The organism is Arthrobacter bussei (genome assembly GCF_009377195.2).
Lineage (GTDB): Bacteria > Actinomycetota > Actinomycetes > Actinomycetales > Micrococcaceae > Arthrobacter_D > Arthrobacter_D bussei.
In genome coordinates, this window is record NZ_VJXX01000006.1 from 55,699 (window position 1) to 112,633 (window position 56,935).

The 56,935-nt window shown below is 69.9% G+C and carries 49 protein-coding genes, 1 tRNA gene and 1 pseudogene (2 of these 51 running past the window's edge); 31 read left to right on the forward strand and 20 right to left on the reverse strand.

All coding sequences use genetic code 11. From position 1 onward, the window contains the following. Positions 1-391: the 5' portion of an amino acid ABC transporter permease gene (locus FNH21_RS14750; RefSeq protein ID WP_152816834.1), read on the reverse strand. Its footprint begins 269 nt before the window's first position; only the first 391 of its 660 coding nucleotides appear in the window; the start codon lies at positions 389-391; its stop codon lies off the left edge, out of view. A 55-nt stretch (positions 392-446) separates the two neighbouring features. Then, positions 447-1,268 (reverse strand): amino acid ABC transporter substrate-binding protein, encoded by an 822-nt coding sequence (locus tag FNH21_RS14755; protein WP_152816835.1) that lies wholly within the window; start codon positions 1,266-1,268, stop codon positions 447-449. Positions 1,269-1,486: 218 nt separating this feature from the next. Here FNH21_RS14755 and FNH21_RS14760 point away from each other — a divergent pair, with 218 nt between their 5' ends. Continuing rightward, positions 1,487-3,394 (forward strand): ABC transporter ATP-binding protein, encoded by a 1,908-nt coding sequence (locus FNH21_RS14760; RefSeq protein WP_152816836.1) that lies wholly within the window; start codon positions 1,487-1,489, stop codon positions 3,392-3,394. 3 nt (positions 3,395-3,397) lie between these two features. Here FNH21_RS14760 and FNH21_RS14765 read toward each other — a convergent pair whose 3' ends face one another. The 3 genes from FNH21_RS14765 to FNH21_RS14775 form a co-directional block, all read right to left on the reverse strand. Then, a complete protein-coding gene (locus FNH21_RS14765; protein WP_191932028.1) occupies positions 3,398-3,811 on the reverse strand; it encodes an NUDIX domain-containing protein in 414 nt (137 codons plus the stop codon). Positions 3,812-3,868: 57 nt separating this feature from the next. Then, a tRNA-Arg gene (locus FNH21_RS14770) sits at positions 3,869-3,945 on the reverse strand. Positions 3,946-3,981: 36 nt separating this feature from the next. Then, positions 3,982-4,605: a hypothetical protein gene (locus tag FNH21_RS14775; RefSeq protein ID WP_191932029.1), complete on the reverse strand. Its 624-nt coding sequence runs from the start codon at positions 4,603-4,605 to the stop codon at positions 3,982-3,984. A gap of 139 nt (positions 4,606-4,744) precedes the next feature. Between FNH21_RS14775 and FNH21_RS14780 the strand changes: the two genes are divergently transcribed. The 7 genes from FNH21_RS14780 (at position 4,745) to FNH21_RS14810 (ending at position 14,606) form a co-directional block, all read left to right on the forward strand. Next, positions 4,745-6,310 carry an alanine/glycine:cation symporter family protein gene (locus FNH21_RS14780; RefSeq protein WP_152816837.1) on the forward strand — a complete coding sequence of 522 codons (1,566 nt, stop codon included), beginning with the start codon at positions 4,745-4,747 and terminating at the stop codon, positions 6,308-6,310. 117 nt (positions 6,311-6,427) lie between these two features. Continuing rightward, positions 6,428-8,917, forward strand: a complete 2,490-nt coding sequence (pcrA, locus tag FNH21_RS14785; RefSeq protein WP_152816838.1) for a DNA helicase PcrA — start codon at positions 6,428-6,430, stop codon at positions 8,915-8,917. A 165-nt stretch (positions 8,918-9,082) separates the two neighbouring features. Then, positions 9,083-10,249: an ADP-forming succinate--CoA ligase subunit beta gene (sucC, locus tag FNH21_RS14790; protein ID WP_055769551.1), complete on the forward strand. Its 1,167-nt coding sequence runs from the start codon at positions 9,083-9,085 to the stop codon at positions 10,247-10,249. 10 nt (positions 10,250-10,259) lie between these two features. Then, positions 10,260-11,162: a succinate--CoA ligase subunit alpha gene (sucD, locus tag FNH21_RS14795; protein WP_191932030.1), complete on the forward strand. Its 903-nt coding sequence runs from the start codon at positions 10,260-10,262 to the stop codon at positions 11,160-11,162. Between the two features lie 300 nt (positions 11,163-11,462). Continuing rightward, a complete protein-coding gene (locus FNH21_RS14800) occupies positions 11,463-12,890 on the forward strand; it encodes a sugar porter family MFS transporter (RefSeq protein WP_152816839.1) in 1,428 nt (475 codons plus the stop codon). A gap of 75 nt (positions 12,891-12,965) precedes the next feature. Beyond that, entirely contained in the window at positions 12,966-14,021 is a 1,056-nt protein-coding gene (locus tag FNH21_RS14805; RefSeq protein ID WP_152816840.1) for a zinc-dependent alcohol dehydrogenase family protein, read from the forward strand. Between the two features lie 129 nt (positions 14,022-14,150). Then, positions 14,151-14,606: an SRPBCC family protein gene (locus FNH21_RS14810; RefSeq protein WP_152816841.1), complete on the forward strand. Its 456-nt coding sequence runs from the start codon at positions 14,151-14,153 to the stop codon at positions 14,604-14,606. Positions 14,607-14,657: 51 nt separating this feature from the next. On the opposite strand, the gene FNH21_RS14815 is transcribed toward FNH21_RS14810, so the two are convergent. Next, positions 14,658-15,755: a VIT1/CCC1 transporter family protein gene (locus FNH21_RS14815; protein ID WP_191932031.1), complete on the reverse strand. Its 1,098-nt coding sequence runs from the start codon at positions 15,753-15,755 to the stop codon at positions 14,658-14,660. Between the two features lie 451 nt (positions 15,756-16,206). Here FNH21_RS14815 and FNH21_RS14820 point away from each other — a divergent pair, with 451 nt between their 5' ends. Beyond that, positions 16,207-17,934: a long-chain-fatty-acid--CoA ligase gene (locus FNH21_RS14820; RefSeq protein ID WP_152816842.1), complete on the forward strand. Its 1,728-nt coding sequence runs from the start codon at positions 16,207-16,209 to the stop codon at positions 17,932-17,934. Next, a complete protein-coding gene (locus tag FNH21_RS14825) occupies positions 17,931-19,457 on the forward strand; it encodes an AI-2E family transporter (RefSeq protein WP_152816843.1) in 1,527 nt (508 codons plus the stop codon). Before FNH21_RS14820 ends, FNH21_RS14825 begins: the two co-directional genes overlap by 4 nt. 170 nt (positions 19,458-19,627) lie before the next feature. On the opposite strand, the gene FNH21_RS14830 is transcribed toward FNH21_RS14825, so the two are convergent. Further along, complete coding sequence (locus FNH21_RS14830; RefSeq protein ID WP_152816844.1) at positions 19,628-21,184, reverse strand: sodium:solute symporter family protein; 1,557 nt, start codon at positions 21,182-21,184, stop codon at positions 19,628-19,630. A 165-nt stretch (positions 21,185-21,349) separates the two neighbouring features. On the opposite strand from FNH21_RS14830, the gene FNH21_RS14835 reads away from it, so the two are divergent. Beyond that, positions 21,350-21,928 (forward strand): cupin domain-containing protein, encoded by a 579-nt coding sequence (locus FNH21_RS14835; protein WP_152816845.1) that lies wholly within the window; start codon positions 21,350-21,352, stop codon positions 21,926-21,928. Between the two features lie 5 nt (positions 21,929-21,933). Here FNH21_RS14835 and FNH21_RS14840 read toward each other — a convergent pair whose 3' ends face one another. Further along, positions 21,934-23,742 carry an APC family permease gene (locus tag FNH21_RS14840; RefSeq protein ID WP_152816972.1) on the reverse strand — a complete coding sequence of 603 codons (1,809 nt, stop codon included), beginning with the start codon at positions 23,740-23,742 and terminating at the stop codon, positions 21,934-21,936. A gap of 397 nt (positions 23,743-24,139) precedes the next feature. On the opposite strand from FNH21_RS14840, the gene FNH21_RS14845 reads away from it, so the two are divergent. From FNH21_RS14845 to FNH21_RS14860, 4 genes are all read left to right on the forward strand, one after another. Then, complete coding sequence (locus FNH21_RS14845) at positions 24,140-24,958, forward strand: hypothetical protein (protein ID WP_152816846.1); 819 nt, start codon at positions 24,140-24,142, stop codon at positions 24,956-24,958. 138 nt (positions 24,959-25,096) lie between these two features. Continuing rightward, positions 25,097-26,098 carry an agmatinase gene (gene speB, locus FNH21_RS14850; RefSeq protein WP_191932032.1) on the forward strand — a complete coding sequence of 334 codons (1,002 nt, stop codon included), beginning with the start codon at positions 25,097-25,099 and terminating at the stop codon, positions 26,096-26,098. After that, positions 26,098-27,789 carry a thiamine pyrophosphate-binding protein gene (locus FNH21_RS14855; RefSeq protein WP_241743291.1) on the forward strand — a complete coding sequence of 564 codons (1,692 nt, stop codon included), beginning with the start codon at positions 26,098-26,100 and terminating at the stop codon, positions 27,787-27,789. Before speB ends, FNH21_RS14855 begins: the two co-directional genes overlap by 1 nt. Before the next feature lie 72 nt (positions 27,790-27,861). Beyond that, positions 27,862-28,065 carry a hypervirulence associated TUDOR domain-containing protein gene (locus FNH21_RS14860; protein ID WP_055769574.1) on the forward strand — a complete coding sequence of 68 codons (204 nt, stop codon included), beginning with the start codon at positions 27,862-27,864 and terminating at the stop codon, positions 28,063-28,065. Between the two features lie 52 nt (positions 28,066-28,117). Here FNH21_RS14860 and FNH21_RS14865 read toward each other — a convergent pair whose 3' ends face one another. Beyond that, positions 28,118-28,462, reverse strand: a complete 345-nt coding sequence (locus tag FNH21_RS14865; RefSeq protein WP_152816849.1) for a DUF3140 domain-containing protein — start codon at positions 28,460-28,462, stop codon at positions 28,118-28,120. Between the two features lie 137 nt (positions 28,463-28,599). Between FNH21_RS14865 and FNH21_RS14870 the strand changes: the two genes are divergently transcribed. After that, complete coding sequence (locus FNH21_RS14870) at positions 28,600-29,139, forward strand: hypothetical protein (protein ID WP_152816850.1); 540 nt, start codon at positions 28,600-28,602, stop codon at positions 29,137-29,139. 112 nt (positions 29,140-29,251) lie between these two features. Here FNH21_RS14870 and FNH21_RS14875 read toward each other — a convergent pair whose 3' ends face one another. From FNH21_RS14875 to FNH21_RS14885, 3 genes are read right to left on the reverse strand one after another with little or no spacing between them, the layout of a single operon-like run. Continuing rightward, on the reverse strand, positions 29,252-30,388 hold the full coding sequence (locus FNH21_RS14875; protein ID WP_152816851.1) for an FAD-dependent oxidoreductase: 1,137 nt from the start codon (positions 30,386-30,388) through the stop codon (positions 29,252-29,254). Next, positions 30,381-31,112 carry a class I SAM-dependent methyltransferase gene (locus tag FNH21_RS14880; protein WP_152816852.1) on the reverse strand — a complete coding sequence of 244 codons (732 nt, stop codon included), beginning with the start codon at positions 31,110-31,112 and terminating at the stop codon, positions 30,381-30,383. Before FNH21_RS14880 ends, FNH21_RS14875 begins: the two co-directional genes overlap by 8 nt. After that, complete coding sequence (locus tag FNH21_RS14885) at positions 31,109-32,383, reverse strand: type III polyketide synthase (protein ID WP_277819764.1); 1,275 nt, start codon at positions 32,381-32,383, stop codon at positions 31,109-31,111. Before FNH21_RS14885 ends, FNH21_RS14880 begins: the two co-directional genes overlap by 4 nt. 5 nt (positions 32,384-32,388) lie before the next feature. On the opposite strand from FNH21_RS14885, the gene FNH21_RS14890 reads away from it, so the two are divergent. Beyond that, positions 32,389-33,336 (forward strand): SDR family oxidoreductase, encoded by a 948-nt coding sequence (locus tag FNH21_RS14890; RefSeq protein ID WP_241743292.1) that lies wholly within the window; start codon positions 32,389-32,391, stop codon positions 33,334-33,336. 120 nt (positions 33,337-33,456) lie between these two features. Continuing rightward, entirely contained in the window at positions 33,457-34,131 is a 675-nt protein-coding gene (locus tag FNH21_RS14895) for a hypothetical protein (protein ID WP_152816854.1), read from the forward strand. Positions 34,132-34,239: 108 nt separating this feature from the next. On the opposite strand, the gene FNH21_RS14900 is transcribed toward FNH21_RS14895, so the two are convergent. Beyond that, the gene (locus FNH21_RS14900; protein WP_152816855.1) at positions 34,240-34,941 is read right to left on the reverse strand and encodes a transglycosylase family protein; all 702 of its coding nucleotides are present in this window, start codon (positions 34,939-34,941) and stop codon (positions 34,240-34,242) included. 398 nt (positions 34,942-35,339) lie between these two features. Further along, positions 35,340-36,557: a formaldehyde dehydrogenase, glutathione-independent gene (gene fdhA, locus FNH21_RS14905; RefSeq protein WP_152816856.1), complete on the reverse strand. Its 1,218-nt coding sequence runs from the start codon at positions 36,555-36,557 to the stop codon at positions 35,340-35,342. A gap of 205 nt (positions 36,558-36,762) precedes the next feature. Here fdhA and FNH21_RS14910 point away from each other — a divergent pair, with 205 nt between their 5' ends. Beyond that, entirely contained in the window at positions 36,763-37,557 is a 795-nt protein-coding gene (locus tag FNH21_RS14910; protein ID WP_152816857.1) for an SDR family NAD(P)-dependent oxidoreductase, read from the forward strand. Positions 37,558-37,574: 17 nt separating this feature from the next. Here FNH21_RS14910 and FNH21_RS14915 read toward each other — a convergent pair whose 3' ends face one another. Beyond that, positions 37,575-38,045: a hypothetical protein gene (locus FNH21_RS14915; RefSeq protein ID WP_152816858.1), complete on the reverse strand. Its 471-nt coding sequence runs from the start codon at positions 38,043-38,045 to the stop codon at positions 37,575-37,577. Positions 38,046-38,270: 225 nt separating this feature from the next. Here FNH21_RS14915 and FNH21_RS14920 point away from each other — a divergent pair, with 225 nt between their 5' ends. From FNH21_RS14920 to FNH21_RS14955, 8 genes are all read left to right on the forward strand, one after another. Next, entirely contained in the window at positions 38,271-38,534 is a 264-nt protein-coding gene (locus tag FNH21_RS14920) for a YegP family protein (RefSeq protein ID WP_241743293.1), read from the forward strand. Positions 38,535-38,743: 209 nt separating this feature from the next. Further along, complete coding sequence (acnA, locus tag FNH21_RS14925; RefSeq protein WP_152816974.1) at positions 38,744-41,584, forward strand: aconitate hydratase; 2,841 nt, start codon at positions 38,744-38,746, stop codon at positions 41,582-41,584. 113 nt (positions 41,585-41,697) lie between these two features. Further along, positions 41,698-42,363, forward strand: a complete 666-nt coding sequence (locus FNH21_RS14930; protein ID WP_152816860.1) for a GntR family transcriptional regulator — start codon at positions 41,698-41,700, stop codon at positions 42,361-42,363. 2 nt (positions 42,364-42,365) lie between these two features. Further along, positions 42,366-43,409 carry a nucleoside hydrolase gene (locus FNH21_RS14935; RefSeq protein WP_191932033.1) on the forward strand — a complete coding sequence of 348 codons (1,044 nt, stop codon included), beginning with the start codon at positions 42,366-42,368 and terminating at the stop codon, positions 43,407-43,409. Positions 43,410-43,579: 170 nt separating this feature from the next. After that, on the forward strand, positions 43,580-44,419 hold the full coding sequence (locus FNH21_RS14940) for an ECF transporter S component (protein WP_338403303.1): 840 nt from the start codon (positions 43,580-43,582) through the stop codon (positions 44,417-44,419). A gap of 2 nt (positions 44,420-44,421) precedes the next feature. Beyond that, positions 44,422-45,177 carry an energy-coupling factor transporter transmembrane component T gene (locus FNH21_RS14945; protein WP_152816861.1) on the forward strand — a complete coding sequence of 252 codons (756 nt, stop codon included), beginning with the start codon at positions 44,422-44,424 and terminating at the stop codon, positions 45,175-45,177. Next, positions 45,174-46,724: an ATP-binding cassette domain-containing protein gene (locus FNH21_RS14950; protein WP_191932034.1), complete on the forward strand. Its 1,551-nt coding sequence runs from the start codon at positions 45,174-45,176 to the stop codon at positions 46,722-46,724. Before FNH21_RS14945 ends, FNH21_RS14950 begins: the two co-directional genes overlap by 4 nt. Before the next feature lie 52 nt (positions 46,725-46,776). Next, the gene (locus tag FNH21_RS14955; protein ID WP_152816863.1) at positions 46,777-47,640 is read left to right on the forward strand and encodes an alpha/beta fold hydrolase; all 864 of its coding nucleotides are present in this window, start codon (positions 46,777-46,779) and stop codon (positions 47,638-47,640) included. A gap of 18 nt (positions 47,641-47,658) precedes the next feature. Here the strand turns inward: FNH21_RS14955 and FNH21_RS14960 are convergent, their stop codons facing one another. Next, the gene (locus FNH21_RS14960) at positions 47,659-50,958 is read right to left on the reverse strand and encodes a DEAD/DEAH box helicase (protein WP_152816864.1); all 3,300 of its coding nucleotides are present in this window, start codon (positions 50,956-50,958) and stop codon (positions 47,659-47,661) included. 161 nt (positions 50,959-51,119) lie between these two features. Here FNH21_RS14960 and FNH21_RS14965 point away from each other — a divergent pair, with 161 nt between their 5' ends. After that, positions 51,120-52,421 (forward strand): cation:proton antiporter domain-containing protein, encoded by a 1,302-nt coding sequence (locus FNH21_RS14965; protein WP_191932035.1) that lies wholly within the window; start codon positions 51,120-51,122, stop codon positions 52,419-52,421. 1 nt (position 52,422) lies between these two features. Here FNH21_RS14965 and FNH21_RS14970 read toward each other — a convergent pair whose 3' ends face one another. After that, positions 52,423-53,613 (reverse strand): benzoate/H(+) symporter BenE family transporter, encoded by a 1,191-nt coding sequence (locus FNH21_RS14970; protein WP_338403305.1) that lies wholly within the window; start codon positions 53,611-53,613, stop codon positions 52,423-52,425. Positions 53,614-53,698: 85 nt separating this feature from the next. Between FNH21_RS14970 and FNH21_RS14975 the strand changes: the two genes are divergently transcribed. Then, positions 53,699-54,256 carry a helix-turn-helix domain-containing protein gene (locus tag FNH21_RS14975; protein WP_241743294.1) on the forward strand — a complete coding sequence of 186 codons (558 nt, stop codon included), beginning with the start codon at positions 53,699-53,701 and terminating at the stop codon, positions 54,254-54,256. Between the two features lie 103 nt (positions 54,257-54,359). Here FNH21_RS14975 and FNH21_RS14980 read toward each other — a convergent pair whose 3' ends face one another. Together FNH21_RS14980 and FNH21_RS14985 are read right to left on the reverse strand one after the other, a co-directional pair. Further along, positions 54,360-54,536, reverse strand: coding sequence for a hypothetical protein (locus tag FNH21_RS14980; protein ID WP_191932036.1), 177 nt, complete (start codon positions 54,534-54,536; stop codon positions 54,360-54,362). Positions 54,537-54,593: 57 nt separating this feature from the next. Then, positions 54,594-54,905: pseudogene (locus FNH21_RS14985) on the reverse strand (SDR family oxidoreductase); the annotation flags it as partial. Positions 54,906-55,166: 261 nt separating this feature from the next. Between FNH21_RS14985 and FNH21_RS14990 the strand changes: the two are divergent. Next, positions 55,167-56,156 (forward strand): LLM class flavin-dependent oxidoreductase, encoded by a 990-nt coding sequence (locus FNH21_RS14990; RefSeq protein WP_152816866.1) that lies wholly within the window; start codon positions 55,167-55,169, stop codon positions 56,154-56,156. A gap of 222 nt (positions 56,157-56,378) precedes the next feature. After that, the gene (locus FNH21_RS14995) at positions 56,379-56,582 is read left to right on the forward strand and encodes a cold-shock protein (RefSeq protein WP_026533290.1); all 204 of its coding nucleotides are present in this window, start codon (positions 56,379-56,381) and stop codon (positions 56,580-56,582) included. Between the two features lie 103 nt (positions 56,583-56,685). Here the strand turns inward: FNH21_RS14995 and FNH21_RS15000 are convergent, their stop codons facing one another. Next, positions 56,686-56,935 carry the 3' portion of a TM0106 family RecB-like putative nuclease gene (locus FNH21_RS15000; protein ID WP_152816867.1) on the reverse strand. It continues 3,392 nt past the right edge of the window, so only the last 250 of its 3,642 coding nucleotides appear in the window; its start codon lies beyond the right edge, outside the window — the gene reads right to left on this strand; it ends in the stop codon at positions 56,686-56,688.

The window sequence follows — 56,935 nt, forward strand, 5'->3', positions numbered from 1 at the left end:
TCAGGCTCCGGGACATCCCGATGGTGTGCCCGGCCTCCCACTGGCCCTTCGGCACCGAGAGGATCGCCGCGCGCACGATCTCCGCCGCGTAGCCTGCGACGTTCAGCGAGAAGGCGATGATGGCACTCGGCCAGGGGTTGATCGTCAGACCGATGGACGGCAGGCCGTAGAAGATCACGAACAGCTGCACCAGCAGCGGCGTGCCGCGGATGACCGAGACGTAGAAACGGGCGATCGCCGAGAGGACGGGTTGCCCGCTGATCCGCATGAGGGCGACGACGAGGGCCAGGGCCAGTCCGAGCACGAACGAGGCGAGAGACAGCGGGATGGTGCCCGTCAGTCCGCCGGAGAGCATGGGCCAGAAGGATGTGCGCAGCAGCTCCCAGTCCATCAGTCAGCCCCTCCGCGTCGCGCTGACGATCGCATCCATGGGCCGTGCGCCGGCATCACTCGCTGACGTCGGAGCCGAAGTACTTCTCCGAGATCTCGGCGAGCGTGCCGTCGGCACGCAGCTCCTCGAGGGCGGTGTTGATCGCGTCCACGAGCTCTGTGCTGCCCTTGCGGACGGCTACGGCGCTCTCCGAGGTCTCCTCCGTGGTGGCCGCGATCTTGATGTTCTCGTTGCTGTCGGTCTTCTGGTAGTCCAGGTAGGTCAGCTCGTCGTTGATGGTCGCATCCACGCGGCCCTGCTCGAGGAGCGTGATGGACTGCGCCCAGCCCTCGACGGGCTCCACGTTCGCGCCGCTCTCCTTCGCCAGGTCGTTCCAGTTGCTCGTCAGGGACTGCGCGGTGGTCTTCCCGGCGAGGTCGTCGAAGGAGGAGATGTCGCCGTTGTCCGCTGTCGTGACGATCACGCCGGAGCTCACCGTGTAGGGCTCGGAGAAGTCGTAGGTCTCCTTGCGCTCGTCCGTGATGGAGACCTGGTTGGCGATGACGTCGAAGCGCCCCGCCTCGAGGCCCGCGAAGATCGCGTCCCACTGGGTCTCCTGGAACTCGGCCTCCACGCCCATCTTCTCCGCGACGGCGGTGATGACCTCGACGTCGTACCCCGTGAGGTCGCCGCTGCCGCCCTCGTGGAAGCTGAAGGGCCTGTAGGTCCCCTCGGTCCCGACGGTGAGGACGCCGGAGTCCTGGATCTCCTGCAGCGAGGAGGGTGCAGCGGACTCGCTCGCCCCGCCGTCGGACGCAGGGGTCGACGACGAGCCGCATCCTGCGAGGGCGAGGGTGAGCGCTGCAGCGGCGCCGAGGACGGACAGGCGGTTCTTCATGGGATTCCTTCGGTCTGGTGAGGCGATCACGGCGGTAGGGAATGGTGGGGACCGACGAAGGCTTGAACCCTACGTACGTCCGCTCCACCCGGCCGGGACCGGAGTCGAACACTACTGGGGTCAACACCGGGGCACGCACTTATTGTTCCGAAGTATTGCGGCGGGGGTCCAGGAACCTTGGACCGGAGCCGGGACTGGCATCCTTGGAAGGAATGGCTATGAGCATGGAAGGCGCGGCCTGGAGCTCGCTCTACAAGATCTCCACGGCGAAGGACGGCCGGCACGGATTCTCGAAGGAGTCGGTCCGCCGCATCCTGACGTTCGCCGTACCCTACCGCTCGAAGCTGATCATCTTCATCGTCCTGTCGGTCGCCGGGGCGTTCCTCGCCGTCGCGACGCCGGTGCTCGCCGGGCAGGTGGTGGACGTCATCGTCGCGCAGGGTGAGGTCCGCACCGTGGTGTGGCTCGCCGTCGTCATCGCGATCGTCGCCGTGGCGGATGCCGCCGTCTCCCTCGTCACCCGCTGGTACTCGTCGCGGATCGGGGAGGGCGTCATCCTGGATCTCCGCACAGCCGTGTTCAATCATGTGCAGAAGATGCCGATCGCCTTCTTCACGCGCACCCGCACCGGTGCCCTCGTGAGCCGCCTGAACAACGACGTGATCGGCGCGCAGCAGGCGTTCAGCGGGACCCTGTCCGGTGTGGTGACGAACCTCGTGGCGCTGATCCTCACGCTCGCGGTGATGCTGAGCACGTCCTGGCTCGTCACGGTGCTCGCCGTCGTCATGCTGCCCATCTTTCTCGTCCCTGCCCGTCGCATGGGCAGCCGCCTCGCAGCCCTCCGGCGCGAGGCCGCGGACCACAACTCGGCCATGAGCACGCAGATGACGGAGCGCTTCTCCGCCCCCGGCGCCACGCTGGTGAAGCTGTTCGGCAGGCCGGACGAGGAGGCCGAGGAGTTCCGCGTCCGCGCGGCCCGCGTGCGGGACATCGGCGTGCGGACCGCGATGCTGCAGTTCGTGTTCTTCACGGCCCTCATGCTGGTGTCCGCCCTGGCGCTCGCGCTCGTCTACGGTCTGGGCGGCTTCCTGGCCCTCCAGGGGCAGCTCGACACCGGTGAGGTCGTCACGCTCGCGCTCCTGCTGACGCGCCTCTACGCGCCGCTCACCAGCCTGGCGAACGCCCGCGTGGAGATCATGAGCGCCATCGTCAGCTTCGAGCGCGTGTTCGAGGTCCTCGACCTCGAGCCGCTGATTCAGGAGAAGCCCGGCGCCGTCGGCGTGCCCGCCGGTCCGGTCGCCGTCGAGTTCGATGACGTCCGCTTCGCCTACCCGTCCGCGGACAAGGTGTCGCTGGCCTCGCTCGAGGAGGTCTCGACGCTCGACACCCGCGGCGGGGAGGAGGTGCTCCACGGAATCTCCTTCCGTATCGAGCCCGGCCAGACGGTCGCGCTCGTGGGCACCTCGGGAGCCGGGAAGTCGACCATCGCGCAGCTCCTGTCCCGCCTGTACGACGTCGACAGCGGTGCCGTGCGGCTCGGCGGCACGGACGTGCGGGACGTGACCTTCGCGTCCATGCGGCACACGCTCGGCATGGTGACGCAGGACGGGCACCTCTTCCACGAGACCATCCTGTCCAACCTCCGCCTGGCACGCCCCGAAGCCACGGAGGGCGAGGTGTGGGACGCCGTCCGCCGCGCCCGCCTCGAACCGCTCATCCGATCCCTGCCCGACCAGCTGGACACCATGGTGGGGGAGCGCGGCTACCGGCTGTCCGGCGGTGAGCGCCAGCGTATGACCATCGCCCGCCTGCTCCTCGCCCAACCGCGCGTCGTCATCCTCGACGAGGCGACGGCGGCTCTCGACTCGACGTCGGAGGCGGCAGTGCAGGCTGCCCTCAGCGAGGCCCTCGAGGGGCGCACCGCGATGGTGATCGCGCACCGGCTCTCGACGATCCGCAGTGCGGACCTGATCCTCGTGGTCGAGGACGGCACGATCGTGGAGCGGGGCTCGCACGACGAACTGCTGGCGCAGGGAGGCCGGTACGAGGAGCTGCACCGGACGCAGTTCGCCGTGCAGAAGAACGTGGCGGCGGAGGAGGAGCCCGAGGCTCTCACCGGCGTGTGACGGTCATCCCCGCAGTGCCAGCAGCGCGGGGACCACGTAGTCGGTGAGCAGCGGGGCGAGGTCGCCCCGGAGTCCCGCTGCATCGAGGTCGAGCCAGTCCAGCTCCTCGATCTCGGCCGCAGGCCGCGGCTCGCCTGCCAGGGGGCACAGGAAGACCGTGGCGACCAGGCGGGTGTCCGCCTCGTTGGCGGCGGGCCCCGACCAGGTCCCGAGCAGTGTCAGCTCCTCCGGGCGCACGGTCAGTCCCAGTTCCTCCTGCAGTTCACGGGAGCCCGTCCGGGTAGGCGTCTCGTCCGGCTCGGGCTTCCCGCCCGGCTGCATGAACACGGACGTCCCACGCTTGCGGACTAGCAGCAGGTGCCCGTGGGCATCCAGGAGGCAGAGCGCCGTGACCGTGATGACGGGCGTGACGCGCACCGCGGGTCCCTTCGACGCATAGCGAGGACGGGCAGGGAAGCCCGTCCTCGGTCGTGGTGGTGCCCCTGGCCGGAATCGAACCGACGACCTTCCCTTTAGGAGAGGGACGCTCTATCCTACTGAGCTACAGAGGCGCGGGATCGGTGGAGCACCGATCCGGCGGTCCCAGCTTACCCGGTCCGCGCGGTCGTGTCCGCGCCGGGGACACCCCGCAGCCGCCGCGGCAGGAACACCGCAGCCGCCCCCGCCATGAGGCTGAGGGCCAGCAGGATCCACCGGGACACCGTCAGCACCGAGGCCAGCGCGACGGCGCCGGGTTCGGGGACGGCCTGGGCCAGCACCGTGTCGATCGCGACGTTCTCCCAGAGGTCGGCCACGGTGAACAGGATCACGGGCGACCACAGCAGCCACCGGAGCCACCGCCGCCCGACATTGAGCTGGACGAGCAGGAGCCAGGCGAACGCGAAGATCAGGGGGAAGAGCGTGCCGGCCGTCCTGTGCAGGTAGCTCAGCTGGCCCCGGGCGTCGTCGTCCATCGCCCCGCGCAGGCGCTCCACGTAGCCCACGTCGTACCCACCCACGAGCATGTCCGGCATGGTGAGGCCGTCGGAGAGCTGCGTCATCTGGCCCAGCGTGAGCAGGTGGAGGTACCAGAAGAGGAACAGGGAGGCCCCGGCGGCTGCGACGAGGACGAGCGAGCCGTTGTTCTTCCGGCGGCCGTCGGTCGGGGGAGCCACCGGCACAGGAGTGCCGGTCGCGTGCTTGCGTGCTATCTGCGCCCTGGTCTTCGCCACCGTCCCAGTATGGGCGACGCCGGAGGACCACCACGCCGGGCTGTGAACACCATGTGAACTGCGTTGCGATCGGATGACGTTCCCCCGCCGGGAGCCCAGTGTGATTGCCTTCACACCGGAAAAGCGGTTCATTGGTGGGATGCATATTCACTCCGCACTCCCCATGGCGACGGTCACCGAGGACGTCGGATGGCTCGCCGCCATCGACGAGGCGATCAACAACGCCTTCGCGAGACCCACCGAGATCTTCTCCAGCATCGTGTTCTTCCCGATCACCATCGGCGACGTCAGCTTCCCCGCCGTCGTCGCCTGGCTCATCCTTGCCGGGATCATCTTCACGATCTACTTCGGGGTACCTCAGCTCCGCGGCCTCAAGGTCGGCTACGAAGTAGTGCGTGGGCGTTACTCCTCCAAGGACGATCCGGGCGAGGTGCCGCACTTCCAGGCGCTCACCTCGGCCCTCTCCGGGACGGTCGGGCTCGGCAACATCGCGGGCGTCGGTGCGGCCATGGCCCTCGGTGGCCCGGGCGCCACGTTCTGGATGATCTGCGCCGGCCTGATCGGCATGGCGACCAAGTTCGCCGAGTGCACGCTCGGCGTGAAGTACCGCGAGGTCCATGAGGACGGCACCGTGAGCGGCGGTCCGTTCAAGTACCTGCCCATCGCCTTCCAGAAGCTCGGTCGCATCCCGGCCAAGATCCTCACGGGGATCTTCGCGGTCGCGATCCTCATCTTCGGCATCGCCGGCGGCAACATGTTCCAGGCCAACCAGACCTTCGCCCAGGTGCAGAACGTCACGGGCGGTGCGGACGGGTTCCTCGGCAGCGCCGGCGCGGCCCTCATCTTCGGACTGGTCCTCGCCTTCTTCGTGGCGATCGTCATCCTCGGCGGCATCAAGTCCATCGGCGCCACGACGTCGCGCCTGGTGCCCGCGATGGGCGGCATCTACGTCCTCGCCTGCCTCTTCGTGATCATCGCGAACATCGACCAGGTACCCGGCGCCTTCGGGGCGATCATCACCGGTGCCTTCGATCCCCAGGGAATCGCCGGAGGCATCCTCGGTGTCCTGATCGTCGGGTTCCAGCGGGCCTCGTTCTCCAACGAGGCAGGCGTCGGTTCCGCCGCCATCGCCCACTCCGCCGTGAAGACCCGCCGCCCGGTCAGTGAGGGCTTCGTGGCCCTGTTCGAGCCGCTCGTCGACACCGTACTCATCTGCACCATGACGGCGCTCGCGATCGTGATCGCCGGTGCGCCGAGCCTGCAGGCGGGCATCGATCAGGTGCAGGGCGGGGGAGACACGCCCGACGGCGTCATCCTGACCTCGGACGCCTTCGCGACCGTGCTGCCGTGGTTCCCCATCGTCCTCGCCATCGCCGTCGTCCTCTTCGCCTACTCGACCCTCATCACGTGGTCCTACTACGGACTGAAGGCCTGGGAGTTCCTGTTCGGCCGGGGCAAGACGGCGGAGATCACCTACAAGATCGTGTTCCTGTTCTTCACGGTCGCCGGCTGCGTGCTCACCTTCAGCCAGGTCATCAGCTTCGCCGATGCCGCCCTGTTCGTCTGCGCCTTCGTGAACCTGCTCGGCGTGTACTTCCTGCTCCCCGTGATCAAGCGGGAGATGCGGGAGTACCTCGCGGACCGCAAGAGCGGCAAGCTCCTCATCCTCGGGATCGAAAAGGACGAGCTCCGGACGGAGAAGTAGCTCCAGCGCCCGCTGTACGCACCGCCCCCGCAGGGTCTCCCGGCGGGGGCGGTGCCGCGTGCGGGGCCTGCCGGGCCGGGCGGACTGTCGGGGTCACGGCCTAGACTTGGAGTCACCATGGACATGCTCTTCGATCCCTACGTCTCCCCTCCCACCCCTGCCGAGAAGAAGCGGGCACGCGAGGCCGCGATGGCCACGGCGGCGCCGCGTGCGGGGACGGGACCGGCCTCGGGAGACCCTGCCGCGGACCACGTGCCGGCGCGTGCGGGAGTGGACGAGCAGCGCGCGCACGAGCTGCTGCTGGGCATGAATCCGCAGCAGGAGAAAGCCGTCAAGCACGGCGGCTCGCCCCTGCTCATCGTCGCGGGTGCCGGTTCCGGGAAGACCCGCGTGCTGAGCCACCGCATCGCCTACCTCCTGGCCACGGGCCGTTCGCATCCCGGCCAGATCCTCGCCATCACCTTCACCAACAAAGCCGCGGCGGAGATGCGGGAGCGCATCGAGGGGCTCATCGGGGACGTGGCGAAGCGCATGTGGATCTCCACCTTCCACTCCTCCTGCGTCCGCATCCTGCGCCGCGAGGCGGCTTCCGTGGGACTGAACTCCAACTTCTCCATCTACGACTCCGCGGACACCCTGCGCCTCATCACGCTCGTGGCCAAGGGGCTGGACCTGGACCCGAAGAAGGTTCCGCCCAAGGCCATCCAGCACAAGATCTCCGCCCTGAAGAACGAACTCGTGGACGAGGAGTCGTTCGCCTCGACGGTGAACCTCGCGGATCCGTTCGAGCAGGCCGTCGCCGAGGTGTACACGGGCTACGCGCAGCGCATGCGCCAGGCCAACGCCATGGACTTCGACGACCTCATCGCCCAGACCGTCTACATGTTCAGGGCCTTCCCCGGCGTCGCGGACTATTACCGGCGCCGCTTCCGCCACGTCCTCGTGGACGAGTACCAGGACACCAACCACGCGCAGTACGCGCTGGTGCGGGAGATCGTGGGGGTGCCCGGCGAGTCCACCGACGATCCCGCGGAGCTCACCGTGGTGGGCGACTCCGACCAGTCCATCTACGCGTTCCGCGGGGCGGACGTGCGCAACATCGTCGAGTTCGAGAACGACTACCCGAGCGCCCGCACGATCCTGCTCGAGCAGAACTACCGCTCCACGCAGAACATCCTGAGTGCGGCGAACGCCGTGATCTCGCGCAACCCGAACCGGCCCGAGAAGCGCCTGTGGACCGCCGAGGGCAGCGGCGAGAAGATCGTCGGCTACGTCGGCGAGAACGAGCACGAGGAAGCACGCTTCATCGCCGAGGAGATCGACCGCCTCCAGGACGAGGACGACCTGCGCCCCGGTGACGTGGCGGTCTTCTACCGCACCAATGCGCAGTCGCGATCCATCGAGGAGATCCTGCTGCGGGTCGGACTGCCCTACAAGGTGGTGGGCGGCACCCGCTTCTACGAGCGCAAGGAGATCAAGGACGCGCTCGCGTACCTCCGCGTCCTCGTCAACCAGGACGACGTCGTCAACCTGCGCCGGGTGCTCAACGAGCCGAAGCGCGGCATCGGTGATCGCGCCGAGTACGCCATCGCGGCCCTCAGTGAACGGGAGCGGATCAGTTTCATGGAGGCGCTGCGGCGCGCCGACCAGGCCCCCGGTATGGCGACGCGATCGGTCAACGCCGTGACCGGATTCGTCAAGCTCATCGACGACCTCGCGGAGGTGGCCGGCGGCTCGGGCGCGTCGGCGGCCCTCGAGGCCGTTCTCGAGCAGACCGGCTACCTCGAGCAGCTGAGGACCAGCAGCGACCCCCAGGACGAGTCGCGCGTCGAGAACCTCGCGGAACTCGTGGCGGTGGTGCGGGAGTTCGAACGGGACAACCCGGAGGGCACCCTGGGGGACTTCCTCGAGCAGGTGTCGCTCGTCGCGGACGCGGACCAGATCCCCGACGCCCCCGACGGGTCCGCCGCCGACGTCCAGCGTGCCGTCGAGGAGGCCCGCCGGCAGGGAGTGGTCACCCTCATGACCCTGCACACCGCGAAGGGGCTCGAGTTCCCCGTGGTCTTCCTGACCGGTATGGAGCAGGGGATCTTCCCGCACCAGCGCTCGGCCACCGATCCGAAGGAGCTGGCCGAGGAACGCCGGCTCGCCTACGTGGGCCTCACCCGTGCACGCCAGCGTCTCTACATCACCCGCTCCGAGGTCCGCAGCATGTGGGGCCAGAGCCAGTACAACCCGGCCAGCCAGTTCGTCGGCGAGATCCCCGAGGAGCTGATCCACTGGAAGCGGGAGGGCGCCGCGAAGCAGTCGTGGAGTTCGTCCGGCGGGAGCACGAGCGGTCCGCGGTTCAGCGGCTCCTACTGGGGAGCCAGCGGAGGGGGCTTCGCCGGCGGGAGCGTCGCCCCTGCGAAGGCGATCGGTCGCGTCCAGCCCCAGAAGGAGGTCGTCTCGGTCGCCGTGGGGGACCACGTCAACCACGCGAGCTTCGGCAACGGGACGGTGCTCGCGGTCGAGGGCGCGGGTGACAAGACGGTCGCGAAGGTGCGCTTCGACGCCGGCGAGAAGAGGCTGCTGCTGCGCTACGCGCCCCTGACGAAGGTGGCCTGATCGCCGGAATCCCGCACTTTTCGGGGATACCAGAACAGGCCCGAATTCTACAAAAGATAGAAGTGTGGCCTTACTCACTAAACCGATAGTCTGGAAAAGGCCCTCGGGTCGAGGGGGCTAAAGTTCCCTCTGTAAACCTACTTCGACGTAGAAGGACTCTAGCCCGTGGACCTGTTCGAATATCAGGCGCGCGATCTCTTCGAGGCACACGGAGTTCCCGTGCTCGCCGGAATCGTTGCGCACACCCCAGAAGAAGCAAAGGCGGCAGCCGAGAAGATCGGCGGCGTCGTCGTCGTCAAGGCCCAGGTCAAGGTCGGTGGCCGCGGCAAGGCCGGCGGCGTCAAGGTCGCGAAGACCCCCGACGAGGCCTTCTCCTACGCTTCTGACATCCTCGGGATGGACATCAAGGGGCACACGGTCCACAAGGTGATGATCGCGCAGGGCGCGGACATCGCCGAGGAGTACTACTTCTCCGTCCTGCTCGACCGGTCCAACCGTAACTACCTGGCCATGTGCTCGGTGGAGGGCGGCATGGAGATCGAGCAGCTCGCCGTCGAGCGGCCCGAAGCGCTCGCGCGCATCGCCGTCGACCCCGCGACCGGCATCGACCAGGCCAAGGCCGAGGAGATCGTCGACGCCGCCGGGTTCGCGCCCGAACTGCGTGAGGGCGTCATCCACACCATCCTCAAGCTCTGGGACGTCTTCGTGAAGGAGGACGCCACGCTGGTCGAGGTCAACCCGCTCGTCAAGACGGGCGCTGGGGACATCCTCGCCCTCGACGGCAAGGTCACCATCGACGAGAACGCCGAGTTCCGCCACGCGGACCACGCCGCACTCGAGGACAAGGACGCCGCCGATCCCCTGGAGGCCAAGGCCAAGGAGAACGACCTCAACTACGTCAAGCTCGACGGCGAGGTCGGCATCATCGGGAACGGTGCCGGGCTGGTCATGTCCACGCTCGACGTCGTCGCCTACGCCGGCGAGGCCCACGGCAACGTGCGGCCCGCGAACTTCCTCGACATCGGAGGTGGAGCGTCCGCCGAGGTCATGGCCGCCGGCCTCGACGTCATCCTCAACGACTCGCAGGTCAAGAGCGTCTTCGTCAACGTCTTCGGCGGGATCACCGCCTGCGACGCCGTGGCGAACGGGATCGTCAAGGCCCTCGAGATGCTGGGCGACGAGGCCAACAAGCCTCTCGTCGTGCGCCTCGACGGCAACAACGTCGACGAGGGACGCCGCATCCTCGCCGAGGCGAACCACCCGCTGGTGACCCTCGCCGACACCATGGACGAAGGCGCCGACAAGGCCGCCGCGCTGGCCTACGGAAAGTAAGGGAACACCCGTGTCTATCTACCTCAACAAGGACTCCAGGGTCATCGTGCAGGGCATCACGGGCGGGGAGGGCACCAAGCACACCGCCCTCATGCTGAAGGCCGGTACGCAGGTCGTCGGCGGCGTCAACGCCCGCAAGGCCGGCACCAGTGTCACGCACGGCGACGTCACCCTGCCGGTGTACGGCACCGTCGAGGAAGCGATGAAGGAGACCGGCGCCGACGTGTCGATCGTCTTCGTCCCGCCCGCGTTCACGAAGGACGCGGTCGTCGAGGCGATCGAGGCCGGCATCGGCCTCGTCGTCGTCATCACCGAGGGTGTCCCGGTGCAGGACTCGGCCTCCTTCTGGGCGCTCGCCCAGTCGAAGATCGACGCCGACGGCAACCAGGTGACGCGCATCATCGGCCCGAACTGCCCCGGCATCATCACACCCGGGGAGTCCCTCGTGGGTATCACCCCGGCGAACATCACCGGCAAGGGCGGTGTGGGCCTCGTCTCGAAGTCCGGCACCCTGACCTACCAGATGATGTTCGAGCTGCGCGATCTCGGCTTCTCCACGGCGATCGGCATCGGCGGTGACCCCGTCGTCGGGACCACCCACATCGACGCCCTCGCCGCGTTCGAGGCCGATCCCGAGACCAAGGCCATCGTCATGATCGGCGAGATCGGCGGGGACGCCGAGGAGCGCGCCGCCGAGTTCATCAAGGCCAACGTCACCAAGCCGGTCGTCGGCTACGTGGCCGGCTTCACGGCACCCGAGGGCAAGACGATGGGCCACGCCGGCGCGATCGTCTCCGGCTCCGCGGGAACGGCGCAGGCCAAGAAGGAAGCGCTCGAAGCAGCAGGGGTGAAGGTCGGCAAGACGCCGTCCGAGACCGCCAAGCTCCTCCGCGAGGTCTACGCGACCCTCTGATCCATGCTCGTCCGGCAGCCTCCCCCGCACACCCGCGGGGGAGGCTGCTGTGCGTTCAGGGCAGGTTCGGGGCAGGTTCGGTGCAGGTTCGGTGCAGGTTCGGTGCAGGGACACGTGCAGGAGCACGTGCAGGGGCCGGGGCGGTGGCTCAGGCGTCCGCCGGTGTCAACGTGGATCCAGGGCCTCTCGCGGCTGCAGGCCGGGCGTGCAGGAACTAGCGTGGGCACGCAGGGCGCGCAGCCCTCGCGGCTTCAGGCGGCAGCACACACCACCACGACACACGCAGGAGATGCACGGACGATGAGCGGCGCGACGAGGAGCAGGGCGGTCGACACGGCGGAGGCCGACGGCGACCAGCAGCGGAGGTACCTGCGCCGTGTCACCTGGGTGGCCACCCTCGGCGGCCTGCTGTTCGGCTTCGACACGGGCGTGATCAACGGCGCGCTGCCCTTCATGGTGGATGACCTCCGCCTGACCCCGGTGACCGAGGGGCTCGTGGCCAGCTCGCTCGTGTTCGGCGCCGCGTTCGGCGCGCTCGCCGGCGGGCGCCTCGCCGATGCCTACGGGCGCAGGCGGATGATCATCATGCTCGCCGTGGTGTTCCTCGTCGGGACGGTCGGCACGGCCCTCGCGCCGGACGTCACGGTCATGGTCACCTCGCGGCTGGTTCTCGGACTGGCGGTGGGTGGCGCGTCCGTGATGGTGCCGATCTTCCTCGCGGAGCTCTCGCCGGCCGCGCGCCGCGGGCAGACCGTCACCCGGAACGAGCTCATGATCGTCACGGGCCAGCTGATCGCCTTCAGCACGAGCGCCTTCCTCGGCACCGTGTTCGGTGACAGCCACGGGATCTGGCGGTGGATGCTGGTCCTGGCGACCCTCCCCGCGATCGGCCTGTGGATCGGGATGTACTTCGTCCCGGAGAGTCCGCGCTGGCTCGCGGCGCACGGGGCCTTCGGCTTCGCCCTGAGGGCGCTGCAGCGCCTCCGCCCGCCGGCTGCCGCCCGCATCGAGTACGAGGAGGTGAAGTCCCTCGCCCTGGAGGACCGCGAGAGGGACAAGGCCGGGATCCGTGATCTGCGCGAGCCGTGGCTGCGGCGCATCGTCGTCGTCGGGCTCGGCCTCGCCGTCATCCAGCAGATCACCGGCGTCAACTCGATCATGTACTACGGCACGCAGATCCTGGTCGTCGCGGGTTTCGGTACGCAGGCGGCACTGACCGCCAACATCGCGAACGGCGTCATCTCCGTCGCGGCGACCTTCGTCGGCATCTGGCTGCTCGGCAGGGTTGGGCGCCGCCCCATGCTGCTGGTCGGCCAGATCGGGACGACTGCGGCCCTCCTGGCCATCGGGCTCGTCTCGCTGCTGGTGCCGGAGGGCACCGCGCGCGGGTTCCTCGTCCTCGCGCTCACCGTGACCTTCCTGGCCTTCCAGCAGGGCGCCATCTCGCCGGTCACCTGGCTCATGCTGTCGGAGATCTTCCCGATGCGGCTGCGCGGGCTCGGGATGGGCGCCGCGGTGTTCGTGCTGTGGATGGTCAACTTCGCCGTCAGCCTCAGCTTCCCGATCCTCATGGATGCCATCACCATCTCCAACACCTTCTTCGTGTTCGTGGTCCTCGGAGTCGCGGCGATCCTCTTCGCCCGGCGCTACATCCCCGAGACGCGCGGACGCACCCTGGAGGAGATCGAGCGCCGGTTCAAGGAGGACGCGGGCGGCTCCGTGCGATAGGGCGAGCCGCCCGTGGCTTGTAGTGTGGCGACGGGGGACCACCGATTGCGTCAGGCAAGCTTCCAGGAGGACATCATGCGCGCCACCATCATCCACGGGCCCGGCGACATCCGCGTCGAGGACCGCGACTACCCGACCATCATCCGGTCGACGGACGCCGTCGTCAGGGTCACCGCGTCCTGTGTCTGCGGGTCGGACCTGTGGCCCTACCGCGGCGTCCGTCCCACGAAGGAGCCGAAGGCCATCGGCCACGAGTTCGTCGGCGTCGTCGAGTCGGTGGGCGATGACGTCCGCGATCTCGCCGTCGGCGATTTCGTGATCGCGCCCTTCGTCGACAGCTGCGGGACGTGCCCCCAGTGCCTCAACGGGGTCACCGTCGCCTGCGACCACCTCGCGGGCTGGGGCAGCACCGATGAGCACGGCGACTTCCTCCAGGGTGGCCAGGGGGAGGCCGTGCGTGTCCCGCAGGCGGACGGGACGCTGCGCAGGGTCGACGGCGTCACCGAGCCGGACGCAGCCCTGACCGCGAGCCTCCTCACCCTCTCGGACGTCATGTCCACGGGCCACCACGCCGCCGTCTCGGCGAACGTGGGACCGGGCAGCACCGTCGTCGTCGTCGGTGACGGCGCCGTCGGACTGTGCGGGGTCCTCGCGGCCAAGCGCCTCGGCGCGGAGCGCATCATCGCCATGTCGCGGCACGAGGACCGGCAGGCGCTCGCGCGCGAGTTCGGCGCGACGGACATCGTGGCGGAGCGGGGCGACGAGGGCGTGGCGAAGGTCCGCGAACTGCTCGGCGGAGTGCTCGCGGACTCGGTGCTCGAGTGCGTCGGGACCAAGGAGTCGATGGACCAGGCGCTGCGCAGCACGCGGCCGGGCGGCCATCTCGGGTTCGTCGGCGTCCCCGCCGGCGGTCCGGAGCTTCCCATCGGCGTGCTCTTCGCGAAGAACATCACGGTGGGTGGTGGCATGGCCCCGGCGCACACCTACATCCCCGAACTGCTGAAGGACGTCTTGGCCGGGACCATCAATCCCGGCCGCGTGTTCGACGTCGAGATGCCGCTGGAGGACGCCGCGGAGGCGTACCGGGCCATGGATGAGCGGCGCGCCATCAAGGTGCTGCTCAAGCCCTGACCCGTACGCTCCACCGGAGGGCCCGTCCGTGGACGGGCCCTCCGTCGTCGGACGGCGTGCGCGCCCACCGCCCGCCGGCGCGTCCGCCCGGCGGCGTGCCCCGAGCCGGCGACCGGGCAGAATGGGGACATGACACCCACGCCCTACCTGATCTCGCGCGAGCGGCTCATCGACGCCCCTGCGGACCGCATCTTCGAGGTGCTGGCGACGCCGGCCCTGCACAGCGTGATCGACGGTTCGGGAACGGTGCGCGGGGAGCAACCCAACGGTCCGGCCCGGCTGTCCCTGGGTGCGAGATTCGGGATGGACATGCGCATGGGAGCCTCCTACAAGATCCTCAACCGGGTGGTGGAGTTCGAGGAGGGGCGCCGCATCGCGTGGCGGCACTTCTCCGCACACGTGTGGCGCTACACGCTGGAGCCGCGCGGTACATCCACGCTCGTGCGGGAGGAGTGGGACGGCAGGGCCGTGCGGTGGCGTTTCGTCTTCCGCCTCACGGGCTTCACCCGGCGCCACCCGGCCAGTATCGAGGCCACGCTCGGACTCCTCGAGGACCATGTTCTGCAGGAGCGGGACGCGGCCTGACGCCCACGCGGGCTGCGTCCCCGGGAGGGTGCCGGGGCCGGCCCGCTCCAGCTAGGCGATCGACGTGCCGAAGAGCAGCCCGAGGAGATAGGTGACGCCCGCCGCGCCCAGTCCGATGGCCAGTTGCCGCAGCGCCAGCCGCAGCGGCGAGGCTCCGGACAGCAGGGCGACGACGGCGCCGGTGGCCAGCAGCGCGAGTCCCACCAGCACGCAGGCGACGACGACGGCGGTCAGCCCGCCCAGGCCTGCGAGGTAGGGCAGCACCGGGATGATGGCGCCCGAGGCGAAGAAGCAGAAGCTCGACGCCGCTGCCCCCAATCCGGTGCCCACCGCCTCGTGCTCGTCGACGTCGTCCTCGGCCTCGGGCCGGAGCGAGAAGCTGGGGTCGCAGTCACAGCTGTAGAGGCCGAGGCGCTCCGCCGCGCGGTGCTCCGCCGCGGCGGGCGTCATCCCGCGGGCCCGGTACACCAGTGCCAGCTCATTGGCCGCGATGTCGAGTTCCTTCGCGGCGGTCAGCGTGATCTGCGTGGGACGCGTGGCGGAGAGCAGCTCCCGCTGGGACCGCACGGAGACGTACTCCCCGGCGCCCATCGAGAGTGCGCCGGCCAGGAGCCCTGCCAGTCCGCTGACCAGGATGAACGCGGTGGACGCGCCGGTGGCACCGATGCCCATGATGAGGGCGAGATTGCTGACGAGGCCGTCGTTGGCGCCGAAGACCGCGGCCCGGAAGTTGCCGGAGAGCCTGTTGCGGCCGCGGGTCGCCAGCCCGCGGACCACCTCCTCGTGGATCTGCTCGTCCGCCACCATCGCGCTGGTGGCCGAGGGGTCCGTGGCGTAGGGGGAGCGGCCCTCGGCGCGCTGGGCCAGCGCGAGGACGAACACGGAGCCGAAGCGCCGAGCGAGCACACCGAGGATCCGGTTGCGCAGGGACGGTCGGAGGGGCCGGCCCACCTCATGGCCCAGCAGGGCGAGCCAGTGCGCCTCGTGCCGGCCCTCGGCGTCGGCGAGCCCGAGGAGGATCTCGCGCTCCTCGCCGGTCCTGCGGCGGGCGAGGTCCCGGTAGGTCGCGGCTTCGCCACGCTCGTCGGCGAGGTACTGCCGCCAGCGTCGGACGTCGTCGCGGGAGGGGGAGTGGTCAGGGGATGTCACGCAGTGCTCCGGATTCTCGGGTGCGTGCGCACGTCGGCCGGAGCGGGAGGCTTCGGCCGGGTACGCACGGGCGTCGGTTCGGCCGAAGGTCTCGCTCGCCGGATGAACCGGTGGATAGCCGGGCGCCGTTGGCGCCAGTATGTCGACAGGCCGCACATCCTCGCGGACGCGGAGCTACTCCCCTTCGACGGACCATCCTACCCGAGCGTCACCTGCTGCGTCCCGTGCCCGGCCTGTCCGGGGGGCCTTCGGCTCCGTGGGTCCCGCGAGTGCAGCGAGTGCCGCGGACGCCGGAGTGCAAGGACGCCGCGGACGCCGCGCCTGCGGTGGGCCCGGACGCCACGTACGCCGCGGACGCCGTGCCTGCGGTGGGCCCGGTAGGGTCTGGAGGTTCGGGTACCGTGGCTCGACGAGCCGCGATACAGTCGGAGCAAGAACAGGAAGCAGGCTTATGGATCTGGCAGCCCGGCCCTGGGTGGCGAGCTACGCACCCGGCGTGCCCCCGACGTTCGACGTTCCCGAGGGCACGCTCACCGACCTGCTCGAGACGTCGGTGCGCACCTACCGCACGGGGACGGCCCTCGAGTTCTTCGGTGCGGCGACGAGCTACCGCGAGCTGGGCGACGCCGTCGACCGCGCCGCAGCCGGCCTGCGGGCCCTCGGCATCCGCGCGGGTGACCGGGTGGCCCTGGTGCTGCCGAACTGCCCGCAGCACATCATCGCCTTCTACGCCGTCCTGCGCCTCGGGGCGATCGTCGTCGAACACAACCCGCTCTACACCGACCGCGAGCTGCGCCACCAGTTCGAGGACCACGGCGCCACCGTGGCGATCGTCTGGGACCGGGTGGCACGCCAGGTCCAGCAGCTGCCGGCCGACATCCCGGTGACCGCCCTGGTGACGGTGGACCTCGTCAGCGCGATGCCCGTGTCGCGCCGGCTGGCCCTGCGCCTGCCCATCCGCCGGGCCCGGGAGGCGCGGAAGGCACTGACGACGACGGACAGGCCCACCGGTCCCCGGAAGGTCCTCGGCTGGAGCGAACTGCTCCGGCACCGACCGCTCCCGCACAAGCATCCGCGCCCGTCCGCGACGGACACCGCCGTCCTGCAGTACACCAGCGGGACGACCGGGGTGCCCAAGGGCGCCGTCCTGACGCACCGGAACCTCCTCGCCAATGCGGCCCAGGGCCGGGCCTGGGTCCCCGGTCTCGAGGCAGGGCGGGAGACGGTCTACGCCGTGCTCCCCATGTTCCATGCGTACGGGCTCACGCTCTGCCTGACCTTCGCGATGAGCATCGGCGCGAAGCTCGTCCTGTTCCCCCGGTTCGACGTCGACCTCGTCCTGGCTGCGGCGAGGAAGAGCCCGCCCACCTTCCTGCCCGCCGTCCCGCCTATCTACGAGCGGCTGGCAGGAGGCGCGGCCGCCCGTGGCGCCGACCTGCGCAGCATCCGCTTCGCCATCTCCGGTGCCATGAACCTCCCCGAGTCCACCGTGGAGACCTGGGAGGCTGCAACCGGCGGCTACCTCATCGAGGGCTACGGACTCACCGAGACCTCCCCCGTGGCCGCCGGCAACCCGATCGGCCCGACCCGCCGTCCGGGCACCGTCGGCGTCCCCTTCCCCGGCACCGACGTGCGCATCGTCGACCCTGACGACCCCGGCGCCGACCGCGGACCCGGCGAGGCGGGCGAGCTCCTCATCCGTGGACCGCAGGTGTTCCAGGGCTACTGGCGCAAACCCGACGAGACACACGCCGCGCTCCTCGACGGCGGCTGGTTCCGGACGGGGGACATCGTCCGGATGGACGAGGACTGCTTCATCACGATCGTCGACCGCATCAAGGAGCTCATCATCACGGGCGGCTTCAATGTCGCCCCCTCCGAGGTGGAGGACGCCCTCCGGGCACATCCGGACGTCACCGACGCCGCCGTCGTCGGGCTGCCCCGCAAGGGCGGCGGCGAGGACGTGGCCGCCGTGGTCGTGCTCGCCGACGGTGCCGCACTCGACGTCGAGAGCCTTCGCTCCCACTGCCGTGGCGCGCTCGCGGCCTACAAGGTCCCCCGCACCATCGTGCAGACCGAGGACCTGCCCCGATCCCTGATCGGCAAGGTCCTCCGGCGCGAGGTGCGCACCCAATTGCTCAACGATGGCCCCCGTGCCGAAGGAAGTGACAGTCGATGACCCAGCACACGCAAGCCCGGGCGGGGACGCCCGCCCCGAGAGGTCCGTGGCGCGACAGCCTCGGCAACGCCAGCATCCGTGCGGGCCAGGTGCTCATCCTCCTGATCCTCGCCGTCGTGGCGATCTATGCCCTGATCCAGGTGCGGCTCGTGGTCATCCCGATGCTGCTGGCGCTCATCCTGGCCGCCGCGATCGGGCCCTTCGTCAACTGGCTCCGGCGCAAGGGCTGGGGCGCATCCTTGGCCACGGCCGTCTCCTTCCTGCTGCTCCTGCTGCTCTTCGGCGGGCTCATCACGGGCATCGTCTTCGCCGTGATGGGGCAGGCCGGTGAGCTCGTCTCCAGTGCCACCGAAGGCTTCGACCAGCTCTACGCCTTCGCGCAGAACGGCCCGATTCCCATCGACGACGCGCAGATCCAGCAGGCCCGCGACTGGGTGGTGGACTTCGCGACCTCGAGCACCGTCGGTGCAGGTGCCATCTCCGGGCTGAGCGCGGCCGGCAACTTCTTCGCCGGGGCGCTGCTCATGGTGGTCATCCTGTTCTTCTTCCTCAAGGACGGCGAGAAGATCTGGGCCTTCATGCTCCGGGCCTTCAGGGGCCGCCGCCTGGTCAAGGCCCGCCGCGTGGGCTACAGCAGCATGGCGGTGCTCGGCGGCTATGTCCGCGGGACAGCGATCGTCGCGCTCGTGGACTCGGTCTTCATCGGGCTGGCCCTGCTGCTCCTCGGGGTACCGCTCGCGCTGCCGCTGGCGGCGATCGTCTTCATCGGGGCGTTCATCCCGCTGGTCGGCGCGACCCTCGCAGGTGTTCTGGCCGCCCTGATCGCCCTCGTGGCCAATGGGCCGTTCGTGGCCCTCATGGTCATCATCGCGGTGATCGTGGTCAACCAGCTCGAGGGCAACTTCCTGCAGCCCGTGGTCATGGGGCGCACCCTGCAGGTGCACGCCCTCGTGATCCTGGTCGCCCTGACGGCCGGGACCATCCTCGCCGGCATCATCGGCGCGATCCTGTCGGTCCCGGTGGCCGCTGTCGGCTGGGCCGCCATCAAGGCGTGGAACCAGGAGAAGGACGAGAACATCACCGACGAGGAGGTCGAGGAGGCCGAGAAGCTGACCGCCCTCGACGAGACCGGTCACGGCCTGAGCTCCACGCCGAAGGAGGAGCACGCCCGCAAGAAGGAGGAGGCGGGGATCGCCGTGCACGAGGCGGACGAGAGGCCCGGGACGCACGAGCGCAAGGTCGAGGGTCAGGGCGGCGACGACGACTCGGAGAGCAGCATGGCCGGCGATCCGCATGCCCCCACGTCGGGGAGCAGCGCGACCGCGGGTTCGGACGGGACGTCCGCCGCGACTGCCGCGCACACGTCGGCCGGCGCACCCTCCGCGGCCCCGGCCGGCGCCCCTGACGGACCTTCCGGCGTCCCCGACGCGAGCACCCCGACCGGGGAGACCGCGGGCGAAGGCACCGACGGGCGGCGAGGTCGGCGCGGGCGCAGGGGAGGCTCGTCGACCCCGACGGGCTGACAGGCCACTCCCGCCACGTTCGGGAGCACGCTGGGTCCACGAACGAGGAAGGGCTTCCGACGACCGTCGGGAGCCCTTCCTCGTCCTCGGATGCGCGGTGCCCGGACGGCGACACCGGGACCCTGTGGCGCCCGGACGTCAGCTGCCGGCGGGAGCGCAGGCGGCGCGGTTCAGCGGACCGACACGGGGGCGTCCTCCGGCACCTCGCCGGCCACGCGCCGGTCCCAGGCCGCCATCACCCGGGGGTCCGTCGGCCGGGTCGCGAGGGACACCACCGCGTACACGAGGAGCGAGGCGCCGAGCCCGAAGTAGATCGGGTAGTTCGAGTAGATGCCGTCGTACCGGACCTCCGCCGTGATCTCCAGGTACGTCATGACCCCGAGGGTGACGAGGGTGCCCGCCGCCATCGAGGCTCCCGCGCCGATGCCGTTGCCGCGGCGCCACACGAGTCCGCCGAGGATCGCGACGAGCAGCCCGCCGACGAGGATGTCGTACGCGATGGTCAGCGCGGCGACGACGTCCTGCACCACCACGGCGAGGGCGATCGTGACGATCCCCAGCCCGAGGACCCACCAGCGGCTCGAGGCGACGTCGTGCTCCGCCGTCGCGTCCTCCCCGGTGGCCCCGGTGGCCCCGGTGGCCCCGGTGGCCCCGGTGGCCCCGGTGACGTCGTGTTCCATCGCGCCCCTGCCGGACCACCCGGCGACGAACGGCACGACGTCGGTGCGCGCGACGGTCGCCGCGGCGATCAGGGCTCCCGACGCCGTCGACATCATGGCCGCGACCGCCGCGGCGAGGACCAGCCCGCCCACGCCGATCGGCAGGACGTTGAGGGCGACGTCCGCGTAGACGTCGTCACGCGACTCGATCGCGGGGAGGATGACGCTCGCGCTCATGCCGATGACGGCGCCCGCGACGCCGTAGAGGATGCAGTACACGCCCGCGGCCGAACCGCCCCAGCGGGCGACCACCGGTGTCCTCGATGTGAACACGCGCTGCCAGATGTCCTGGCCGATCAGCAGCCCGAGCGTGTAGACCACGAAGTAGGTGATGATGCTCTGCGCGCCGATCCCGGTGATGCTGAAGAACTCCGCCCCCGCCCGCTCGCGGATGCCGTCGAAACCACCGGCGGCGGCAAGGGAGAAGGGCAGCATGAGGGCGAAGACGCCGATGGTCTTGATGACGAACTGCGCCATGTCCGCGAGCGTGATGGACCACATCCCGCCGATCGTGGAGTAGATCAGCACGATGGCTCCGCCGACGGCGATGGACAGCGCGCGGTCCCAGCCGAAGAGGACCACGAAGATGGTGGCGTAGGCGCCGGTGGACGTGGCGCAGAGCATCAGGGTGTAGGCGAGCATGACGATCCCCGAGACGCGCGTGGCACGGTGGCCGTAGCGCAGCGTGAGCATCTGCGAGACCGTGTAGATCTTCAGCTTCTGGATGGTGGGGGCGAAGAGGAGGCTGAGCAGCAGCACGCCGGTGCCGATCGCCACGACCAGCCACATGCCGGAGATGCCGTACTGGTAGCCGAGGCCCACGCCTCCGACCGTCGAGGCTCCACCCAGGACGACGGCGGCCATGGTGCCGGTGTAGAGCAGGGGGCCGAGGCGGCGGCCCGCTACGAGGTAGTCGCTGGCATTGCGCGTCCGGGACTTCCCCCACCAGCCGAATCCGAGCATGGCGACGAGGTAGACGACCACGATGGCGATGTTGAGTGCTTGCATGGGAGTCCTCTGACGATCGACCGGGCTGGATGCCTGCTGGGCAACCGATGATGCCCAGTAAGCTACTCGTGACGCGAGTCACGCGTCAATCGTCGCAGGACCGTGTGACATCACGATGACCGCCGTGTGACGGCTATGCTTGATCGCCCCGAGGAGAGGACCCGCATGAAGGCGCTGCCCGTCGAGCCCACCAACGCTCCCGTCGCCATCGGATCCCGCATCAGGGCCGCGCGGCAGGGGCAGCGGATGACGATCGAGCAGGTCGCGGACGCCACCGGCCTCACCAAGGGATTCCTCAGCCGGGTGGAGCGGGATCTGACCTCGCCCTCGGTCGCCTCCCTCGTGACCCTCTGCCAGGTGCTGTCCATCTCGATCGGCGACCTGTTCCTGGTGCCGGAGACGCACCTGACCAGGCTCGACGACGCCCCGCGCATCAGCCTCGGCGGCCAGGGCATCAACGAGCGCCTCATGACGGCGCGGTCGGAGCGGCGGCTGCAGATGATCCGCGCCGTCGTCGAACCCCGTGGCCGGGGCGAGGACGAGCTGTACTCGGTGGACTGCGAGGTGGAGACCCTTCACGTCGTCTCGGGGCGGTTCGTCCTCATCTTCCCCAATGAGCGGTATGAGCTCGAGGCGGGCGACACCGTGACGTTCCCCGGCCGCGAACCGCACTCCTGGCTCAATCCCGGCGACACCGAGGCCGTGGTGCTCTGGACCCTCGTGCCGGCGGCGTCCGGCTCGTAGCGGCCTCAGCCGACATGCACCCAGGGCCGCTTGGTGACATCCGGCTCGGCGCCGCGCAGTACCTCCCGGGTCACCGGAGCGATCTCGCCCTCGCCCGTGAAGAGGAACTTGAAGAGGTTCGCCACGGGATCGCCCTCCGTCCAGCGGAAGTAGACGTGCGGCATGAGGCCGGTGACGTCGCGGATGTGCAGCATGACGGCAGCGATCGTGTTGGGCACGTTCGAGCTGTGCACCTCCAGGATGCGGTAGCCATGGCGGACGACGCCGCGCACCCGCAGCTCGGTCTCGAAGTCGGAGGAGTCGTCGACGGTCACCTCGATGAACAGGGGCCTGGATGCCACCGGGAAGTGCGATACCGCGCAGGCGTGCTGGAGCTTGTGCCGGTATGCCGCGCTGCTCAGCCGCTTCGGTTCGTGGGCGATCAGGAGGATGTCGCCGTCGTCCTGTGCACTCACGAACGAGAGCGCAGCCTCGTCCATCCTGATGCTCGTGGCCCGCAGCTCGAAGGCGCGGCGTGACCGGGAGACGAACGAGATCACGATGATCCCGAGGATGAAGAACAGGGCGATCTTCAGGCCGTCGGGCCGCTCGATCATGTTCACCGCCGTCGTCAGGACGAAGACCACCGTGGCGATGCCGAACCCGAGAGTCAGGCCGCGCTGGTGCTTGCGGTGGGCGGACAGCGTCACGGCAACGGAGGCCGAGGTGATGAGGGCCAGGACGCCGGTGGCGTACGCGCCGCCCTGCGCCTCGACGTCGGCCCGGAAGAAGAACGTGACGACGATCGCGATCAGCGTGATCACGAGGACGAGGGGGCGGACGGCCTTGGCCCATGCGGGTGCCATCCCGTAGCGCGGCAGGTAGCGCGGCACGAGATTGAGCAGTCCGGTCATGGCGGAGGCGCCCGCGAACCAGAGGATGCTGATCGTCGAGATGTCGTACACGGTGCCGAAGCCGTCGCCGAGGTACAGGTGCGCGAGGTAGGCCAGGGCCCTGCCGTTCGCCGGGCCGCCCTCCTCGAACGCCGCGGCCGGGATGAGCAGGGTCGTGACGAAGCTCGAGGCGATGAGGAAGCCGCTCATGATGAGCGCCGCGGATGTGAGGAGCTTGTGCGCGCCGGCGATCCGACCGGCCGGGTCCTCCTCCGTGTCGCCGGGCCTGCCGTCGATCTGGGGCATGACGACCACGCCCGTCTCGAAGCCCGAGAGGCCGAGGGCGAGCCGCGGGAAGATGAGGACGGCGAGGCCGACCATGACCAGCGGGTTGCCGTGCTGGGTGGTGAGCGCCGTCCACCAGTTGGTCACGACGCCGTCCTGCGCCATGATCTGCCCGACGGAGACGATCACGACCACCAGGTTGAGGACGAGGAACACCGCGACGATCGCGACGGCGATACCGATGGCCTCGCGGAAGCCGCGAAGGAAGACCGCCGAGAGCAGCACGAGGAAGATCACGGTGATGAGGATCTCCTGGCCGTGCAGCCACGAGGGGGCGAACGGGTTCTCGACCAGGTGGGCGCTGGCATCGGCCGCCGAGAGCGTCATGGTGATGAGGAAGCTCGTCGCCGCGAAACCGAGCAGCACGAGCACGAAGACCTTGCCGCGCCACTTCGGCAGCAGCTTCTCGAGCATCGCGATCGACCCCTCCCCGCGGGGGCTCTCCGAGGCGACGCGCTTGTACACGGGCAGGGCGCCGAACAGGGTCACGGCCACGAGGATCAGGGTGGCCAGGGGGGAGAGGACGCCGGCGGCAGCTGCCGCGATGGCCGGCTGGTACCCGAGGGTCGAGAAGTAGTCGACGCCGGTCAGGCACATCACCTTCCACCAGGGCTGCGTGCGATCCGTCTCGGGTTGGTGCGCGGTGGGCTGGCTCGACTCGTTGAGGAGCCAGCGCTCGAGGTTCTTCCGGCCCTGATCGCGGGTCCGGGCGGGAGTCTGGAGGTGTACGGATGAGCTCACTGCATCACGGTAGGCCCGCGCGGGCGCTCATCGGGGCGTCTTGATGAATCCTTAACGGGTGGGTCCGGGAGCGGTCGTGCGGTGCGTCGCCCCGTCCCCCCGGTGGCAGTCGGGGCCGCACCAGGATCGTCACCGAACCGGTGCCGGGCCGGGACCGGGAGGAGCATCGAGCCGCCGGAGCGGGCCCTAGGGTGGAATCGACGGACTGCCGCTCGGTGGGTCCGCAGAGCGCGACTCACGGGGGACGACAACCATGAAGAACACCAGCCTGCTCACTCTCGCGCTGGCCGCAGCGCTCGGACTCGCAGGGTGCGCGGCGCCCGCCACCGAGGCAGGTCCGGGGGCGACGGCGACGGCGTCCGGGATGGCGTCGACCACCCCCTTCGCCACCTCGACCACCCCCTCCGCGACCTCGACCTCGTCGCCGGGGCAGTCCGCGTCGTCGTCGCCCACCCTCCCTGCGGACGGCGGGACCGGGGCTGCCTCCGCCACGGCGGCGCCCGAGGTCGGGTCGTCCCTGGCCGACCCGTCGTCGTCGCTGTTCACGACGTCGGACGGGCTGTATTCCTTCATGCTGCCAGCGGGCTGGACCACCACGCCCCGCGAGCCGAGCACCGCCCCCGACTACGGCGTCCCGCTCAGCAGGACCGCCTACGGCATCCTCGATGGCGCGGGCCGGGAGATGGCCGTCTTCGCGGGCGGAGTGCCGGGCGATGGTGCTGCCCTTCCCAGTCCCGGACACGTGCCGCTCGACGCCGAGGAGCTCCCCGCGCTGTCGGCGCAGGTCGGCGAGGCCGAGCTTCCCGTGAGCTACGTGTTCGACCACTACCAGGATCCCTTCACCGGGGAGCGGGTGTACCTCGCGCGGTACCACCTCGGCCCCGTCCCCGAGGACGGGCTCTACGGCGTGCCGCTCGGTCTGCTCCCGTTGGGGGAGAACGGGCTCGTCGTCTTCACCGCCACGTTCGGCACCGATCGCTTCCCCACCCCCGCGGACGCCGAGGCCTGGCTGGGTACCGAGGAGTACGCGGGGCTCCGGGGGATGTTCGCCAGCCTGACCTACAACGGCTGACGGCACCGGGAGCGGATGCGTGCCTCGATCCGGGGCGCATGCCTTGACCGTCGGTGCCGCCCAGCAATAGCCTTATGCAAAACCTTTGATGCATATTGGGCAACTCCGCCGGGTGCGGGCCCGGATGGGACGGACACTGTGGAAGAACTGCGCGTCACGGGAGGCGGCCGGCTCGGGCCCATCGACTCCTCCCGCATCCCCCGGTACGCGGGAGCGGCGACCTTCGCACGGCTGCCGCGGCTCGACCAGGTGGACCGGGCGGACATCGCCGTCGTCGGCGTCCCCTTCGACTCCGGTGTCTCCTACCGGCCTGGAGCACGCTTCGGCGGCAACCACATCCGCGAGGCCTCGCGCCTCCTGCGGCCCTACAACCCCGCCCTCGACGTCTCACCCTTCGAGCGCGTGCAGGTCGCCGATGCCGGTGACATGGCCGTGAATCCGTTCAACATCGGCGAGGCCATCGAGACGGTGCAGCAGAATGCGCTGGACCTCACCGCCGACGGCGCCCGCCTGGTCACGCTGGGTGGCGACCACACCATCGCCCTCCCGCTGCTCAGGGCTGCCGCGGAGCGCGCGGGTTCGCCCATGGCCATGCTGCACTTCGACGCCCACCTGGACACCTGGGACACCTACTTCGGGGCGGAGTACACGCACGGTACGCCGTTCCGCCGGGCGGTCGAGGAGGGCATCCTCGACACCGAGGCCATCTCGCACGTCGGCACCCGCGGGCCGCTCTACGGCGTCCGCGACCTCGAGGACGACCGGCGCTTCGGCTTCGGCATCGTGACCTCCTCGGACGTCTACCGGAAGGGCGTCGACGAGATCGTCGACCAGCTGCGCCAGCGCATCGGGGACCGCCCCCTCTACGTGTCCGTGGACATCGACGTCCTCGATCCCGCGCACGCGCCGGGCACGGGCACCCCAGAGGCCGGCGGCATCACGTCCCGGGAACTCCTCGAGATCCTCCGCGGGCTCCGCGGACTGAACCTCGTGGGCGCCGACGTCGTCGAGGTGGCCCCCGCCTACGACCACGCGGAACTCACCGGTGTCGCCGCATCCCATGTCGCCTACGATCTCGTCACCCTCATGGCCGACACCCTGACCCCCGCCACGCCTGCTCCGATTACCGAGGACCACTGATGGAGATCACCGACGGCGCCGCCTCCGCGCCTCCCACCCGCCTCACCGGCCAGCGGAACGGCGGGGACCTCGTCGTCGAGACCCTGTCCGCCCTCGGCGCGACGACCGTCTTCGGCATTCCCGGACAGCACGCACTGGGGCTCTTCGACGCCCTCTCGCGTTCCGACCTCCGGTTCGTCTCCTCGCGCGTCGAGAACAACTCGGCGTTCGCGGCGGACGGCTTCTCCCGGGCCACGGGTGACGTCGGTGTCCTCTTCCTCTCGACCGGACCCGGCGCCCTCACCTCGCTGGCGGGCCTGCAGGAGGCCTACGCGACCGGTGTGCCGATGGTCGTCGTCGCCAGCCAGATCCCCCTCGAGGGTCTCGGAGCCCGGCGCAAGGGCATGCTGCACCAGCTCGACGACCAGAAGGCGTCCGCCGCGAACGTCACCAAGAGCCAGCGGCTGATCCAGCACGCCTCCGGCATCCCCTCGGCGATCCAGGACGCCTGGACCGAGGCCGTGTCCTCCCCCCAAGGGCCCGTCTGGATCGAGGTCCCGCAGAACGTGCTGCTGGACCCCGTGATGGTGCCGCGGGTGGAGGACGCGCTCGCGGAACCGTTCGACAACCCGCCGCGCATCGAGCTCACGCGCGAGGCCCTGACGTGGCTCCGGGAATCGAAGCGTCCTGCCATCGTCGCGGGCGGCGGCACGCGCCGTGGCAGGGCCGAGTCCTGGCTGCTGTCCATCGCCGAGAAGCTCGGCGCCCCCGTGGTGTGCTCGCCCGGCGGCAACGGCGCGTTCCCCTGGACGCACGAGCTGTCCCTGCAGTCGTGGGTCGAGGACCGCCACGTGACCGAGGTGCTCGAGGACGCGGACGTCCTCCTGGTGGTCGGCTCGTCCCTGGGCGAGGTGACCTCGAACTACTTCACCCTGGAGCCGCGCGGGCGCATCATCCAGATCGATGCCGAGCCCCGCGTGCTGGAGTCCAACCGGCCGGCGCTCGGCATCAGGGCGGACGCCGGGCAGGCGCTCGCGGCCCTCGACGAGGCGCTCGAGCCGCTGCCCAGGGACCGGGAGCCCGGGTACGACGCCGTCGCGCTGGTGGCCGAAACCCTCGCCCGGGTTGCCGCGAGGCTCGAGGGCCAGGACCTCGGCAAGGAGCTGGCCTTCATGCGGGACCTCCGCGAGGCCGTCCCTGCCGGGATGCAGACCTACTGGGACATGACCATCTCCGCCTACTGGGCCTGGAGCTGCTGGGACGCACGGGAGGGGCAGTTCCACTCGGCGCAGGGTGCCGGTGGTCTCGGTTTCGGCTTCCCCGGCGCGATCGGCGGTGCCGTGGGCCTGGAGTCCCGTGGCCTGCCCGCCCGCGTCCTGGCGGTCTCCGGCGACGGTTCCGCCATGTACTCCATCGCCGAACTCGCCACGGCACGGCAGCACGACATCCCGGTCACCTGGCTGATCGTCGACGACGGCGGCTACGGGATCCTCCGCGAGTACATGGAGGGGGCCTTCGGCAAGGCGACGGCCACCGAGCTCGCTCGGCCGGACTTCGTGGCGCTCGCCGAGTCCTTCGGGGTGCCCGCGCGACGAGTGGGTCCTGAGGGTGTCGGTGAGGCGCTGCGCGCGAGTCTCGCAGGCGAGGGGCCGAACGTCGTGGTCGTCGAGACCCTCATGAGGCTGTTCGCACCCACGCATCTTGATCAGTAGGCTTCCTTTTTTCGCCAGGTGGTGGCAGTGTCGGAAGCACTGCTCGAACCACGGAACCGAGGAAGGAATGCCATGACATTCAGCAAGGGCGACAAGGTCACCTGGAACACGTCGCAGGGCGAGACCGAGGGCAAGGTCGTGGAGAAGCACGACAAGGAGTTCACCTTCGACGACCAGAAGTTCAAGGCCTCGAAGGACGAGCCCTACTACACGGTGGAGAGCTCGAAGTCCGGCAAGCAGGCCGCGCACAAGGAGAGCGCGCTGTCCAAGAAGTAGCCTGCCGCCGCACACGAGGGGGCTCCGCTTCGGCGGAGACCCCTCGTGCGTCTCACTTCAGGGGATCGTGTCCCCAGTTCATCAGCGAGTAGCGCCACTTGGAGGACTCGATGTCCTCCTTCGACGGCTCCTGCGCGAGATGCCGGTGCACGTAGCCGACCACCTTGTGCATGTGTCCGACGTCGTCCGCCGTGAGGTCGTCGCGCTTCGTGTTCAGGATGTCGATGATGCGCTTGCCGGACTTGTGTCCCACGGATTCGCCGGCGCCCGATTCCTTGTAGCCGACCGCCTGGGACTCCTCGGTGTCCAACCAGGTCGTGAGCTGTGAGGCGCTCATGTTCACCGCGTCCTTCCACTGCGGCCAGATCTCGTCCAGGTCCTTCGCGTCGTCAGCCATCAGCAGTCCGCCTTCCGTAGCAGTTCCGGGAGAATGATCACACCCCGCCGTTATTCGGGAGCTTCCGATAGCTTATTCCTAAGCATGCTGATAAATGTAGAGGGTAGGTCGAACCAACACCGAAGGAGCTTCACATCATGGCAGGAAACCTTTTGGCACGATCCGCACACGATCTCGGTGCCGCAGCCTGGTTCGGCGGGACCCTGATGGGCGCCGTCGGACTCAACGGTGCAACGGGCAAGGCGAAGGACCCCAAGGAGCGCACGCGCCTCTCCGCCCTCGGCTGGGCCAAGTGGACCCCGGTGCAGGTCGCGGCGTTCGCCGTGCACGCCGTCGGCGGCATCGGTCTGATCATCGGCAACAAGGGCCGCGTAGCGTCGCAGGACTCGGTGGGCTCCAACACGGTCTGGAAGTCGATCGTCACGCTCGCCGGTATGGCACTCTCGCTCTACTCCGGGATGCTCGGCAAGAAGGTCGGTGAACTGTCCGAGCAGGGCGGTGAAGGCGCGACCGAGCCCCGCCCCGGTGCCAGCGACGAACTGGCCAAGGCCCAGTCGCAGCTCAAGACCACCCAGTGGCTGCTGCCCCTGATCAGCGGCATCGTCGTGGTGATGGGTGCGAAGCAGGGCGAGATGCAGCGCCCCACGAACGTCAAGAAGGGCCTGCTGAAGAAGTAGTCCCGGACACCGGAAACCCCCGCACCCTGACGTCCACCTCGTGGTGGGCACGTCGGTGGTGGCGGGGGTTTCGCCGTCGGGAAACCGATGATGCCGCGGGCCGAACGGTCGTCTACTGCATGGTGAAGGCGCGCGCCACTGCCGTGTGCACGGCGTCGTTCCGGATGAGCGCGGCGAGGACCGCGTTCCGGGAGCGCATGAGGGGCCCGGGCAGTGGACGCCCGAGAGCCATATTGAGGTGCGCCTTCCGTCGGGCGAGCGCGGCCTGTGCGCGGCGCTCCTTCTCGTACTCCGCGAGCCGGGCGCCGACGTCGTCCCCGTCCCTCAGGGACGCCGCGATGATCGGGACGAGCCGCACCGCGTCCAGCCAGCCGAGATTCATGCCCTGCCCGCCGATAGGGGAGACCTCGTGTGCGGCATCTCCCACCAGGACCGTGCGGCCGGCCACGAAGCGCTCGGCCAGCCGCGACTGCACCTCGAAGGCGCTCAGCATCGAATGGGTCGTCGCGTCGACGGCCACGCCCGTCCGGTCCCGGATCAGGGCCGTCAGATTCTCCGCCGTCGGGCGTTCCACCGGGCACCCGACGCGCACCACCCAGCGCCGGATGCCTCCGGGCAGCGGGAAGGACTCGACGATCCCACCCGTCTCGAGGTACAGCACGGCGTCGTCGCCGTCCTCCGTCCCGTCGAGGAAGTCCCCCATGACATAGCAGTCCGGGTAGCGGCGGGAGGGCGCGCGGATGCCGGCGCCGTCCCGGATGGAGCTGCGCGCCCCGTCCGCAGCGACGACGAGTCTCGCCTCGAGCACGATGTCCTCGCCCTGGCTGCGGACGACCGTGCGGACGTGGTCGCCGTGGTCCCGCGAGGAGAGCACGGCGACGCCGCGTCGCACGGTACCGGGGAACTCCTCCTGGAGCCTGCGCTCGAGGATCTCCTCCGTGACGGCCTGCGGGACGGCCAGCACGTACTTCTCCTCGCCGGGCAGGGTCGAGAAGGAGATGGTCCCGACATGACGCCCGGCACTCCTGGCCACCCCGTCCCGGATGAGCACGCCCCGTGTCCGCAACTCCTCGGCGATCCCGCCGGCAGCGAGCGCGCGAAGGGCCGGAGGATGGATGCCGATGGCGCGGGAGTGGCTGCTGCGGTCCGCGCGCCGTTCGAGGACGACGGCGTCGAGCCCTGCCTGCCGGAGGAGCAGCGCCGTGTAGAGACCGACCGGCCCGCCGCCGACCACGATCACGTCATGCATGCCGTACCCCGGGGGTGGCGGCACGACGGTCGAGGACGAGCCGGTTGATGAACGGGACGGCGGTCCGCACGGTCCAGGCCGGCCGGTCCGCGACGGCCCCGCGCAGCTCGTCCGGCGTGTAGCTCCGGCGGATGGAGGTGAGCCCGTCCTGCCGGATGTAGGAGCCGGGCAGCGGGAGCGTGCCCACCGAGAAGAGGGCGTAGCCCGCGGGATGCCGGGCGATGTCGCTGTGGACGGCCACGCGCCGCGTCAGCTGCTCGGTGTCGTCGATCAGGCCACGGAACTGCGCCGCGTCGAGGTGGTGCAGCACATGGTTCGAGACGACGGCGTCGAAGACCGCACCCTCGGCGACGAGTTCGTCGCTGAGGGCCCTGCGGAAGGACAACCCGCGGATCGACGGCCTCGACGTTGCGTAGGCGTGCGCACGCGGGTCGGGATCGATGGCGGTCACCTCGAGGGGGATGCCGTCGAGCGCCGCCCAGCGCGCCAGCGCACGGGGGACGTCACCTCCGCCGGAGCCGATGTCGAGCAGGGTGTTGGGCCGCACCTTCGTGAAGGCGGGTCGCAGCACCTGCGTGTACGTGCGGCGCCACCCGGAGACGGCCGCGTTGACGACACCGAACTGCGCATAGGTCCGATCGAGGATGGCCGGATCGCAGTCGGGCCGGTCCATCTCCTCGACGGCGTGCGGATCCCGCTCCGCGAGGAAGCCGCGACGGTTCATGCGCCCGCTTGGGTGAGGATCGGTTCCAGCTCGGCGGGGACGTCCGCGTCGCCGGGCGCACGGCCCACCGCAGCGTCGTCGGCCGCGGTGCCCGTCCCGGCGTCGGAGCGGGTTGCGCCGATCCTCGTGAGGAGGGCCGTCTCGACGGTGAGTCCCGGACCGAAGGCCATGGAGCAGATGCGGTCGTTGCCGTCCGAGGCAGGCTTCTCGAGGATGTTCTTCAGGACGAACATCACCGTGGCGCTGCTCATGTTGCCGTAGTCACGCAGGGTCTCGCGTGCGGGGACGAGCTGCTGCTTCGACAGGCCGAGCTTCGCCTCCACCTTGTCGAGGATGCTGCGGCCGCCGGGATGGATGGCCCAGTGCTCGATCTCCGCGTAGTCGAGCCCCTGCAGCGAGGCATCGCGGGCCAGCAGCGGCTCGAGGGCTCCGACGATGTGCTCGTCGATGATGTGCGGCACATAGGTGCCGAGCACCATCTCGAAGCCCTCGTCGCCGATGTTCCATGCCATCGACTCCTCACCGACGGGCGTGAGGACCGTCTCGAAGTGGTCGAGGGTGAGCGCCGGACCATCGAGCGGAAGGTCCCGCGCGGAGATGATGGCGGCCGCCGCACCGTCCGCGAAGAGCGACGAGCCCACGATGGTGTCGGGGTTGTTGGAGGACCGCACGTGCAGAGAGCACAGTTCCGCGGAGATCACCAGCACCACGGCGTCGGGATCCGCCTCGCAGAAGGCCTTGGCGGATCGGAGGGCAGGGAAGGCCGCGTAGCACCCCATGAAGCCGAGGTGGTAGCGCTGGACGGACGGTTTCAGGTCCAGGGCCCGGACCACCTTGTAGTCCGGCCCCGGCGCGAAGAAGCCGGTGCAGGAGACGGTCACCACATGGGTGACGTCCGATGCCTCGATCCCGGTCGCGGCGTCGAGTGCCTTCCGTGCGGCCTCGACGAAGAGTCTGGTCCCCTCGGTCGCGTAGACCTCGTTGCGGGTCTTGGTGCTGGGGCTGAGGATGCGGAGCTCCTCCCGGTCGAAGAACACCGGGTCCTCGAACGTCTCCTCCAGCGTGAGCTCCCTGACCGCCGTGTAGCGGGTCTCGATCCCCGAGGAGTCGAAGGCGGCCCCGACGAGGCGCTGCCCCAACCGGGTGAGGCCGGGCTGGGCGGCGAAGACGTCGCGGACCTCGGGCTGCACCATGATCGTGTCGGGTACAGCGGTTTCAAGGGATCTCAGGATCACTGTCATAGGTCCATTACTAGAGGACTGACGCGACAAATACAATGACAGTAGGCTTAGTGTTCACCTCGGCCACCATCGTCAGGAGCACCATGGGCAACGATCCGTCAGGCACCCTCGACCAGAAGGATCCCAGGGGCCCCGTCACGGACGCCTCCACGGAACTGCAGGAGTACCCCGGCTTCACGGAGCGCATGGATCCGCGCCCGGACCACGGGGAGGACAGCTATACGGGGCACGGGCGCCTCGCGGGGCGCAAGGCTTTCATCACCGGCGGTGACTCCGGCATCGGGCGGGCCGTCGCGCTCGCCTTCGCCCGCGAGGGCGCCGACGTCGCCATCGGCTACCTGCCCGAGGAGGAGGAGGACGGCGCGAGCTGCCTCGACCTCATCCGCGCGGAGGGCCGGACCGCCCTCGCCGTTCCCGGTGACCTGCGTGACGAGGCCTACGCACCGTCGGCGATCGATACCGTCCTGGCGGGACTCGGGGGTCTCGACATCCTCGTGAACAATGCGGGGTTCCACATCGCGCAGCCGAACGGCCTGCCCGACATCGATGCGGACCAGCTGCGCCGGACGTTCGAGACCAACGTCTACGGCACCGTCTGGCTGACCCAGGCGGCGTTGCCGCACCTCACGGAGGGCGCCTCGATCATCAACACCACCTCCGTACAGGGGTATCACCCGTCCACCAGCCTCATGGACTACGCGGCCACGAAGGCTGCGCTCAACAACCTGACCTTCAGCCTCGCGGGGCTGCTGGGTGAGCGCGGGATCCGCGTCAATGCCGTGGCGCCGGGTCCGGTCTGGACACCGTTGCAGCCCGCGACCACCACGAGCGAGAAACTCGAATCGTTCGGCGAGGGCACGCCGCTGGGCCGCATGGGTCAGCCGGCCGAACTCGCGGGAGCGTACGTGTTCCTCGCGTCCAACGACGCCCGCTACGTCTCCGGTGAGATCCTCGGGGTGACCGGGGGGAAGCCGCTCGCCTGACGCGCGCATCTGCGGGGAAAGCCCCGTCGGGACCAAGCCGGAGCCGCCTGTGCGCCGAATCACAGCTACCAGTGCCGGAGGCATGACGTCCGGCCTTCGGCTGATATGGATGGGTTGAGCGTGAAACTCCTGAGTGCACCACCCCGCAGGCACCGCACGGCGCTGTTCGCCATGGCCCTCACCGCGTCACTGGCGCTCGCGGGCTGCGGGGGCGTCGAGGAGAATCCGCTGGGCGTCAACACCCCGACGGCGGGTCAGGCTGCTCCTGCGGACCCGGGCGCGCCCGGCGACGGAACGCAGGCCGCACCCGTGCTGAACGACCTCGGGGACGATCCATTGAACGTGGGGATCGACGGGGCGGAACTGTGCGGCGTGCAGCCCGACGACAGCCGCCTGCGGTACACGGTCATGCTCCACAACCCGACGCTCGAGACCTTCACGTTCGGGGAGATGAAGCTCGGTGATCCCCAGGGTCTGAACATCCTCTCGTCGATGGTGCAGACCGCGAACAGGGAGGGGCACCACCACCCGTCCCCGGACGGCGGCGCGCACGAGGAGCACACGGCGACCCCGGAGCCGACGGCCACGCAGGAGCCTATCGGGCCTCCCGTCCCGGCCGCCGGATATCAGTTCGAGCCCGATGCTCACGTCAACATCATCGTGACCGTCGAGCTCGCCGAGGGCGTCACCCACGGCAGTGCGGACAACATCCTCGTGGCCTTCTCCACCCCCGACCGCGACTACTCGGTGGCCCACAACCTCAAGATCGACGTCGACGCCAGCTCCTGCAGCTGACCCTTCGCCCGGAACGCGGAAAGCCCCCGACTCCAGAGGAATCGGGGGCTTTCTCGTCGACCTGGGTCGGGCGTCCGCGGCTCGGATGCCCGACGGCGGTCGGCCGGGCTAGGCCGGGAGCTGCAGGACGTGACCGGTGAAGATCAGGTCCGCGTGGATGACGGTGTCGGTATTGGCGGCGAAGAGTGCCTGCCAGCCGCCCTCGACGCCGAGCTTGTCGGCGATGGTGCTGAGGGTGTCACCCGACTGGATGGTGTAGGTCTCGCCGCTCAGGGCGACGGGAACCGCGACAGGTGCCTGGACGACGGGTGCCTGGACGACGGGTGCCTGGGCGACGGGCGCCTGGGCTACGGGCGCCTGGACGAGGGGTGCCTGGACGACGGGTGCCTGGGCGACCGGTGCCTGCTGGAGCTGGACGGGGGCGGGGGCCGGAGCGGCCTGCGCCGGGATGCCGCCCGGGTTGGCTGCGCTGCTCAGGCCGAGCTGGGCCGAGCAGGAGGGCCATGCGCCCCAGCCCTGGCCGGCCAGGACGTTCTCGGCGACGGCGATCTGCTGCTCGCGTGAGGCGTTCTGGGGCGCACCCTGGCCGCCGAAGGCTGCCCAGGTGGAGGGGGTGAACTGCAGTCCACCGGAGAAACCGTTGCCGGTGTTGATGCCCCAGTTGCCGCCGCTCTCGCACTGTGCGAGCGCATCCCAGTCGCTGGCGGGGGCGGCGTTGGCTGCGCCGGCCGCTGCACCGAGGCCGAGGCCGGTGAGTGCTACTGCTGCGAGTCCACGACGGGCGCTGGTGCTGAAGGTGTGTGTATTCATGGGGTGACGATGCTCCGAAAGGCCACCCGCACTAGGTCCGTCCCCGGACTTCTTCGCGCCGCTGCTCACCTTGACTGTATAGAGGTCAGGTTCGGCAGCCGCCTGTTGAGCAACGAGCGGTGGAGGGGCGGCGCCGGGCATAGATCGCTGCTCGATTTTCGGCAGCTTTTTCGCTTCCCCGGACGGGGAACTCCCTCCACCGTAAAGTAATTTTCATTCGTTGCCAAACCGGTACGGCGTGGCGCTTGACATCGGTTCAAAATAAGGGAAAGAAACTGGCCCTCTTGAGGATCCTGTGTAACACTATGGCCCTTCCATCGCCGCGGGGCAGGGGAGAGGCCCCGGATCCGTGGTCCGGGGCCTCTCCTGAACCGGTGTGGACGGGATGTCCCGGCTGGTCAGGCCGCTACATAGCCGTGCGGATCGAGGACGTACTTCGTCGCGGCTCCCGCGTCGAACTCCTCGTAGCCGCGAGGCGCCTCCTCGAGCCCGATCGGCTTTGCGTTGACGGCCTTCGCGATCGAGACGCGGTCATGCAGGATGGCCATCATGAGGCCCCGGTTGTACTTCATCACCGGGCACTGCCCCGTGGTGAAGGACAGGGACTTCGCCCAGCCCGTGCCGAGACTGATCGACAGTGAGCCCACCTTCGCGGCGTCGTCGACCGCCCCCGGATCGCCGGTGACGTAGAGACCGGGGATGCCGAGGGCGCCGCCTGCCGCGGTGACGTCCATAAGGGAGTTCAGGACCGTCGCGGGAGCCTCCGTAGCCGATCCCGAGCCGTGTCCCCGTGCCTCGAAGCCCACGGCGTCCACGCCACAGTCCACCTCCGGCACACCGAGCAGCTGCTCGATCTGGTCCCGCGGATCGCCCTTGGAGACGTCGACCGTCTCGCAGCCGAAGCTGCGGGCCTGTGCCAGCCGGTCCTCGTTGAGGTCACCCACGATCACGACGGCGGCACCGAGGAGCTGCGCCGACGCCGCGGCAGCCAGCCCCACAGGCCCTGCCCCGGCGACGTAGACGGTGGAGCCGACGCCGACGCCCGCGGTCACGGCGCCGTGGAAGCCGGTGGGAAAGATGTCGGAGAGCATCGTCAGGTCGAGGATCTTCTCGAGTGCCTGGTCCCGGTCCGGGAACTTCAGCAGGTTCCAGTCCGCGTACGGCACGAGGACGTACTCCGCCTGGCCGCCGACCCATCCGCCCATGTCCACGTAGCCGTAGGCGCTGCCGGGCCGGTCCGGGTTGACGTTGAGGCAGATGCCGGTCTTCCGCTCCTTGCAGTTGCGGCACCGGCCGCAGGCGATGTTGAAGGGGACCGAACAGATGTCACCCTTCTTGATGAATTCGACATCCCGGCCCACCTCGACCACCTCGCCCGTGATCTCGTGGCCCAGGACGAGGTCGGCGGGCGCCGTGGTGCGGCCGCGCACCATGTGCTGGTCCGATCCGCAGATATTGGTGGTGACGGTCTTGAGGATCACGCCATGGTGCACCGAGCGTCCGACATTGGCCGGATTCACCCCCGGTCCGTCCTTCAGCTCGAATGTGGGGTAGTCGATGTCGATGACCTCGACCTTCCCTGGTCCCTTGTACGCAACAGCTCTGTTACCGCTCATGGAACATCCTTCTTCCGTGGTGTGCTCAGTGCACCCGGAACCCCGGGTGCCGGAACCGTTTGCCTCGCTGGGCCGCGCGGCACCCGGTAGTGTCGAACCTACACGCCGGGGGGTCGCGCGGACGTTGCATCGGCCGGCCGCTCCTCGACCGGTCCGTGGGCCCGCCTCCTTGTACGCGCGAACCATCCGGGAGAGGGTGGGAGGCATGACCGACACCGTGCTCATCACCGGCGCCACCTCGGGGATCGGGGCCGAGTTCGCCCGTCAGTACGCGGCGCGCGGCTGCGCCCTCGTACTCGTCGCGCGCGCCCCCGGCCCACTCGAGGACACCGCGCGCGAGCTCCGCACGCGATGGGGGAGCGACGTCGAGACGATCGCCGCCGACCTGCTGGACGACGACGGCCTGGCCCGGGTGCTGGCGCGGCTGGGGGCGGGGCAGCCGGATCCCGGCTCACGCACAGAGGCCGAGGGCCCTGCTCCCGTGTCCGTTCTGGTCAACAACGCCGGCTACGGACTGGTGCGGCCCTTCGCCGACAATCCGCTCGACGACGAGGTACGCCACCTCCGCATCCACGTGGAAGTGCCGCTCGCCCTCGCCCATGCGGCGCTGCAATCCATGCGCCCGCGGGGCACGGGCACCATCATCACCGTCGCCAGCGTCGCCGGGTTCACGCCGAGGGGCTCCTACGGAGCAGCGAAGGCCGCGATGATCAGCTTCAGCAGGTGGGCGAACCTGACCTACGGGTCCGAGGGGATCCGCGTCACGGCCGTCTGTCCCGGATTCGTGCACACCCGGTTCCACCAGCGCATGGGCGCCGACAAGAGCAGCGTCCCCGGGCCCCTGTGGCTCGATGCCGGACTCGTGGTCCGCGAGGGCATCCGGGACACGGAGGCCGGCAGGGCGGTCTCCGTCCCCAGTGCGCGCTACAAGGTCATCACCACCCTGGCGAAGGTGGCGCCGTCGTCCCTCGTCGCGCGGCTGGCGCAGCGAGGACGGTAACGCAGCCGACAGGCCGCTCAGCCCGCGGAGCCCCCGCTGTCCCAGCGATCGGGCTCGGCCGCCGCGTCCTCCGGGCGGCCGTCGTCGGCGGGGTCGTCCGGCGTGCCGTCGCCGTTGAACGCTGCCGGTACGGTCCCGGCGCTGTGCGTTCCCTGCTCGTCGCGGATACTCGCGGACCGATGCGTCGACCCACCCGCGGACGGGTCCAGCACCGCCTCGCGCCGGTCCGCGTCGGGTCGGCCGTCGTTGCCGCCGCCGTCGTTGCCGCTGCCGGCAGATCCTTCACCAACTCCCGCGTCGTCGACCGCTGCGGCGGCGTCGGCCTGCAGCGGAGCTCCGGCCTCGTGCCCCGGCGTGGGGGCGTCCGCGTGGGACGGCGCCGCCGACTCCTTCTCGCGCGGCGGGACAGGGGCGGCAGGACCGAGGGGATGCTCGGCGGGAAGGGTTGCGCCGTCGGGATGTCCGGCGCTACTGCTCGGCTCGGTCATGATGCTCCTTCTGCGGACTGCCCTTCGCCGGGGCGTCCGCCGGGGTCGTCGGAAGTGTGGGTGGCATCGGGAACACTACGTGAGGGAAGCCACCACGTGCAGGAGTGTTTCGCCGATGTCCAGCCCCGTGGATGACGGGGATCCGGGCTCGAGCCCGAACGATCGGTAAGTATGCTGAGGAGTGGGGTTCGCAGAGTGGCGACCCCCGTACAGGGAGGTAGAACGATGGCTGGGTACTTCAAGCTGGTTGATGCGCATGACGACGGGTACAGGGTGAAGCTGACGGCCCCTGACGGGACGCTCGTCGCGGTCTCCACCTTCTATGCCTCCAAGGAGGAGGCGATCGCCGGGATCGAGCTCATCCGCGAGATCGCCGGAACGGGACCGATCGTCGATCACAGCAGGGACGAATCACCCGATCAGGACGAACTCTTCCTCGGCCTCCAGGATGCATCGCGGCGGAGTGACGCCGTTCCGCACGACGCCTGACGCCGTTCCGCACGACGCCTGACGTCTTCCCCTCGCGCCGGACGCCCTCTGCGTCCCGCACGACGCCGTTTCGCCTGACGCCGTCCCGCACGACGCTCGACGCGACCTGCCGGCAAGGCCGCGCGACACGGTGTACGACTGTATACATTGGCGCCGGTCGTGGAATAGGATGAATGTATTCCACCATCTCTCTGAAGGGAGCCGACGTCATGACGACTGCGGACTCATTCGGCGCGAAGGGCGTACTCGATGTCGCCGGCGCTGACTACGAAATTTTCAGGCTCAGTGCCGTCGAGGGCGCCGAGAACCTCCCGTTCAGCCTCAAGGTGCTTCTCGAGAACCTGCTCCGCACCGAGGACGGTGCGAACATCACCGCCGATCACGTCCGCGCCCTCGCACAGTGGGATGCGGCAGCGGAGCCGAGCACCGAGATTCAGTTCACGCCCGCCCGCGTCATCATGCAGGACTTCACCGGCGTCCCCTGCGTCGTCGACCTGGCGACCATGCGCGAAGCCGTCGCTGATCTCGGGGGAGATCCCAAGCGCGTCAACCCGCTGGCTCCCGCGGAGATGGTCATCGACCACTCCGTGCAGATCGATGCCTTCGGCAACGCCGGCGCCCTCGAGCGCAACATGGAGATCGAGTACCAGCGCAACGGCGAGCGGTACCAGTTCCTCCGTTGGGGCCAGACGGCGTTCGACGACTTCAAGGTCGTCCCGCCGGGCATGGGGATCGTCCACCAGGTCAACCTGGAGTATCTGGCCCGCACGGTCATGACCCGCGAGATCGACGGCGTCCTCCGCGCGTACCCCGACACCTGCGTCGGCACCGACTCGCACACCACCATGGTCAACGGCCTCGGGGTGCTCGGCTGGGGCGTCGGCGGGATCGAGGCCGAGGCGGCGATGCTCGGCCAGCCCGTCTCCATGCTCATCCCGCGCGTCGTCGGCTTCAGGCTCACCGGTGAGATCCCTGCCGGTGCCACCGCCACGGACGTGGTCCTCACCATCACCCAGATGCTGCGCAAGCACGGCGTGGTCGGCAAGTTCGTCGAGTTCTACGGCGAGGGCGTCGCGTCCGTGCCGCTCGCGAACCGCGCCACCATCGGCAACATGAGCCCGGAGTTCGGCTCCACCGCCGCCATGTTCCCCATCGACGACGTCACCCTCGACTACCTGCGCCTCACCGGCCGTCCCGCGGAGAACGTCGCGCTGGTGGAGGCCTACGCCAAGGAGCAGGGTCTCTGGCACGATCCCTCGCGCGAGATCCGTTTCTCCGAGTACCTCGAGCTGGACCTCTCCACGGTCGTGCCCTCGATCGCCGGACCGAAGCGCCCGCAGGACCGCGTGGAGCTCTCGAAGTCGAAGGACCAGTTCCGTGAGGACCTGCGGAACTACTCCAACGATCCCGACCTGGCCTTCGCCCCGGGCGGTACGGTCGACGAGTCCTCGCAGGAGAGCTTCCCCGCGTCGGACTCGCCGAGCTTCACCCCGGGGACGACGTCGTCCGTCACCGACGAGAACGAGGAACCCCGCGAGACCGTCGGGGCGGGCGCTCCGTCCACCCGGCCGTCGAAGAAGGTCGCGGTCACCATGAAGGACGGCCGCGAGTTCGAGCTGGACCACGGCGCCGTCAGCATCGCGTCGATCACCTCCTGCACCAACACGTCCAACCCGTCGGTCATGCTCGCCGCCGCGGTGCTGGCACGCAACGCTGTCGAGAAGGGCCTCGTGTCCAAGCCGTGGGTCAAGACGTCCGTGGCCCCCGGGTCCAAGGTCGTCACCGACTACTACGAGAAGTCGGGACTGATCCCGTACCTCGAGAAGCTCGGCTTCTTCACCGTGGGCTACGGCTGCGCCACGTGCATCGGCAACTCCGGTCCGCTCGAGGACGAGATCTCGCAGGCCATCCAGGACAACGACCTCGCCGTCACCGCCGTCCTGTCCGGTAACCGCAACTTCGAAGGCCGCATCAATCCGGACGTGAAGATGAACTACCTGGCCTCGCCGCCGCTGGTGGTCGCCTACGCCCTGGCCGGCACCATGGACTTCGACTTCGACAACGAGCCCCTCGGCCAGGACGAGTCCGGCACCGACGTGTTCCTGAAGGACATCTGGCCGAACCCGGTCGAGGTCCAGAAGGTGATCGACGAGTCGATCGACGAGGACATGTTCACCTCGAGCTACGCCACCATCTTCGAGGGCGACGAGCGCTGGCAGTCCCTGCCGACGCCGGCCGGCGACACCTTCGCCTGGGACCCCGAGTCCACGTACGTGCGGAAGCCCCCGTACTTCGAGGGCATGCAGCGCGAGGCGAGCCCGGTCGAGGACATCTCCGGCGCCCGCGTGCTCCTGAAGCTCGGCGACTCGGTCACCACCGACCACATCTCGCCGGCGGGTTCCTTCAAGTCGGACACCCCGGCCGGGCGCTACCTCACCGAGAAGGGCGTGCAGCGCAAGGACTTCAACTCCTACGGCTCCCGCCGAGGAAACCACGAGGTCATGATCCGCGGCACGTTCGCGAACATCCGCATCAAGAACCAGCTCCTCGACGGCGTCGAGGGCGGGTTTACGCGGGACTTCTCGCAGGCCGACGCGCCGCAGGCCGCCGTGTACGACGCCGCGGAGAACTACCGCGCCGCGGGTACGCCGCTCGTGGTCCTCGCCGGCAAGGAGTACGGCTCCGGTTCGTCGCGTGACTGGGCGGCCAAGGGCACCGCACTGCTCGGCGTCAAGGCCGTCATCGCCGAGAGCTACGAGCGCATCCACCGCTCCAACCTCATCGGCATGGGCGTGCTGCCCCTGCAGTACCCCGAGGGGCAGAACGCCGCATCGCTGGGGCTCACCGGCACGGAGACCTTCGCCGTCTCCGGTGTCACCGAGCTCAACGAGGGCCGCACGCCGGGCACGCTCCACGTGACTGCCACCCCGGCCGAGGGCGGCAGCGCCGTCGAGTTCGACGCCGTGCTGCGCATCGACACCCCGGGTGAGGCGGACTACTACCGCAACGGCGGCATCCTGCAGTACGTGCTGCGCCAGCTCGCGAGCTAGCGTCCACGCGGCCCGGGCCGGGAGTCCTCCTCCCGGTCCGGGCCGTCCGCAGGGCCGCCGGTGTCCTCGGCCCCACTCCCACCCGAACCTTCCAGCCGACCCGAGGGGGCGCCATGGCCGAGTCCGTCGAACTGTCGGCGCGCGTGGACGGCGATGCCATCTTCCGGGTGCTCCGCAGCGAGATCCTCGCCGGCGTGCACCCACCGGGGACCGCACTGCGAGAGGTGGTCATCTCGGAGCGCTTCGGCGTCTCCCGCACGCCCGTCCGTGAGGCCCTCAGCCGGCTGCAGCACGAACGCCTGCTGGAACGTGCGGCACGGGGGCTGCAGGTTCCCCAGATCGATGCGCAGGAGGTCATCCAGATCTACGACCTGCGCGTCATGCTGGAGGAGGAGGCGGCCGGCCAGGCCGCGCTCAACCGGGGAGCGGCCGACCTCATGCGCCTGGAGGCGCTGCTGGAACGCGACCGCGCCGTCGTCGACCCGGACGACACCACCAAGGTGACGAACAACCTCGAATTCCACACCTCCCTCTGGTCCGCCGCGCGCAACCCCATCCTCATGGACCTCCTGCAGCGGCTGTCCGCGCACCTGATCCACACGCCCCGGTCCACGCTGTCGGTCGGCCACAGGTGGCAGGAGGTGCTGCTGGAGCACGAGGCGCTGATCAGTGCCATCGCCGAGCGCCGCAGCGACGACGCGCGGTCGATCGCCCGGTCGCACATGGAGACCGCGCGGACCCTCCGGCTGCAGCTGCTGCGCACCACCGCGGCGGACTGACCGTGCCCGACCAGCGCCCGGCCCGACAGCGCCTCCTGCTCGACGTCGACACCGGGATCGACGACGCCGTGGCGCTGATGTACCTCCTGGCCACCCCCGGGGTCTCGGTGGAGGCGATCACCTGCACCGCCGGCAACGTCGGCGCCCGCCAGGTGGCCCTCAACAACCTCGCGCTCCTCGAGCTTTGCGGGCACGCCGGCGTTGAGGTGGCCATCGGGAGCGAGGTGCCGCTGGAGATCCCCCTCGTCACCACCGAGGAGACGCACGGCGACCAGGGCATCGGGTACGCCGAGCTGCCGCCGCCACGCGGGCACATCTCCGGGCGGCACGCCGTCGACGTCTGGCTCGAGGCCGTGCGGTGCCACCCCGGGCAGATCACGGGCGTGGTCACGGGGCCCCTGACCAACCTCGCCCTCGCCATCCGGGCGGAACCGCAGCTCCCGATGCTCCTGAAGGGGCTCGTGATCATGGGCGGCGCCTTCAACTACCCGGGCAACACGACGCCGGTGGCGGAATGGAACACCCACGTGGACCCGCATGCCGCGAAGGAGGTGTACGCCGCCTACGAGGGCCTTCCCGAGGAGAAGCTGCCCATCGTCTGCGCGCTCGAGACCACGGAGCGGATCGAGTGCACGCCCGCCCACGTCGACGCCGTCGCCCGGGCGGCCGGGGCCGGGCCGGAGATGCTCGAACCGGACGAGCCCGCGGGGACGCGCAGCCGCAGCGGCAATGCCGTCGTCGCCTGCCTGTCCGATGCGCTCAGGTTCTACATGGAGTTCCACCGGCTCTACGACCAGGGGTACGTGGCGCACCTGCACGATCTCTTCGCCGTGATGGTCGCGGCGGGGGAGGCCTCCTTCGAGGAGCGGCTCGTCACCGTCGACGTCGAGACGGCATCATCCCTGACCATCGGCCAGACGGTGGCGGACCTCGCGGGGATGTGGCGGCGTGCGCCGAACGCGCGGATCGTGACCGGCAACGACCCCGAGGCGGTGTTCGACCTGATGGTGCGGCGGCTCGCGCACCTGGCGAGGATGCACGGCTGACCCCCTTCCCACGGGAACCCGCTCAGGCTCGCGGGAGCGCCCGCGGACCCCGCAGCCCGGCGCGGCGCACACACCGGCCGGTACACTGGGACCTGCCCGGCGCTGCTGCGCCGGCTGCGCCGAGGTGACATGAGGTGCTTCCCCCTCCTTCGTAGCGCCCAAGGATTATCGTGAGCTCATCCCTGACCCTCCCCGCCGACCGCACGACCGAGCGGCCCCGACGCCTGCTCCTCGTGCTCGGCGGCGCCCTCATCGTCGCGACGTACCTCTTCCTCGTGACCGTCCAGCCGACGGAGATCGCCGGCGGGATGGGCAGCGCGGCGTCCCTCGTCTCGCTCTTCGGCTTCCTCGGCGGTGGCGCCCTCCTGGTCGGCGGGATTTTGCCGATGCTGACCACCAGCTCCCTCGTGATCATGCCGCTCGGCATCGCCTTGAACATCGCGATCGGCCAGGTCGCGGGCTCGCTCGGGCTGCAGATCTACCTGGACGCGATCGGCACGGTGCTCGTCGCCGTCCTCGCCGGTCCTGCAGCCGGTGCCGCGACCGGTGCGCTGAGCAACGCCGTCTGGGGGCTCTTCAATCCCTTCGCGCTGCCCTTCGCAGCGGGAGCCGCACTCATCGGCCTGCTCGCCGGACTGGCGGCGCAACACGGCGCGTTCCGGCGTGTGTACCTGGCCCCCGTGGCAGGCCTGGTGGTCGGCGCGATCGGCGGCCTCGTGGCCGCTCCCGTCGCGGTCTTCATGTTCGGCGCGGCGGGCACCTTCGGCACCAACGCCATCATCGCCGTCTTCCGGTCCATGGGGGACAAGCTGCTGGTCGCCGCCACCAAGCAGGGACTGCTCTCGGACTCGCTCGACAAGATCGTGGTCTTCGTCGTCGTCGCCCTGATCGTCTACGCCCTGCCGCAGCGCGCGGTCCGGCAGTTCCCGTTCGCACGGACCCACCGCGTCCTGGGTGCCAGGAGCGGGCAGCGCGCCAGAATGACGGCCGGAGCCGGCTCAGCCGGCTGACCATGCCGCGCCGCCGGATCCTCAATCCCCTGACCGAGCTGCTCGCGGCGGTCCTGCTGGTGGTGCTCGTCCTCGTGGTGAACCGGTGGGAGTTCTCCCTCGCGGTGCTGCTGCTCGTCGTCGTGCCCGCCGTCCTGACCTCCGGCAGGGCGCGGCAGATCGGCCTCGCCGTCCTCCTGATCGCCGGTCCGCTGCTCCTCTCCTCGCTGCTCCTCCACGGTTTGTTCTTCCCCGAGGGACGGACCGTCCTGCTCGACCTCGGCCCCGCCCGCGTCACCCGCGAGGGGCTTGCCTTCGCCGCCGTCATGGGACTGCGCATGAGCGTGTTCACCGGGGTGCTGCTGACGGCCGCCATGACCCTCGACGTCCCCGAGCTCCTCGCCACGATGACGCACCGTCAGTGGAACCGGAAGCTCGTGTTCGTGGTGGGCTCCGCCGTCGGGCTCATCCCGCACGTCGCGCTCCGCTCCCGGCAGATCACGCGGGCCCAGCAGGCTCGCGGCCTCGTCGTGGGGCGCGGCCCCCTGTCGCGGGTGCGGGCCCTGCTCACGGTGACCACGCCGCTGGTCATCGGCCTCCTCGTCGACGCCTCGGAGCGGAACCGCATGCTCGGGGCACGCGGCTTCTCCTCGCCGGGCCCGCGCACGAGCTACCTACCCGACACGGACACACCCCGCCAGCGCGCCGTGCGCCGGGCGATGGCCGTCGGCGTCGGCCTCTTCTCGGTGCTCTGGCTCGGATCCGGGGTGCTCGCGTGATCCGGCTGCAGAGCGGGTCCTTCGCCTACGACGACGGCGTGCCACTGCTCTCGGGCGTGACCGTCGCGGTGGAGCCGGGGGAGTACCTCGTCGTCGCGGGTGCCTCCGGGTCCGGCAAGACGACGCTCGCGCGCCTGCTCGCGGGCGCGGTGGGGACCGACGCCGGCGCGGTCTTCCGCGGCTCCCTGACCCTCGACGGCGAGACCGTCCGCTTCGAGGGTGGTCCCGCCGATCCGCGGATCGATCCGGCGGTGTGGAGTGCCTCGGTCGCGTTCGTCGCCCAGGGCGCGTGGGGCCAGCTGTCCATGATGTCGGCGACCGTGGGCGAGGAGATCGCCTTCGGGCCCTGCAACCGCGGCGTCCCGTACGAGCGGCTGCGTCGGGAGGTCGACGACGTGGCGGCGGCCCTGAAGCTGACCGAGCTCCTCGACCGCGACCCGCGACGGCTCTCCGGCGGACAGCTCCAGCGGACCATCATCGCGGCAGCGGTGGTCCAGCGACCCCGCGTGCTGGTGCTCGACGAGCCGTTCCAGGGCCTCGACGCCGGGGCCGCCGCGGACGTGTCCGCGGCGATCGACGTCCTGCGCGCCGGCGGGACCGGGGTGGTGGTCTGCGCCCCGATGCTGCCACGGACCGCCCCCGAGGGCGCCCGGATCATCGCCCTCGACGGCGGACACCCCGTGTTCGACGGGTTGCTCGCCGAGGCGCGGTGGGCGGGCCTGCGGCGCTACGGCATCGGGACGGAAGGGGACGCGCCGCGGATCGGCGCAGCCAGACCGCGCGGGGCACCGACCACGGGGGGACGCACCCTCGTCACGGTGGACGACGTCGTCGTCCGCTATCCGTCCCCCGGCGAGCCCGGCGGACCGGGGCGCAGCGAGCGTCGTGCCCGCCGGCGCCCGCCGGTTTCCCGGGACACCCCCGCCGTCCTCGACGGCGTCAGCCTCCAGGTCCGTGCGGGCGAGATCCTCGCCGTCCGCGGGTCGAACGGATCCGGCAAGACGACGCTCCTGCAGGTGCTCAACGGGCTCCGCCGGCCGGAGAGCGGGAGAGTAACCGTGGACGGCACACCGATCCTGCGCCAGCCCACCGGCGCCTTCGCCGGCGTGGTCGGCTATCTCTTCCAGGACACGGACCAGCAGCTGTTCGAGCGGACGGTCCTGCGCGAGGTGTCCTACGGGCCCAGGGCGGCGGGCCTGCGACGGGTCGATGCGCTCCGCCGTGCCGCCGACGCGCTGGAGGCCGTGGGACTCTCCGCGGTCGCGGACATCCACCCCTACGAGCTGGCATTCGTGCAGCGCAGGCTCGTGGCACTCGCATCCCTCATCGCCGCGGGCCCGTCCGTCTGGGTCCTGGACGAGCCGACGGCAGGCCTCGACGAACCCGCGCGCACGGGGCTCGCGGCCCTCCTGGTCCAGCACGCGCAGGGCGGCGGTGCGGTGGTGATGGCGACGCACGATGCCGCGTTCTCCGCCGCCGTCGCGCACCGCGTCCTTCGGCTCGAGGCCGGCCTGATCCACGAGGAGAGCCCGGGCCCGGTCTCCTGATCCGCCAGAACCGGCCGCCCCACGGGGGCCGGACTGTGCCTAGGGTGGACGGATGGACGTTCTGCAGGAGAGACACCGGACCATCAGGACGGCCGGGGCCGAGCTCGCGGTCTTCGAGTACGGGCTGGACCCGCAGGAGGGCGTGCCCTCCGTCCTCCTCGTCCACGGGTATCCCGACGACCACCGCGTGTTCCTCCCGGTCCTCAGGGAACTGGCGCGCACACACCACCTCATCGCCTTCGACACACGGAACGCCGGCCGGTCACGTCCGGTCGGAGGCGGCGGCTTCACCCTGGCGGAGCTCGTCGACGACGTGTTCGCCCTCCTCGATGCTCTCGGGACGCCGTCGGGCATCCGGCTGGTCGGCCATGACTGGGGGTCCATCCAGGGCTGGGCCGTCGTGCAGGACGAACGCGCCGACGGCGTGGTCCTCGACTACACCAGCATCTCCGGGCCCGACCTCCGCCACTTCTCCCGCTGGCTCCGGAGCCGGTTCGCTCAGGCCGGGACGATCCCGCAGGGTCTCGCCCAGGTGCTGCGCAGCTGGTACGTGGGGGCGTTCCAGCTCCCCGTCCTGCCCGAGCTGTTCTGGAAGCACGTGATGACGCGCCGCTACGAGCTCGCCGCGCGGCGCAACGTGGGCGCGGACCCGGTGCGCGGGCTCGCCCTCTACCGCACGAACATGCGTGGTGGGGCGCGGCCGCCCCGGCGCCGCCGCGTGACGCTTCCCGTGCACGTGGTCGTCCCGCTCCGTGACCCCTTCCTCTCCCCGCACCTGGTGGACGGTCTGGAGGACTGGGTGGAGGACCTCACGGTGACCACCGTGCCCGGCGGCCACTGGTGGATCGCCGCGCGGCCGCGCGCCTTCGCTGAACTCCTCGACCCACGGCTGCGGAGGCAGGGCGACGAACCCTGACCGGCTCGGGCGTGCGGACTACGCCTCCAGCAGCCCCCGGATGTCCTCCGCTGTGAGCGCGGAACTGAACACGGCGTCGTCGTCCATCACCGAGGTGAAGAGCTTCGCCTTCTGCTCCTTGAGCTTCATGACCTTCTCCTCGATGGTGCCCTTGGACACCATGCGGTAGACCATGACGTTCTTGGTCTGGCCGATCCGGTGCGTGCGGTCCACGGCCTGCGCCTCGGAGGCGGGGTTCCACCAGGGATCGAGCAGGAAGCAGTAGTCCGCCTCGGTGAGGTTCAGCCCGAAGCCGCCGGCCTTGAGGCTGATGAGGAAGACGGGCGCGTCCCCCTCCTTGAAGGAGTCGATGACCTCGCCGCGACTGCGGGTGGAACCGTCGAGGTAGGCGTACGGGATGCCGCGGGCGTCCAGCTGCTCGGCGGCCTTCTTCAGGTAGGACGTGAACTGGCTGAAGACGAGGGCGCGGTGCCCCTCGGCGATGATGTCGTCCAGGTTCTCGAAGAGGACCTCGAGCTTCGCGGACGGGACGCCCTCGTGCTCGGGATCGACCAGGGACGCGTCGAGGCTGAGCATGCGGAGCAGCGTCAGCGACCGGAACACGATCATCCGGTTGCGGTTCATGTCCTCGATCAGACCCAGGAGCTTCTGGCGCTCTCGCTGGAGGTACGTCTCGTAGATGTGCCGGTGCTCCGGGTGCAGCTCCACCTCCAGGACCTGCTCCTGCTTGGGCGGGAGGTCCGAGGCCACGGCTTCCTTGGTCCGCCGCATCATGAGGGGCCGGATGCGCTTGCGGAGCCGGACGAGCGGACGGTTGTCGCCGATCTTCTCGATCGGCGTCCGGTAGTCCTCGGTGAACTTCCGCGGTGAGGGGAACAGCCCCGGTGCCACGATGTTGAAGAGGGACCACAGCTCCATGAGGTTGTTCTCCATGGGCGTGCCGGTGATCGCGAGCTTGAAGGGGGCGTCGAAGTCCTTCGCCGCCTGGTGCACCTTAGACGCGCGGTTCTTGACGAACTGCGCCTCGTCCAGGATCAGGCCGGACCACGTGAGGTCCTGGTACGCCGGGAAGTCGAGCCGGAAGAGCGTGTAGGACGTGATGACGACGTCGGCGTCGCCCACCTGGTCGCGGATGGTCGAGCCGGAGGCGCCCTGCGTGTCGGTGATCGACACGACCTTCAGCCCCGGCGCGAACCGGTGCGTCTCGTTGGACCAGTTCGGGACCACGGAGGTGGGCGCGACGACGAGGAACGGCGCCGCCGGTGCGGTGCTCTCCTTCGCATGCACCATCAGGGCCAGGGCCTGGAGCGTCTTCCCCAGACCCATGTCGTCGGCGAGGACGCCACCGAGCTGGTGCCGCCACAGGAAGGCGAGCCAGCTGAAGCCTTCGGCCTGGTACGGGCGCATCTCGGCGACCAGGCCGGCGGGCGGCGGGGTGGCAGCGACGTCCTCGAGGGTGAGCAGGCCGCTCACGGCGTCGCGCCAGGACTGTGCCTGCTCCGTCTCCTCCGCGAGGTCCTCGAAGTCCGCCCAGAGCCCGGCCTGGTAGCGGCTGATCTGCAGCCCCGACTCCGGGTCCCACTCGGCGAGGGACCGCGCCTCCTCGATGAGGTCACGCAGCTGGTCGAAGACGGGCTGCTCGAGGGAGAGGTAGGTGTCGTCGACGAGCTTCAGCTTCTTCCGGCCCTGGGCGAGGGCGCGGAACACCGAGTCGAAGGGGATGGTGCGGCCACTCACCGTGACCATGACGCCGAGGTCGAACCAGTCGCGGTTGTCGGTCTCGACCGTGCTGATGCGCAGCGTCGGGGTCTCGGTCAGTTCGCGGTAGTCGGGCTTCTCGCCGACGACGTCCACGCGCATGCCCTCGACCTGCAGCAGCCGCGGCAGGGCCTCCTCGGCGAACTCGACGGCCTGCATGTCCTCGAGCCTCAGGTCCTTGAGGGGGAGGGCCCCGAGGGCGGAGCGTGCGGCACCCGCGAGGGCGTCCTCGGCGTCGGCGTCGCGGTAGCCGTCGTCACTGCCGGGCCCGCCCCTGCGGAAGGGCCGGCGCTGGACGGCGTCACCCAGCGGGTAGTCGAAGTGCCACCCGAGGTTCACCGCCCCGTTCTCGCCGTAGGCTGTGGTCAGGACGAGCACGGGGGGCTGGATTTCGGGGAGTTCCACGCTGCCGTCGCTGCTGGCCACCTGGATGGACTGCCGGAGCTTCGGGTAGTACTCCTGCAGGAAGAGGGAGGTCTCCTCCTCGGGTACCACGACGGGCCGGCCGCGCTGCAGCAGCTCGATGTCCTTCGCCGTCAGGCGGCGTGAGGTCGGGGCCAGCGTGATCGTGTCACCGGGGGAGACGGTGTAGATGCCGTGGGTGCTGATGACGTGGGCCGTGTCGGAGGGGTGGGGCAGGCCGTCGATGTCGAGGGCCGGGCACAGCTGCAGGCCGCCCTCCTCCGTCCTCGTGGCGTCCAGCTTCAGGGTGGCCCGTCCGGCGAGCTCGATCGAGACCGACTTCTTCGAGCCGACGAAGGCGATGCCGAGACGCTGCGCCTCGTCCAGCAGCTGCCAGAGGAGCGGGTTGCTGAAGTCGTCGAGGTACAGCCAGGAGTCGTTGTTGCCGAAGTAGTTGACGCCGGTCCCGCGGTGCAGCGCGGGGAACTGCGAGAACCAGCGGTGCTGGTCGGCGTCGAGCTTCAGCCCGTAGGTCTGGTAGCTGATGCTGCCCCAGGACAGGTTGTTCTTGATCCACTTGCCCTTGCCGTTCTGGCTGACCGGACGGACGCCGAGGCGCGTGTTGAGCATGCGCTGTCCCTGACGTTCCGCGGCGGACCCCCATCGCTGCACGGCCACCTCCGGTGTCCGGAGCTCGAACTGGAGGCCCAGCTGCGTCAGGGGGGCTGCGCCGCCCGGCACGGCCTCGGTGTCGGCGTCGAGCAGATCCGTGAGCGAGGCCTGCCAGCCATCCGGCGGTCCGGGGCGGGACGCCGGGCGGGCGCCGAGCTCACGCTCGTGCTGCGCCAGGAGGTTCTCCGTGTTGCTCTGCAGGGCGGTGGCCGCCACATGCTTGCAGTCCGCGCCGACGGGGCAGCTGCAGAAGTTCTCGAGCGGACGGAACCGGCCGTCGCCCTTGATCCCCAGGCGGAGCTTCGTCCGGTAGTCGTTGGGCGCCGAGCCGCGCACCTTGCCGGTGAGCAGCTTCGCGTCGGCGTCCCAGGCGAGGGAACTGACGGCGCCGTCCTTCGCGTAGGTCTGCCCGCGCTGGAAGGCCGCGCCTCCCACGATCCGGATGATGTCGGTGACATCGACCATGGGGTGGGTGGAATTGGGCATAATTCCATGCTCTCACGTGGCGGTGACGCTCCCGGGCCACGAGGCAACCTGTTCACCCGGGGCACGACCGACGGTGGGTCAAGCGGCTCGACCGGGGCGGGCTCTGCCCTACTGTTGGCGGGGGGACTGATCATCAACGGGGTGGGCGGAAGAGGGCGTACGTGTTCGAGGCAGCGAGCATCATCTATGCAGCGGCAGGACTGGCGGTCCTCGCGGCAGCACTCCTGCCACGGCTGCTCATGCGGGCCCCCGTCTCGATGCCGATGGTGTTCCTCGCCGCGGGGATCCTGGTCTTCAGCGTCGGCAAGGACCTCCCGGACCCCGATCCCGTGGCCTACAGCGACGTCACGATCCACCTGAGCGAGGTCTGCGTCATCATCTCGCTGATGGGCGCCGGCCTGGCCCTCGACCGGAAGGTGGGATGGCGTCGCTGGTCCACGACCTGGCGCCTCCTCGGGATCGCGATGCCCCTGTGCATCCTCGTCCTGACGCTCATGGGCATGTGGATGCTGGGCCTCGGGCTGGCCTCCGCGCTGCTGATCGCGGCGGCGCTCGCCCCGACCGATCCCGTCCTCGCCTCCGAGGTGCAGGTGGGGGAGCCCTCGGAATCCGAGGAGGACCTGGAGGCGGAGGACGAGGTGCGGTTCGGACTGACCTCCGAGGCCGGCCTCAACGACGGCCTCGCCTTCCCGTTCGTGTACCTCGCCATCCTGATGAGCACGGTGGGCATGTCGCCGGCCGCGTGGGGCGTGGAGTGGATCCTGCTCGACGTCCTCTGGCGCATGATCATCGGCTGTGCCTTCGGCTTCGGGATGGGCAAGCTGCTCGGCCGCATCTTCTTCCGCACGCCGATCAAGAGCGTCCGCCTGGCCAACTACTCCGAGGGGTTCGTCGCCCTCGCGGCGACCTTCCTCACCTACGGACTCACGGAGTCGGTGGAGGGCTACGGCTTCATCGCGGTCTTCGTGTGCGCCGTCACCCTCCGCGCCGGAGAGCAGACCCACGGGTACCACGGTGTGCTGCACAGCTACATCGAGCAGCTCGAACGCCTGCTCACCGTCGTGGTGCTGGTCCTGCTGGGCGGGGCCGTGGCGCGAGGCCTGTTCGAGGGCCTGCGACCGCTGGAAGTGGTGGTCGCCGTCGCGTTCATCCTGCTGGTGCGGCCCATCACGGCGTGGATCAGCCTGGCCCGGGGCAAGACCGGCCCCTGGGAGCGCCGCACGCTCGCCTTCTTCGGGGTGCGCGGCATCGGGTCCGTCTACTACCTCAGCTACGCCCTCTCGAAGGGCGAGTTCGGCGCCGACGAGAGCACGCTGTGGCGCGTCGGGGGGCTCGTGATCGTCATCTCGATCGTCATCCACGGCATCACCGCCGCGCCCGTCATCAACGCCCTCGACCGCGCGCGGCAGCGTAAGGCACGGGAGCAGGGCGACGAGGCGCAGGCGCCCAACACCCCCGTCTGAGTCACCGCCGGGAGGCGGTGCGCTCGAGTGCGGCCCGGACCACGAGGCCCGCGAGGAGCGCCCAGAACGCGCCGCCGATGCCGAGGATCGAGAGGCCCGACGCGGCCAGCAGGAAGGTCACGGCGCCGCTCATCCGGCCGGTCGGGTCGCTGAACGAGGAGGTCACCGCCGTCGCCATGGTGCCGATCAGGGCGAGCCCCGCGACAGCCTCCACGAGTCCGGCCGGTGCGGCGCCCACGATCACGACGAGTGCCCCGGACACAGCCGCGAGGATCAGGTAGGTGATGCCGGCGGTGAGGGCCGCCACCCACCGGCGCCCGCGATCGGCCCCCGCCCCGTCCCCGGCCGAGAGCGCGGCGGACAGTGCGGCGAGATTCACGGCGTGCCCGCCGAAGGGTGCGACGACGGCGGTCCCGACGCCGGTGACGGCGAGTGCGGGACGCCACGGCGCGCGGTAGCCGAAGGACGAGAGCACGGCGACGCCGGGCAGGTTCTGCGAGGCCATGGTCACGACGTACAGCGGCAGGGCGATGCCGATGATCGCGGCAGGGTCCAGTGCCGGCACGGTGAACGCGAGGGACGGCACCAGGGACTCCGGCGCGATGACCACGCCGTCCCGCGCGATCTGCACCCCGATCACCGCGAGGGCCGCGACGAGCGCCAGCGGTACCGCCCACTTCGGTGCGAGCGCCGAGGCGCCGAGCCACACGAGGATGACCGGCAGGACCAGCACCGGGATGGTGCCGATGGACTGGAACGGAGCCAGGCACAGGGGCAGCAGGACCCCGGCGAGCATCGCCTGCGCGAGGTGCTGCGGGATCCGCGCCACCAGCCTCCCGAGCCAGGGGACGGCGCCGGTCAGGGCGATCAGCGCGCCCGTCACGAGAAAGGCGCCGACGGCTGCCGGCCACCCGCCCGCCGGGACGGCCGCGCCCGCGAGCAGCGCCGCCCCGGGGGTGGACCAGGAGAGGGTGACCGGGATGCGGTAGCGGAGGCTGAGCAGCACGATGCCGAGGCCGACGACGGCGGTCAGCGCGAGGAGCCCGGAGGCCGCCTGGGCGGGACTCGCGCCCGTGGCCCGGAGCCCGGCGAGGACGACGGCGAACGACGAGGTGAAGCCGACGAGGGCCGTCACGATCCCGGCCAGCACGGGTTCGCCGAGTCCGGACCTCACTGACGTCGCGGTGTGCACCCGGGCCTCCTGTCGCCGCACCGGAACCTGGAGGGCCTGTCCGGCGGGTGTTCTGTATATGGAACAGCCAGCGTAGGATGCTGGCATGCCCGAGGACAACCCCCGCGCGGATATGTCGCCCAGGGTGGCCGTGGCCCGCCGCATTACCGCCCTCCGCCACGAGCGGGGCCTCTCCCTGACGGCGCTCGCGGCCAGGGCGTGTATCGGCAAGGGCACGCTGTCGGAACTCGAGGCCGGGACGCGAAACCCGACCCTGGAGACGCTCTACGCGCTGGCGGGACCGCTCGGGGTCCCCCTGACCGGCCTCGTGGGGGAGGAAACCGGGCGCAGCGTCTCAGACGGCGTCGTCGACGCACGCCTGCTCTCGGTCCGCACGCACGACGACGGCGGCACCACGGAGGTCTTCTGGTTCACCCTCTCGGCCGGCCGGACGAGGATCAGCCCACCGCACCGCAGCGGCACCGTGGAGCACCTCCGCCTCGTCCGCGGCTCCGCGTCGGCGGGGGAGAAGGGCTCGGAGCGGGAGATCGGGCCCGGAGCGTCGATCTCGTGGGCTGGGGACGTGGCGCACACCTATACGTCCCCGCACGGCGCGGAGGGCGTCCTGGTGATCGAGACGCCCGGGGGGACGGAACAGGTGTAGCGCCGGTGGCCAGGCAGGTGCGCCTGCTCCAGCGGCAGGGCCAGGCAGGTGCGCCTGCTCCAGCGGCAGGGTCGGGCGGTACGCGCCTGCTCCAGCGGCAGGGTCAGGCGATGCGCGCCTGTTCCAGACGCCGCTGGATGACCTCGAGCTCGTCGCTGAGGGCCTGCAGGCGGGCGGTGTTCTGTTCGACGGCCAGCTCGCGGACCAGGAGGTCCTGGCGCGCGCGCAGTGCGGTCTCATCCATCGGCTGGTCACTGGTCGGCATGTCACGTGTCGGCATGGTTCCAGTCAAGCAGACGGGGGCGCCCTCCGGCGGCCGAGTCCGCCGGCGGTGCGGCTAGAGCGGTGTGACGTACGCTCCCGTGATCCCGCCGTCCACCATGAACTGGCTGGCCGTGATGAAGGACGCATCGTCCGAGGCGAGGAACGCCACCGCGGCGGCCAGCTCGTCGGGCTCGGCGAACCGGCCCAGTGGTACGTGCACGAGCCGGCGCTGCGCCTTCTCGGCGTCACTCGCGAACAGTTCGCGCAGCAGCGGGGTGTTGACCGGCCCGGGGCACAGCGCGTTGACGCGGATGCCCTGCCGGGCGAACTCGACGCCCAGTTCCCGGCTCATGGACAGCACGCCGCCCTTCGATGCGGAGTAGGAGACCGAGCCCTTCCCCTGAGCCTGGAGGGGGATGGCGTCGTTGCAGCAGTGTCGTTGCAGCGGGAGTGGACGCTCGTGAGGTCGACCTCCTGCACACGGCGCGGACGAGAGTGCGGTCGGCGGCACGGACGGCACGCTCCTCTGGGCCCCCACGCGCCCCGGGTGCACTGCATCGTGGAAATAGATGTGCCCGGGCAACCGTTCCCTCCACAGGGCCCATGGCTTCCATCGTCCTGGGCGGCACGCATCGAGAGGCACTCCATGACCATTCCCCTGTCCATCCTGGACCTCGCTCAGGTCGCCGAAGGCTCGACGCCGGCGGAGACGTTCGCGTCCAGCGTCCTCCTCGCGCAGCACGCCGAGGCGTGGGGCTATCGCCGCGTCTGGTACGCCGAGCACCACAACATGGGGAGCATCGCCTCCTCGGCGACGAGCGTCCTGATCGCCCACGTGGCGGCGCACACGTCGACCATCCGGCTCGGGTCGGGCGGCGTCATGCTGCCCAACCACTCGCCGCTGACCATCGCGGAGCAGTTCGGGACCCTCGAGAGCCTCCACCCGGGGCGGATCGACCTCGGGCTCGGGCGTGCACCCGGGAGCGACCAGAACACGGCGAGGGCGCTCCGCCGGGATCCCATGTCCGCGGACAGCTTCCCTCAGGACGTCCTGGAGCTGCAGGGCTACCTCACCGGTGACACGCGCGTACCCGGCGTGCAGGCGACACCCGGCCGGGGGACCGACGTGCCGCTGTACATCCTCGGGTCCTCGCTCTTCGGGGCCCGGTTGGCGGCCGCCCTCGGCCTGCCGTTCGCATTCGCGTCGCACTTCGCCCCGCAGGCGCTGCTGGATGCCGCCGCCATCTACCGCCGGGAGTTCAAGCCCTCCGCGCAGGCGGAGAAGCCCCACTTCATCGCGGGGATCAATGTCATCGCCGCGGACAGCCCCGGTGATGCGCACCACGAGTTCCACGAGGCGATGCTGCGTCGCGTCACGCTCCTGCTCGGCCGCGGCCAGACCTTCACGCGGGAGGAGTCGGAGGCGATCCTCGCGTCCCCGGGTGGACAGCAGATGAGCGACATGGCCCGCTACAGTGCCGTCGGGACACCCGGGGTGGTCCGGGACTACCTGGAGCAGTTCTCCGCGCGGGTGGAGGCCGACGAACTCATCGTCGCCACCCAGGCGAGCACCACCGAGACGTGGCTGCGGTCCTTCGAACTGCTCGCCGGAGCCATGCATCCGGTGGCGGTCTAGGCCTACCAGAAGGCCGCGAAAACAGAAACCTTCAGCTCCCTGCTTGCCAGAACCGTACAAGGTTTGGTTAAGTGGGTCTCGGTTGTAGTGTTGCGCATTTGTATTTCGCGCGGTTTAGCCCTCGCGGGACAAGCCGCGTCTCTGAAAAAGCGGACAAGCACGCCGCGACTGGGGCGTTCCGAAAGTCGGAGCGCGTCTGAATTTCAGAAGGATAAAACAAAAATGGCAACAGGTACCGTGAAGTGGTTCAACGCTGAAAAGGGCTTTGGATTCATTGCTCCCGACGACGGAAGCGCAGATGTGTTCGCACACTTCTCCGCCATCAACGCAAGCGGCTACCGCTCGCTTGATGAGAACCAGAAGGTCAGCTTCGACACCGAGCAGGGCCCCAAGGGTCCTCAGGCGTCGAACATCCAGCCCCTCTAAGGCTCGGATCTTCCACTAGATCTTTTCGCGAGAAGCAGGTCGGACCCCGGTCCGGCCTGCTTCTTCGTTAACGCCCTCTCCGTCGACCGCCGGTCGTGGCGACCTACCGTCGGTCCGCGGGTCCGGCCGCTCCGCCGCACAGGCCGATGAATGCACCGAGCTCCTCCAGGGAGGCGGGAGTCGAGGGCATGTGATGGGTCAGCCGGGGCGAGCGCACGATCACGGCTCGCCACTGTCCGCGCGAGACCGCCACGTTGATCCTGTTCCGGTTCAGCAGGAAACCGATGCCCCGCGGTGCCTCGGCGGCGGAGGACGCAGCCATGCTGACGATCACCACCACGGCCTGCTGACCC

Excerpts from the sequence above, each read along its gene's own strand:
- FNH21_RS14800 (WP_152816839.1), top strand. The coding sequence starts at position 11,463 with ATGAGCGGCGCGACGAGGAGCAGGGCGGTCGACACGGCGGAGGCCGAC.
- FNH21_RS14880 (WP_152816852.1), bottom strand. The coding sequence starts at position 31,112 with ATGAACCGTCGCGGCTTCCTCGCGGAGCGGGATCCGCACGCCGTCGAG.
- FNH21_RS14955 (WP_152816863.1), top strand. The coding sequence starts at position 46,777 with ATGGACGTTCTGCAGGAGAGACACCGGACCATCAGGACGGCCGGGGCC.
- FNH21_RS14855 (WP_241743291.1), top strand. The coding sequence starts at position 26,098 with ATGGAGATCACCGACGGCGCCGCCTCCGCGCCTCCCACCCGCCTCACC.
- FNH21_RS14960 (WP_152816864.1), bottom strand. The coding sequence starts at position 50,958 with ATGCCCAATTCCACCCACCCCATGGTCGATGTCACCGACATCATCCGG.
- FNH21_RS14810 (WP_152816841.1), top strand. The coding sequence starts at position 14,151 with ATGACACCCACGCCCTACCTGATCTCGCGCGAGCGGCTCATCGACGCC.
- FNH21_RS14910 (WP_152816857.1), top strand. The coding sequence starts at position 36,763 with ATGACCGACACCGTGCTCATCACCGGCGCCACCTCGGGGATCGGGGCC.
- FNH21_RS14865 (WP_152816849.1), bottom strand. The coding sequence starts at position 28,462 with ATGGCTGACGACGCGAAGGACCTGGACGAGATCTGGCCGCAGTGGAAG.
- FNH21_RS14860 (WP_055769574.1), top strand. The coding sequence starts at position 27,862 with ATGACATTCAGCAAGGGCGACAAGGTCACCTGGAACACGTCGCAGGGC.
- FNH21_RS14825 (WP_152816843.1), top strand. The coding sequence starts at position 17,931 with ATGACCCAGCACACGCAAGCCCGGGCGGGGACGCCCGCCCCGAGAGGT.
- acnA (WP_152816974.1), top strand. The coding sequence starts at position 38,744 with ATGACGACTGCGGACTCATTCGGCGCGAAGGGCGTACTCGATGTCGCC.
- FNH21_RS14840 (WP_152816972.1), bottom strand. The coding sequence starts at position 23,742 with ATGTGCCTGACCGGCGTCGACTACTTCTCGACCCTCGGGTACCAGCCG.
- FNH21_RS14805 (WP_152816840.1), top strand. The coding sequence starts at position 12,966 with ATGCGCGCCACCATCATCCACGGGCCCGGCGACATCCGCGTCGAGGAC.
- FNH21_RS14995 (WP_026533290.1), top strand. The coding sequence starts at position 56,379 with ATGGCAACAGGTACCGTGAAGTGGTTCAACGCTGAAAAGGGCTTTGGA.
- FNH21_RS14930 (WP_152816860.1), top strand. The coding sequence starts at position 41,698 with ATGGCCGAGTCCGTCGAACTGTCGGCGCGCGTGGACGGCGATGCCATC.
- FNH21_RS14820 (WP_152816842.1), top strand. The coding sequence starts at position 16,207 with ATGGATCTGGCAGCCCGGCCCTGGGTGGCGAGCTACGCACCCGGCGTG.
- pcrA (WP_152816838.1), top strand. The coding sequence starts at position 6,428 with ATGGACATGCTCTTCGATCCCTACGTCTCCCCTCCCACCCCTGCCGAG.
- FNH21_RS14890 (WP_241743292.1), top strand. The coding sequence starts at position 32,389 with ATGACAGTAGGCTTAGTGTTCACCTCGGCCACCATCGTCAGGAGCACC.
- FNH21_RS14835 (WP_152816845.1), top strand. The coding sequence starts at position 21,350 with ATGAAGGCGCTGCCCGTCGAGCCCACCAACGCTCCCGTCGCCATCGGA.
- FNH21_RS14900 (WP_152816855.1), bottom strand. The coding sequence starts at position 34,941 with ATGAATACACACACCTTCAGCACCAGCGCCCGTCGTGGACTCGCAGCA.
- FNH21_RS14915 (WP_152816858.1), bottom strand. The coding sequence starts at position 38,045 with ATGACCGAGCCGAGCAGTAGCGCCGGACATCCCGACGGCGCAACCCTT.
- fdhA (WP_152816856.1), bottom strand. The coding sequence starts at position 36,557 with ATGAGCGGTAACAGAGCTGTTGCGTACAAGGGACCAGGGAAGGTCGAG.
- FNH21_RS14945 (WP_152816861.1), top strand. The coding sequence starts at position 44,422 with ATGCCGCGCCGCCGGATCCTCAATCCCCTGACCGAGCTGCTCGCGGCG.
- FNH21_RS14870 (WP_152816850.1), top strand. The coding sequence starts at position 28,600 with ATGGCAGGAAACCTTTTGGCACGATCCGCACACGATCTCGGTGCCGCA.
- FNH21_RS14875 (WP_152816851.1), bottom strand. The coding sequence starts at position 30,388 with ATGCATGACGTGATCGTGGTCGGCGGCGGGCCGGTCGGTCTCTACACG.
- FNH21_RS14975 (WP_241743294.1), top strand. The coding sequence starts at position 53,699 with ATGCCCGAGGACAACCCCCGCGCGGATATGTCGCCCAGGGTGGCCGTG.
- FNH21_RS14780 (WP_152816837.1), top strand. The coding sequence starts at position 4,745 with ATGCATATTCACTCCGCACTCCCCATGGCGACGGTCACCGAGGACGTC.
- FNH21_RS14845 (WP_152816846.1), top strand. The coding sequence starts at position 24,140 with ATGAAGAACACCAGCCTGCTCACTCTCGCGCTGGCCGCAGCGCTCGGA.
- FNH21_RS14990 (WP_152816866.1), top strand. The coding sequence starts at position 55,167 with ATGACCATTCCCCTGTCCATCCTGGACCTCGCTCAGGTCGCCGAAGGC.
- FNH21_RS14830 (WP_152816844.1), bottom strand. The coding sequence starts at position 21,184 with ATGCAAGCACTCAACATCGCCATCGTGGTCGTCTACCTCGTCGCCATG.
- FNH21_RS14755 (WP_152816835.1), bottom strand. The coding sequence starts at position 1,268 with ATGAAGAACCGCCTGTCCGTCCTCGGCGCCGCTGCAGCGCTCACCCTC.
- FNH21_RS14920 (WP_241743293.1), top strand. The coding sequence starts at position 38,271 with ATGGCTGGGTACTTCAAGCTGGTTGATGCGCATGACGACGGGTACAGG.
- FNH21_RS14760 (WP_152816836.1), top strand. The coding sequence starts at position 1,487 with ATGAGCATGGAAGGCGCGGCCTGGAGCTCGCTCTACAAGATCTCCACG.
- FNH21_RS14980 (WP_191932036.1), bottom strand. The coding sequence starts at position 54,536 with ATGCCGACACGTGACATGCCGACCAGTGACCAGCCGATGGATGAGACC.